The organism is Ruegeria sp. BHSA163 (assembly GCF_059613365.1).
Genome location: NZ_JBXWSJ010000029.1, coordinates 1 through 57,671, shown reverse-complemented (window position 1 = coordinate 57,671; position 57,671 = coordinate 1). Strand labels below are relative to the sequence as shown.

51 protein-coding genes and 1 riboswitch (1 of these 52 running past the window's edge) are annotated in these 57,671 nt (G+C 50.8%); of the genes, 36 read left to right on the top strand and 15 right to left on the bottom strand.

Going from position 1 to position 57,671, the window contains the following annotated elements:
- A protein-coding gene (locus tag AC2FNV_RS14430; RefSeq protein ID WP_496773693.1) for a carbohydrate porin crosses the window boundary here: on the top strand, positions 1 to 171 show its 3' end. The gene continues 1,011 nt to the left of window position 1, outside the view; 171 of the gene's 1,182 nt are visible here — the last part of the coding sequence; its start codon lies off the left edge, out of view; it ends in the stop codon at positions 169 to 171.
- A 21-nt stretch (positions 172 to 192) separates the two neighbouring features.
- Here the strand turns inward: AC2FNV_RS14430 and AC2FNV_RS14425 are convergent, their stop codons facing one another.
- The 5 genes from AC2FNV_RS14425 to thiB all read right to left on the bottom strand — a co-directional run bounded on the left by AC2FNV_RS14425 (position 193) and on the right by thiB (position 5,955).
- Positions 193 to 1,134, bottom strand: coding sequence for a glutaminase (locus AC2FNV_RS14425; RefSeq protein ID WP_170605758.1), 942 nt, complete (start codon positions 1,132 to 1,134; stop codon positions 193 to 195).
- A complete protein-coding gene (locus tag AC2FNV_RS14420; protein WP_170479957.1) occupies positions 1,118 to 2,551 on the bottom strand; it encodes an alanine/glycine:cation symporter family protein in 1,434 nt (477 codons plus the stop codon). The genes AC2FNV_RS14425 and AC2FNV_RS14420 overlap by 17 nt, the downstream gene beginning before the upstream one ends.
- A gap of 221 nt (positions 2,552 to 2,772) precedes the next feature.
- The gene (locus AC2FNV_RS14415) at positions 2,773 to 3,465 is read right to left on the bottom strand and encodes a thiamine ABC transporter ATP-binding protein (protein ID WP_170605580.1); all 693 of its coding nucleotides are present in this window, start codon (positions 3,463 to 3,465) and stop codon (positions 2,773 to 2,775) included.
- On the bottom strand, positions 3,452 to 4,999 hold the full coding sequence (locus AC2FNV_RS14410; RefSeq protein ID WP_170605582.1) for a thiamine/thiamine pyrophosphate ABC transporter permease ThiP: 1,548 nt from the start codon (positions 4,997 to 4,999) through the stop codon (positions 3,452 to 3,454). The genes AC2FNV_RS14415 and AC2FNV_RS14410 overlap by 14 nt, the downstream gene beginning before the upstream one ends.
- Entirely contained in the window at positions 4,975 to 5,955 is a 981-nt protein-coding gene (gene thiB, locus AC2FNV_RS14405; RefSeq protein WP_170605584.1) for a thiamine ABC transporter substrate binding subunit, read from the bottom strand. Before thiB ends, AC2FNV_RS14410 begins: the two co-directional genes overlap by 25 nt.
- Positions 5,956 to 5,987: 32 nt before the next feature.
- Positions 5,988 to 6,093, bottom strand: a riboswitch (TPP riboswitch).
- A gap of 332 nt (positions 6,094 to 6,425) precedes the next feature.
- Here thiB and xylB point away from each other — a divergent pair.
- The 3 genes from xylB to AC2FNV_RS14390 are packed head-to-tail and all read left to right on the top strand — an operon-like array spanning position 6,426 to position 10,131.
- Positions 6,426 to 7,883: a xylulokinase gene (gene xylB, locus AC2FNV_RS14400; RefSeq protein WP_170605586.1), complete on the top strand. Its 1,458-nt coding sequence runs from the start codon at positions 6,426 to 6,428 to the stop codon at positions 7,881 to 7,883.
- Positions 7,880 to 8,833, top strand: a complete 954-nt coding sequence (locus AC2FNV_RS14395; RefSeq protein WP_170605588.1) for an aldose epimerase family protein — start codon at positions 7,880 to 7,882, stop codon at positions 8,831 to 8,833. The genes xylB and AC2FNV_RS14395 overlap by 4 nt, the downstream gene beginning before the upstream one ends.
- A complete protein-coding gene (locus AC2FNV_RS14390; RefSeq protein ID WP_170605590.1) occupies positions 8,830 to 10,131 on the top strand; it encodes a cytochrome-c peroxidase in 1,302 nt (433 codons plus the stop codon). The genes AC2FNV_RS14395 and AC2FNV_RS14390 overlap by 4 nt, the downstream gene beginning before the upstream one ends.
- Here the strand turns inward: AC2FNV_RS14390 and AC2FNV_RS14385 are convergent, their stop codons facing one another.
- The gene (locus AC2FNV_RS14385; protein ID WP_170605592.1) at positions 10,132 to 11,643 is read right to left on the bottom strand and encodes a CRTAC1 family protein; all 1,512 of its coding nucleotides are present in this window, start codon (positions 11,641 to 11,643) and stop codon (positions 10,132 to 10,134) included.
- On the bottom strand, positions 11,633 to 12,850 hold the full coding sequence (locus AC2FNV_RS14380; RefSeq protein WP_496773688.1) for an ROK family protein: 1,218 nt from the start codon (positions 12,848 to 12,850) through the stop codon (positions 11,633 to 11,635). Before AC2FNV_RS14380 ends, AC2FNV_RS14385 begins: the two co-directional genes overlap by 11 nt.
- 150 nt (positions 12,851 to 13,000) lie before the next feature.
- On the opposite strand from AC2FNV_RS14380, the gene xylF reads away from it, so the two are divergent.
- Genes xylF through xylA form a run of 4 tightly spaced genes read left to right on the top strand, consistent with a single transcriptional unit; the run spans position 13,001 to position 17,496 of the window.
- Positions 13,001 to 14,020 carry a D-xylose ABC transporter substrate-binding protein gene (xylF, locus tag AC2FNV_RS14375; RefSeq protein WP_170605596.1) on the top strand — a complete coding sequence of 340 codons (1,020 nt, stop codon included), beginning with the start codon at positions 13,001 to 13,003 and terminating at the stop codon, positions 14,018 to 14,020.
- Between the two features lie 57 nt (positions 14,021 to 14,077).
- A complete protein-coding gene (locus AC2FNV_RS14370; RefSeq protein WP_170479976.1) occupies positions 14,078 to 15,376 on the top strand; it encodes a sugar ABC transporter permease in 1,299 nt (432 codons plus the stop codon).
- Positions 15,376 to 16,179 carry an ATP-binding cassette domain-containing protein gene (locus AC2FNV_RS14365; RefSeq protein ID WP_170605597.1) on the top strand — a complete coding sequence of 268 codons (804 nt, stop codon included), beginning with the start codon at positions 15,376 to 15,378 and terminating at the stop codon, positions 16,177 to 16,179. The genes AC2FNV_RS14370 and AC2FNV_RS14365 overlap by 1 nt, the downstream gene beginning before the upstream one ends.
- A gap of 12 nt (positions 16,180 to 16,191) precedes the next feature.
- Positions 16,192 to 17,496 carry a xylose isomerase gene (gene xylA, locus AC2FNV_RS14360; protein WP_170605760.1) on the top strand — a complete coding sequence of 435 codons (1,305 nt, stop codon included), beginning with the start codon at positions 16,192 to 16,194 and terminating at the stop codon, positions 17,494 to 17,496.
- Positions 17,497 to 17,900: 404 nt separating this feature from the next.
- Here the strand turns inward: xylA and AC2FNV_RS14355 are convergent, their stop codons facing one another.
- A complete protein-coding gene (locus AC2FNV_RS14355) occupies positions 17,901 to 18,098 on the bottom strand; it encodes a hypothetical protein (RefSeq protein ID WP_170605601.1) in 198 nt (65 codons plus the stop codon).
- A 10-nt stretch (positions 18,099 to 18,108) separates the two neighbouring features.
- Entirely contained in the window at positions 18,109 to 18,396 is a 288-nt protein-coding gene (locus AC2FNV_RS14350) for a VOC family protein (RefSeq protein WP_496773684.1), read from the bottom strand.
- A gap of 155 nt (positions 18,397 to 18,551) precedes the next feature.
- On the opposite strand from AC2FNV_RS14350, the gene AC2FNV_RS14345 reads away from it, so the two are divergent.
- From AC2FNV_RS14345 to AC2FNV_RS14325, 5 genes are all read left to right on the top strand, one after another.
- Complete coding sequence (locus tag AC2FNV_RS14345; protein ID WP_170605605.1) at positions 18,552 to 18,998, top strand: winged helix-turn-helix transcriptional regulator; 447 nt, start codon at positions 18,552 to 18,554, stop codon at positions 18,996 to 18,998.
- Positions 18,999 to 19,204: 206 nt separating this feature from the next.
- A complete protein-coding gene (locus AC2FNV_RS14340; protein ID WP_170605607.1) occupies positions 19,205 to 19,774 on the top strand; it encodes a DUF4304 domain-containing protein in 570 nt (189 codons plus the stop codon).
- Complete coding sequence (locus AC2FNV_RS14335) at positions 19,713 to 20,150, top strand: DsbA family oxidoreductase (RefSeq protein ID WP_170605609.1); 438 nt, start codon at positions 19,713 to 19,715, stop codon at positions 20,148 to 20,150. Before AC2FNV_RS14340 ends, AC2FNV_RS14335 begins: the two co-directional genes overlap by 62 nt.
- Before the next feature lie 116 nt (positions 20,151 to 20,266).
- Positions 20,267 to 21,721 (top strand): NAD-dependent succinate-semialdehyde dehydrogenase, encoded by a 1,455-nt coding sequence (locus AC2FNV_RS14330; protein ID WP_170605611.1) that lies wholly within the window; start codon positions 20,267 to 20,269, stop codon positions 21,719 to 21,721.
- A gap of 140 nt (positions 21,722 to 21,861) precedes the next feature.
- Complete coding sequence (locus AC2FNV_RS14325; RefSeq protein ID WP_170605613.1) at positions 21,862 to 22,107, top strand: hypothetical protein; 246 nt, start codon at positions 21,862 to 21,864, stop codon at positions 22,105 to 22,107.
- Positions 22,108 to 22,933: 826 nt separating this feature from the next.
- Here the strand turns inward: AC2FNV_RS14325 and AC2FNV_RS14320 are convergent.
- Complete coding sequence (locus AC2FNV_RS14320; protein WP_170605615.1) at positions 22,934 to 23,635, bottom strand: dimethylsulfonioproprionate lyase family protein; 702 nt, start codon at positions 23,633 to 23,635, stop codon at positions 22,934 to 22,936.
- 371 nt (positions 23,636 to 24,006) lie between these two features.
- Entirely contained in the window at positions 24,007 to 24,978 is a 972-nt protein-coding gene (locus AC2FNV_RS14315) for an NAD(P)H-dependent flavin oxidoreductase (protein ID WP_217362376.1), read from the bottom strand.
- A gap of 110 nt (positions 24,979 to 25,088) precedes the next feature.
- Between AC2FNV_RS14315 and AC2FNV_RS14310 the strand changes: the two genes are divergently transcribed.
- Together AC2FNV_RS14310 and AC2FNV_RS14305 are read left to right on the top strand one after the other, a co-directional pair.
- Positions 25,089 to 25,919, top strand: coding sequence for a LysR family transcriptional regulator (locus AC2FNV_RS14310; RefSeq protein ID WP_170610613.1), 831 nt, complete (start codon positions 25,089 to 25,091; stop codon positions 25,917 to 25,919).
- A gap of 532 nt (positions 25,920 to 26,451) precedes the next feature.
- Positions 26,452 to 27,507 (top strand): tyrosine-type recombinase/integrase, encoded by a 1,056-nt coding sequence (locus tag AC2FNV_RS14305; RefSeq protein WP_170605619.1) that lies wholly within the window; start codon positions 26,452 to 26,454, stop codon positions 27,505 to 27,507.
- Positions 27,508 to 27,558: 51 nt separating this feature from the next.
- On the opposite strand, the gene AC2FNV_RS14300 is transcribed toward AC2FNV_RS14305, so the two are convergent.
- Together AC2FNV_RS14300 and AC2FNV_RS14295 are read right to left on the bottom strand one after the other, a co-directional pair.
- Positions 27,559 to 28,665 (bottom strand): ParB/RepB/Spo0J family partition protein, encoded by a 1,107-nt coding sequence (locus tag AC2FNV_RS14300; RefSeq protein ID WP_170605620.1) that lies wholly within the window; start codon positions 28,663 to 28,665, stop codon positions 27,559 to 27,561.
- A complete protein-coding gene (locus AC2FNV_RS14295) occupies positions 28,662 to 29,969 on the bottom strand; it encodes an AAA family ATPase (RefSeq protein WP_170605622.1) in 1,308 nt (435 codons plus the stop codon). The genes AC2FNV_RS14300 and AC2FNV_RS14295 overlap by 4 nt, the downstream gene beginning before the upstream one ends.
- Positions 29,970 to 30,422: 453 nt before the next feature.
- On the opposite strand from AC2FNV_RS14295, the gene AC2FNV_RS14290 reads away from it, so the two are divergent.
- The 3 genes from AC2FNV_RS14290 to AC2FNV_RS14280 all read left to right on the top strand — a co-directional run bounded on the left by AC2FNV_RS14290 (position 30,423) and on the right by AC2FNV_RS14280 (position 34,040).
- Positions 30,423 to 31,106 carry a DnaA N-terminal domain-containing protein gene (locus AC2FNV_RS14290; protein ID WP_170605624.1) on the top strand — a complete coding sequence of 228 codons (684 nt, stop codon included), beginning with the start codon at positions 30,423 to 30,425 and terminating at the stop codon, positions 31,104 to 31,106.
- 239 nt (positions 31,107 to 31,345) lie between these two features.
- Positions 31,346 to 33,127, top strand: a complete 1,782-nt coding sequence (locus tag AC2FNV_RS14285) for an ABC transporter ATP-binding protein (RefSeq protein WP_217362377.1) — start codon at positions 31,346 to 31,348, stop codon at positions 33,125 to 33,127.
- Between the two features lie 40 nt (positions 33,128 to 33,167).
- Positions 33,168 to 34,040, top strand: a complete 873-nt coding sequence (locus AC2FNV_RS14280; protein ID WP_170605626.1) for a glycosyltransferase family 2 protein — start codon at positions 33,168 to 33,170, stop codon at positions 34,038 to 34,040.
- Positions 34,041 to 34,099: 59 nt separating this feature from the next.
- Here the strand turns inward: AC2FNV_RS14280 and AC2FNV_RS14275 are convergent, their stop codons facing one another.
- Positions 34,100 to 35,404, bottom strand: a complete 1,305-nt coding sequence (locus tag AC2FNV_RS14275; RefSeq protein ID WP_170605628.1) for a UDP-glucose dehydrogenase family protein — start codon at positions 35,402 to 35,404, stop codon at positions 34,100 to 34,102.
- A 515-nt stretch (positions 35,405 to 35,919) separates the two neighbouring features.
- Between AC2FNV_RS14275 and AC2FNV_RS14270 the strand changes: the two genes are divergently transcribed.
- The 7 genes from AC2FNV_RS14270 to AC2FNV_RS14240 all read left to right on the top strand — a co-directional run bounded on the left by AC2FNV_RS14270 (position 35,920) and on the right by AC2FNV_RS14240 (position 46,170).
- A complete protein-coding gene (locus tag AC2FNV_RS14270) occupies positions 35,920 to 38,058 on the top strand; it encodes an alginate lyase family protein (protein ID WP_254442530.1) in 2,139 nt (712 codons plus the stop codon).
- A gap of 169 nt (positions 38,059 to 38,227) precedes the next feature.
- Complete coding sequence (locus tag AC2FNV_RS14265) at positions 38,228 to 39,808, top strand: ABC transporter substrate-binding protein (RefSeq protein ID WP_170605630.1); 1,581 nt, start codon at positions 38,228 to 38,230, stop codon at positions 39,806 to 39,808.
- A 154-nt stretch (positions 39,809 to 39,962) separates the two neighbouring features.
- Positions 39,963 to 41,528: an ABC transporter substrate-binding protein gene (locus tag AC2FNV_RS14260; protein ID WP_170605632.1), complete on the top strand. Its 1,566-nt coding sequence runs from the start codon at positions 39,963 to 39,965 to the stop codon at positions 41,526 to 41,528.
- Between the two features lie 4 nt (positions 41,529 to 41,532).
- Entirely contained in the window at positions 41,533 to 42,480 is a 948-nt protein-coding gene (locus AC2FNV_RS14255) for a glutathione S-transferase family protein (RefSeq protein WP_170605634.1), read from the top strand.
- A gap of 49 nt (positions 42,481 to 42,529) precedes the next feature.
- Positions 42,530 to 43,507, top strand: coding sequence for an ABC transporter permease (locus AC2FNV_RS14250; RefSeq protein ID WP_170480031.1), 978 nt, complete (start codon positions 42,530 to 42,532; stop codon positions 43,505 to 43,507).
- Positions 43,504 to 44,454 carry an ABC transporter permease gene (locus AC2FNV_RS14245; RefSeq protein ID WP_170480033.1) on the top strand — a complete coding sequence of 317 codons (951 nt, stop codon included), beginning with the start codon at positions 43,504 to 43,506 and terminating at the stop codon, positions 44,452 to 44,454. Before AC2FNV_RS14250 ends, AC2FNV_RS14245 begins: the two co-directional genes overlap by 4 nt.
- A 6-nt stretch (positions 44,455 to 44,460) precedes the next feature.
- Positions 44,461 to 46,170, top strand: coding sequence for an ABC transporter ATP-binding protein (locus AC2FNV_RS14240; RefSeq protein WP_170605636.1), 1,710 nt, complete (start codon positions 44,461 to 44,463; stop codon positions 46,168 to 46,170).
- A gap of 39 nt (positions 46,171 to 46,209) precedes the next feature.
- On the opposite strand, the gene ggt is transcribed toward AC2FNV_RS14240, so the two are convergent.
- On the bottom strand, positions 46,210 to 47,961 hold the full coding sequence (gene ggt, locus AC2FNV_RS14235; RefSeq protein ID WP_170605638.1) for a gamma-glutamyltransferase: 1,752 nt from the start codon (positions 47,959 to 47,961) through the stop codon (positions 46,210 to 46,212).
- 213 nt (positions 47,962 to 48,174) lie between these two features.
- Here ggt and phnY point away from each other — a divergent pair, with 213 nt between their 5' ends.
- From phnY to doeA, 11 genes are all read left to right on the top strand, one after another.
- Positions 48,175 to 49,623 (top strand): phosphonoacetaldehyde dehydrogenase, encoded by a 1,449-nt coding sequence (phnY, locus tag AC2FNV_RS14230; RefSeq protein WP_170605640.1) that lies wholly within the window; start codon positions 48,175 to 48,177, stop codon positions 49,621 to 49,623.
- A 131-nt stretch (positions 49,624 to 49,754) separates the two neighbouring features.
- Complete coding sequence (locus tag AC2FNV_RS14225; protein WP_170605642.1) at positions 49,755 to 50,768, top strand: Ldh family oxidoreductase; 1,014 nt, start codon at positions 49,755 to 49,757, stop codon at positions 50,766 to 50,768.
- A 248-nt stretch (positions 50,769 to 51,016) separates the two neighbouring features.
- Positions 51,017 to 52,066 carry an urease accessory protein UreD gene (locus AC2FNV_RS14220; RefSeq protein WP_496773677.1) on the top strand — a complete coding sequence of 350 codons (1,050 nt, stop codon included), beginning with the start codon at positions 51,017 to 51,019 and terminating at the stop codon, positions 52,064 to 52,066.
- Between the two features lies 1 nt (position 52,067).
- A complete protein-coding gene (locus AC2FNV_RS14215; RefSeq protein WP_170605646.1) occupies positions 52,068 to 52,370 on the top strand; it encodes an urease subunit gamma in 303 nt (100 codons plus the stop codon).
- An 18-nt stretch (positions 52,371 to 52,388) separates the two neighbouring features.
- Positions 52,389 to 52,550, top strand: coding sequence for an ATP synthase subunit B family protein (locus AC2FNV_RS14210; protein ID WP_170605648.1), 162 nt, complete (start codon positions 52,389 to 52,391; stop codon positions 52,548 to 52,550).
- Positions 52,547 to 52,852, top strand: a complete 306-nt coding sequence (locus AC2FNV_RS14205; RefSeq protein WP_170605650.1) for an urease subunit beta — start codon at positions 52,547 to 52,549, stop codon at positions 52,850 to 52,852. The genes AC2FNV_RS14210 and AC2FNV_RS14205 overlap by 4 nt, the downstream gene beginning before the upstream one ends.
- Entirely contained in the window at positions 52,852 to 54,612 is a 1,761-nt protein-coding gene (gene ureC, locus AC2FNV_RS14200; RefSeq protein ID WP_170605652.1) for an urease subunit alpha, read from the top strand. The genes AC2FNV_RS14205 and ureC overlap by 1 nt, the downstream gene beginning before the upstream one ends.
- Positions 54,613 to 54,631: 19 nt before the next feature.
- The gene (locus AC2FNV_RS14195; protein ID WP_170605653.1) at positions 54,632 to 55,084 is read left to right on the top strand and encodes an urease accessory protein UreE; all 453 of its coding nucleotides are present in this window, start codon (positions 54,632 to 54,634) and stop codon (positions 55,082 to 55,084) included.
- Positions 55,056 to 55,721: an urease accessory protein UreF gene (locus AC2FNV_RS14190; RefSeq protein WP_254442531.1), complete on the top strand. Its 666-nt coding sequence runs from the start codon at positions 55,056 to 55,058 to the stop codon at positions 55,719 to 55,721. The genes AC2FNV_RS14195 and AC2FNV_RS14190 overlap by 29 nt, the downstream gene beginning before the upstream one ends.
- Positions 55,718 to 56,362: an urease accessory protein UreG gene (ureG, locus tag AC2FNV_RS14185; RefSeq protein WP_170480054.1), complete on the top strand. Its 645-nt coding sequence runs from the start codon at positions 55,718 to 55,720 to the stop codon at positions 56,360 to 56,362. The genes AC2FNV_RS14190 and ureG overlap by 4 nt, the downstream gene beginning before the upstream one ends.
- 250 nt (positions 56,363 to 56,612) lie before the next feature.
- A partial coding sequence (gene doeA, locus AC2FNV_RS14180) for an ectoine hydrolase DoeA (RefSeq protein WP_496773673.1) occupies positions 56,613 to 57,671 on the top strand: 1,059 nt, incomplete at its 3' end.

Sequence of the window (57,671 nt, the reverse complement as noted above, 5' to 3'; positions counted from 1 at the left end):
GAAGCGCGAGGGTTCGACGGAGATCAATTTACGTTTGAAGCCTGCTATCGATTTTCTATATCGCCCGGGCTTCAAATAACACCGTCGGTCCAATTTATCTCGGACCCGTTGCTAAATCCTGATCAGGACAACATCACACTTTTTGGATTACGAACAAGGATCGTTTTCTGACCACGCAACGCTGCCGGAATTTCAAAAGACGGACCACCCCAATCTACGTGTCAACTCTTCTATCGCCCTCAATGCCAGAACAGAGTTTCCCTTCTCGTCCAGCCCCGGACTCCAAGCAGCCAACGAGGCGATGCCGGGTACAATGGCCACAATGCCGCCTCCAACGCCGCTCTTGCACGGTAGTCCGACCCGAAATGCAACTTCCCCCGAAGCATCATAACATCCACATGTCATCATTAACGAATTGATGCGCCGCGCCCTTTCCGGAGTAACCCCAAAACGTGATGCCCCCTTATCATTGCCCCCAGCGGCCAAGAAACGTGTTGCAAGTGCAAGCTGCTGACAACTCATCTCAATGCTGCATTGACGAAAGTAACTTTCTGTTACCTGGCGCACGTCACACTCAATGTTGCCTTCAGCCAGCATGAAATAGGCCAACGCCCGATTTCTGTCGCCCGTTGCAACCTCCGACTGAAAGACGTTTTCGTTAACGTATATCGTGTGGTCGTCGGCCAGATCTTGGCACAACTGCAAAACCGGATGATTTTCAGCAGCTTCCCGCGACTTCAGGGTAATAATGTCGGAAACGACAATTGCGCCCGGATTAATGAATGGGTTTCGTGGTTTTCCACGTTCAAATTCAAGTTGAACGATAGAGTTGAATGGATCACCCGAAGGTTCACGCCCAACGCGTTGCCAGAGTGCCGCTCCAACGTGACCAAGTGCCAAGACCAAACTGAATATTTTGGAGATACTCTGGATCGAGAATGGTACCGCACTGTCACCTGACGACAGCACAGGTCCACCAAGCGGCGCCACAGCAATTCCGCACCGGTTCAGGGAAACATCAGCAAGTTCAGGAATATAGCTGGCGGCCGCTCCCCGTTCTGTTTCAAAGCGCATCCGATCAACGATGTCGTCAAGAATTTCTTGAAAACGCACTGGATCAGGTGGCTGAAACATCGTCGGTCTCATTCCATATATTCTTCGAGATGCCCTTTGGCTTTCCGTCAAAGTTCTCTAGAATAAATGTTGGTTCTTTCCCGGACTTACGCTGATCGAAATAGTCTTTGGTCAAGCGATAGACAGTTCCAGACAATAACAAAATCGCGGTTATATTGATTACAGCCATCAGGCCCATCGCAGCATCTGCAAAGTTGAAAACGGTTGCTACTGTTTGAACTGAACCCCATACGACCATCGCCAGACATCCTGACCGCAAAATCGTCATTGCCACCCTTCCCTCTAACCCAAGGAAAACCATCGCGTTTTCTGCGTAGGAATAGTTGCCGAGTATCGATGTGAACGCAAAAAAGATAATTGCAACAGCAATAAAATAGGTCCCGGTTGGTCCAAGATGGACGTCCAAAGCGTTTTGCGTCAACTGCATTCCGGTTGCTTCTCCACCGGCTAAAGCACCTGACAAAAGGATCATCAGTGCGGTGGCGGTACACACAAGGATCGTGTCGACGAAGCAGCCAAAAGCCTGAACCATTCCCTGGCTGGAGGGATGGTGCGGTGACGGCGTAGCGACAGCGGCAATGTTAGGTGCTGAACCCATTCCGGCCTCGTTAGAAAACAAACCGCGCTTGATTCCGTTCAACATTGCGGCCATCACTCCACCAGCTACACCGCCTGCTGCTTCTTGCAGTCCAAGAGCGCTAGACACTATGAGCCAGAGCAATCCCGGCACTTCTGAGAAGTTCAAGACCATAACAACAACGGCGATCAAAAGATAACCGCCTGCCATGAATGGCACCACGATTTCAGCGACCCTAGCTATCGCCTTGATACCCCCAAAAATCACGATCGCAGCAATTACGGCTACGCCAGCTCCAACCCATAACTTTTCAAGGCCAAAGGCACCGGACAAGGCTTCTGCGATTGAGTTCGACTGGACCGCGACAAAAATCAGCCCAAAACTCAGGATAAGGCAGATCGAAAACAACACTCCTGCCCAAGGCGCATTCAACCCCTTTGATATATAGAAAGCGGGCCCTCCACGAAAATCGCCTGATTTGGTCGTTATTTTGTAGAGCTGTGCCAAGGTACTCTCAGAATAAGCCGTAGCCATCCCGACCAATGCCACCATCCACATCCAAAATATTGCACCAGGTCCGCCCAGCGACAACGCCACTGCAACACCGGCGAGGTTTCCTGTCCCGACGCGGGAAGCAAGGCTGACGGTCAGTGCCTGAAAAGGCGTTATTCCGCGCCTGTCCGTTCTGGGGGCCGAGGTTATGACACGCAGCATTTCTCCGAAATGCAGAAACTGAAGAGCGCCAAGCCGGATCGTAAAAAATATCCCGGCGCCCAACAGCCCGTAGATAAGGACATAATTCCAAAGTATTCCGTTTAATCCGTCGACAATAAATTCCATTCCGGGCTCTCAAAAACAAACTGACATTTTTGATTCAGGTTATTCGCAATTCACGAATATTCAAAATCAGCCTTCGAAATGTCCCGGCTCTCTCGGCTTCTGGCAAAAGTCGTCTTTGGACAGGTCAGGCCGCTCCAATGATTTTGAAATCAGGTCGATAGAGGAAGGAACTCTTCTGATTGTGTGAAATTTTTTAGTAGCTGGCTACACAGTACCTGACTTCACCCAAGATAATCGCGTAAGCTCGGCGGTGGATTATTCAGCAAATGTTCCGTCGGTTCTGGCGGATGGGCTATTCCGTCCGCGACCAAGATAGACTTGTTCGTGATGCGCCGCGCATCCTGCGGGTCGTGGCTAATCATCAACAATGTTTTGTTGGTTCCCGAAATAAGTTGAGCCACAAGATCCAGCATTTCGGCCTTCAACGCAGGACCCAATGCGGCGAAAGGCTCATCTAGCAACAACAGGTCTCGTTGCTGAACCAACACTCGCGCCAAGGCCACACGGCTTTGTTGTCCCCCTGATAACTCAAATGGTTTGCGAGTGCCCATCCCCAATAAGCCGACGCGACCAAGCGCGGAGGCGACCAAAGCGCGTTCATCTTTAGAAACACGCCCGTTCGGACGAATACCCAACGACACATTCTGCTCAGCGCTTAAATGCGGAAAAAGATTGTTGTCTTGAAACAACGAGGCCACCGGACGTTTCCCCGGAGGCCGTTTTGTCAGGTCCTCTCCATCCCAGAATATTCTGCCACCCTTCACATCACGAAACCCGGCGATAGCTTCAAGTAAGGTGGATTTGCCCGCTCCGGAAGGACCGATAATCGCTACGCACGAGGCATCTGCGACTTCAAGGTTTGCCCTTAGAACGAAATCACCGTTTGCGATGACGCATTCATCAAGTCTCAACATGCCATCGACCTCCGCGATCTAGAATCCAAAACGATCCCATGGACAGCATCAGCAATAATAGCGCACTACCGGCCGCGGCCTGCATCTGATAGGCACCCATCAGACGATAGATTTGCAAAGGCAGAGTTGCCACCTGTGCATCTGCGAACAAAGCGATGACACCCAAATCTCCCATTGAAAGTGCCATTGCCAAACCAGCCGCAAATCCGATCTGTGCCCGCATGCGAGGCAGCAAGACACTCGCAAAAAAAATATGGCCTTTCATGTCGAGCGAGAGAGCGAGCCGACTGTACCGAGTAACAGTTTCCTGCGCTGCCGGAACAAGAATTCGCAACGCGAAAGGCAAGGCCATAACTGCGTTAACCAACGCGGTGACCGGTAACGCCACCGCAGTTGGATTCACAAAAGGTCTGATCAGAATAAACAAACCCGTGCCGATTACCAATGGCGACGCCGCCAAACCGAGAATCCCGATCAGCTCAACAAAGCTGTGCCGCCTGACTGCCACAGCTGCGGCCATTGGCAATGCCAGGAACAAAAGGATGGAAGTACTGGCAACAGCCACTGCAACCGAAATAACTGCCGCCTTGAAGACCTGAGTAGGCAATTCTAATAACCCCACAACGCCGGAAATCACCACTGACGACAGGGGCAACAGCAGAAAAGCCGCAGTGGCGGAGATCCAAAACGTATCGATTGCTGGGGAGCCCCCATCCCATCGACGAATTGCCCTGTCAAGCCCTGTTCGAAATCCTTCTTTCCGCGTAAATCGCAACGCGACCAATGCCGCGGCAGCCGTCAATGCCAATTGGACAGTGGACAAAAGCGCAGCGCGACCCAAATTAAAATCGTAAGTAAACGCCTGATAGATTGCGAGTTCAATCGTTGTTGCGCGCGGTCCACCGCCTAACGTCAACGCGACAGCGAAGCTGGTCAAGCAGATCGCGAAAACTACTGCCAGAACGCTGGGTAGAACGCGCTTCAGCATCGGCCACTCAAGCAATCGAAACATTGCCATACCCTTGCAGTTCAGCTGCGCAGCTAGCCGAAACTGTTCAGCCGGAATTTCCTGCCATCCCTGAAGAAGAAGACGAGTCGCCAAGGGCAAGTTGAAGAATACGTGTGCCAACACCACACCGTGTAATCCGTATACACGGATGGCCGGAAGACCAAAGAAGCCCAAAGCCTCAGAAATCCAACCTGCCCTTCCAAATACTTGTAGAATGCCAAGTATTGCAACAATCACCGGCAAAATAAACGGAGCCCCTAACAAGGCTATCAATACCTGCCTGCCAAAAAACCTCCTGCGCGCCAGCGCACGTGCAGTCGGGATGGCAAGGCCAGCGCTGATCACCGAAGACAAAACTGCCTGTGTCAGCGTAAAACGCAAGGCAGCCCAGTCGGAAAACGCAAACATCCCACCAGAGTCAGCACGCAGGGCAACTGCTGCCAAAGTACCCAGTATCAGTGCAGCAACAAGCGTGGCTGCACCGACACCGGGTAGAGGGCTTATTGGCTGAGCGCGCTCAGCCATTCCGAAATTGCCTGTTCACGTTCGGTTGCGGCCTGATCCGGCTCAAACAAAAGCGCCTTTTGGGGGACAATCAAAGTCTCGAATCCCTTAGGCAGCCCATTGGCCGGAGTTACCGCCGGATACATCCAGTTGGTCGTAGGAATAATCTGTTGGAATTTGTCTGACACCATAAACTGCAAAAATTGATCAGCAAGTTCGGACTGATCGGTATTCGCCAGTTTTGCGGCAACTTCGACCTGCATGTAGTGACCTTCGTCAAAGGACGCGGCCGCCTTACTGTCGTCTTCTTCAGCGATCAAATGATAAGCGGGAGATGTGGTGTAGCTGAGGACCATGTCAGCTTCACCTTCAAGGAAAAGTCCATAAGCTTCTGACCACCCCTTGGTAACCGTCACGATATTGTCGGCCAAGCCCGCCCAAATTTCCGATGCCTCCTCGCCATATGCTGCCTTGACCCACAAGAGCAGGCCCAGACCCGGCGTCGAAGAGCGAGGATCTTGGATGATGATCTTAGTATCACTATCTGCCAATTCACGGAAGTTAGCAGGGGCTACCGCATCGGCATTAAGAATAAACGCGAAATAACCCCAGTCGAATGGCACAAATACTTCGTCCGACCACTCGATCGGGAGGTTGTACTCTGCAATCACCGAATGAGGGGCAAAAAGACCGGTTTCCTTTGCAGATGTGATCAGGTTGTTATCAAGCCCAAGCACGACATCGGCGTCTGTGTTTTCGCCCTCAAGACGAATGCGAGACAAAAGCGCCGCACCGTCTTCGATGCCAACAAGGTTCAACTTGCAGTCGCAAACCTCTTCAAACGCAGCTTCCACTTGCGGACCTGGTCCCCAATCGGAAACAAAACTGTCATACGTGTAAACGGTCAGCTGAGGTTTGTCGGCGGCAAAAGCCGCTGTTGCACTCAGAAGTCCCGCAGCAATTAGCAGATGCTTCATGTCATCCTCCATTGCGGCGAGAGGGCAAGGATGGATGAAACCGTCACCTTTCCCTCCGCCGGTTCTAGCCGGTTCAGGTTCAACGGGTTCGTCAAACGACGTCTCAGCGCGGCTTACCGCGCACCCCGAGGTAAAACTGTGATTAGGAGGAACTGGAAGAAAATACAACCAAAACCAACTTCATCTAATCCTATCTGACAAAACCTACTGACGAGTCCCCGCATATCTTGACCGAGGAATGTTGTTGAAAATGCGACCTTGTATTTTCCGAAGTCAGTTTGGGTAAAACAGGGGCTTGAATTTACTACATTACATACGAATCCGAATACGTAGGAGCGGAAGAACCTGCCACGTTTTTGAAGTCAGGGATAGGTATGGTAAAGGTTCCAAACTCGTGAAACTTTTGTTGACAAGACGTCTTTACGTAATAATTTTACCCACTGAAATAATAATCGAAAGAGGGGCGCAAAGTGTATCTTGGGTTGGACTTGGGAACGTCGGGGCTCAGGGGAATTCTTATGGACGAAGCGGGTGTCGTAATTAGCGAAGCCGAAGCTGCCATTACAACTTCGAACCCCAAACCCGGCTGGTCCGAACAATCTCCGCTGGACTGGGTGGCCGCTTGCGAGAAAGTAATCGGAAATCTTCGCTCGTCCAATAACAAGGAATTTTGCGCGCTAAAAGGAATAGGCCTTAGCGGACATATGCACGGGGCGACATTGCTTGATGGTGAAGGCAATGCCTTGCGACCCTGCATCCTTTGGAATGACACTAGGTCTGCAGACGAGGCGAAGAAGCTCGACCAATATCCGGAAATGCGAAAGATTTCAGGAAATATCGTCTTTCCTGGCTTCACCGCTCCAAAACTGGAATGGGTTAGGTCACACGAGCCTGATATCTTTTCCAAAACCGCCAAAGTTCTATTACCGAAAGATTACTTAAGACTTTGGCTAACCGGGGAATATGTCAGTGAAATGTCCGATAGCGCGGGAACATCGTGGCTGGATGTTAACGCGCGGACTTGGTCGAATACAGCACTCGAACTAAGCAATATGCGTCTCGATCAAATGCCTCGCTTACTTGAAGGGAGCGAGTCTTCTGGCGAGCTTCGGCCCGAACTGCGACAAGAATGGGGTTTGTCCGAACCTGTCATTGTTGCTGGTGGCGCGGGCGACAATGCTGCTGCGGCGTGCGGGATCGGATGCATAAACGAAGGCGATGGATTTTTGTCCTTGGGTACGTCAGGTGTTTTGCTTGTAGCCCGGGGATCCTGCAGCCCTGCACCAGAGACCGCAGTTCACAGTTTTTGCCATGCAGTGCCTAACCGCTGGATCCAGATGGGAGTTATCCTTTCTGCCACTAACAGCTTGAACTGGCTTTCACGCAATGTGGGCCAACCAGTTCGCACGCTGGCTTCCGATTTGCCCCAAAACATAACTGGCCCGTCTTCGATAACATTTCTGCCGTATTTGTCAGGCGAACGGACTCCTCATAACGACAGCGCAATTCGTGGCGCGTTTTTGGGAATAGATGTTGCTACCGAGCAGGCAGACCTCACCCAGTCCGTGATGGAAGGTGTTGCTTATGCAATGAGGGACTGCCTTGAGGCTTTAAAGAACACTGGCACACAGCCGTCCAACTTACTCGCTGTCGGCGGAGGGGCCCGGTCCCGGTATTGGCTGGAAACCCTTGCCACGGTGCTGAACACACCGTTGACATTGCCTAAAGGAAGCGAAATCGGGGCAGCAAAAGGCGCGGCACGATTAGCTGTTTGTGCCGCTAACCGCTCCTCTGCTGCGGACGTCATGACACCTCCGGAACAACAGGAAACCATCGAACCAATACGCGGCTTAGCCGATGCTTATGAGACCGAGTACCATCGCTACACTCAGTATTATTCAGCGCTTTCACCGTTGGCCGCTCGATGAGACTGCAAAGCGAAGATCGCGACCCCGATGAATGTACTCTGCTAACTGACGGTCCGATGACCGTTTCCTTGTTAAGCTATGGCGCAATTACGCAAGGTTGGTGGTACGACGAAATTCCTTTGATCCTTGGATACGATGATCCAAAGGCGTATTTGACCGACAAGAATTACATGGGCGCAATTGTTGGACGCGTCGCCAACCGGATCGGAGGAGCCAAGTTTTCTTTGGGGACATCCCATTTTGAACTAAACGCAAACGAGGGCCGAAATACCCTGCACGGTGGGCCGGCTGGTTTATCGCATCGGCATTGGGACATCTCTCGAATTTCGCCGTCCGAAGCTCGGCTTCGTTTGACCTCACCGGATGGGGACAACGGTTTTCCTGGCAAAGTAAAATTTGAGGTTCAGGTAACTCTTGAGTTTCCAAAACTAGTGTACTCGTTTCACGCGCAACCTGATCGTCCAACACCTATTAGCATTACTCAACACAACTACTACTCTTTAGGCAGTACAACGGGAATTTCCGAACATAAACTTATGCTCGACTCAAATCAGTTGCTTGAATTCGACGAGGAAGGCGTCCCGTCTGGTAAAATCTGGAATGCGGCAGGCACGGGTTTGGATTTTTCATCACCAACGGTAATTGGAACGTCCTCACCTGACTTAGACCATTACTACCTGTTTGATACCAAAGGAAAACCGGATAACTTGGTTGCAGAATTGGCCGCCCCTTCAGGAGTGACCTTAAGTGTTTTTTCAGATCAACCCGGAGCCCAAGTCTATTCTGGAGCCAAGCTGAAAACTCCGTTTTATCCAAGAGATGGGCTGTGCATTGAACCGTCGGGTTATCCCAATGCAATTAATATCCCATCTTTTCCCTCTGTAATATCTACACCAGAAAATCCTTACCGTCAGACACTTACGCTGGAAATTTCCGGGTGCCAGACATGATCTACAAATTGCTTATTTCGATTTTAGGTGTTTTGCTGGTGATGTCATCTGGCGCTCGGGCGCAGTCGTTAGGACCGACCCCGGAATTCGTCACTCCGGACCTATCAAGTGTTAAGCTGGGGCAACTACTCTTTTTCGACCCTATACTTTCAGGCAACAAAAATATTAGCTGCGCAACCTGTCATCACCCAAAACTAGGTACATCAGACGGCTTATCCCTTGGCATCGGAGAGGGTGGTATTGGTTTGGGAACCGAGCGACTGATCGACCTAACGAATATTCCAGAACAGCGAATTCCTCGCAATTCGCCTGGTCTTTGGAATCTGGGCGCAACGGAATTTACGACATTCTTTCATGACGGACGACTTGAGACAGATCCAGCGCAGCCGAATGGTATAAGAACGCCTTTGGGCATGCACATGAGACCGGGTTTTAAATCTGCTTTGGCGGCACAAGCCATGTTCCCTGTATTGTCGCCAGATGAAATGGCAGGGCATTATTCGGAAAATGACGTTAGCAAAGCTGTCCGAATGGGGTTCCTAACACAAGTAGGCGGTGCATGGGATCTGATCGCAGCACGTGTTGATGCAATACCGGAATACGAGCGTCGGTTTGAAGAAATTTCGCCGGGTGAAGACATCACCTTCACCGCGATAGCGAATGCGATGGCTGATTTTATCGTCTTTGAATGGCGCGCTGACAACAGCGCCTTCGACAGATCAATGCGAGGTGAGGAAGCATTGTCCGAGGAAGCGAGCCTTGGCTTAAAGCTGTTCTACGGAAAGGCAGGGTGCAGCGAATGCCACTCTGGGTGGTTCCAGACAGATCACAAATTTCATTCTATAGCGATGCCGCAGATTGGGCCGGGAAAAGCGGCGCGATTTGAGAACCATGCCAGAGATGATGGGCGACTGCGTGTAACCGGCAATCCGGAAGATGCATTTGCGTTTCGCACACCGTCTTTGCGGAATGTCACGTTAACGGCGCCGTACGGGCATAATGGTGCTTTTTCACAACTCGAAGACATCATACGTCATCATCTGGACCCTTCTACATCCTTACGCACGTACTCCGTCGAATTGGCTCTGTTACCTGAGATCCCGAAATCTGACGACACGCGGTCGCTATTGGACTCGGCTCATCTAAATGCGATCTTGGACAGCAATGACCTGCCGGAGATTAGCCTGACAAATAAAGAAATCAGCGCGATCTTGGCCTTTCTCGGCGCTCTGGAAGACCCCGCAAAACGGTTGGGTGTTCCGAAAGAGGTTCCAAGCGGTCTGCCAGTTGAAAATTAGTTACCTAGTTACTCTGACTATCTGGTTTGGGGTATAGGCCTGCCAGTCACCTTCGACGCCATCGGGCCAAATGACCCTAACTGTAACAAGCTCGTCATAACCAAGCCCAAAATGATGAAGACCTGCAATCCCGCTTGCGTGGCCTCCTCCAATAGTTATTTCTCTGACTTGCTGTCCAATCGAAGTTTCGATCTCGATAAATCCACCCACCGCCATTCGATTGGGTCGCTTCTGCACGACATCCAACATCAACCAGTTCCCAGTTTGGAGCTGGTTTTGATAGACTTCGAGTTCACTTCCCCGATTGACTACCACCAAGTCCAGTTTGCCGTCGTTGTTCAAATCCACGATTGCCGCGCCACGGGACTTGGACATGGATGCGATGCCCGCTTCAACCGAAGCTTCAAAGAATTGACCGTCCCCTTGTTGCAATAGCATGTTGTTAGGATCGTAAAGGGCAGCATCGGGCATCTGCTCGACATTTCCTTTGGCTACGAAAATATCGTCTAAACCATCATTGTTAAAATCGCCGAACTGGGCGTGCCATCCAGTCGAAGGGCGACCGTCGCCCCCTAAGTGTGGCCTGTGAGCCGTTGTACCTTTTTCATAAGTTGCGTCGCGCCATGTTGGCCCATCGACATCGGAGTCGAAAACCTGAAGTTTCTGATCGCCCATTGATGTAAGGTAAACTTCGGGAAACCCATCGCCGTTTAGATCACGTGACGCGATACCCATCCCCCAGATTGAGTATGGCATCCATCCCTCTTCAAGCGAATAAAGCCGTGGCGCAGGTTCCATGGCCCATAACTGTTCTTGCCCATCGTTGACATAATAATGTCGGTCATTACTGACCCGAAGGTCTGCACGGCCGTTTCGTGCCCAGTCTGAAAAAAGGATGGACAGTGAGCAGTGACCTGGCTCCAAATGTTCCGGCTTGCGGTATTTCCCTTCCTCTGGGCGATAAAGAACAGTTGGTCCGCAGGTTCCGAAAGGACCATTTGGATCGAACCGATCAACATAGGTTCCAAACGCCAAAGTAGGCAGTGTTTGTCTGCCTTCCCATGTCGCCGAGAAACCTGTTGTCCAATGATCCTCGGCCTGAAAATCAAATTCACTGAATGGGCTAAATTCACAATCAGGATTGCCTTTAAACAAAAGGTCATCGCCCACGCGCAAGACAACAAGATCAAGGATGCCATCGCTATCGACATCAATCGGATAACCCCCGGTCACCCCAGTCAGTGACAATTCATCAGGTGTATCGATTGTAAACGAAATTTTGTCAGAGGATGTGTTTTTGAAAAGTTGAGATCGATTGGAACCGCCCGCCACAAATAGCTCGGGCAATTCGTCACCATTGCAATCGAAAACGGCTACACCTCCACCGACGAAATGTTCCCAACCACCGTCGTATACATGTGCAGGAATTTCTACTGTCGCAAAACTTGGGATTTTTGTCTCGGCATCGGCAGCCGTCGCGACCACGATCGAAACGATAAGCTCAGGCCGCATTCGTCGGCAACTCTTTGACTTTAAGAATCGACACCTGTTCGATGCCGTATGCAGCCGCGCCCTTGGCCCACATCAGATCACCCCAGTGATGTACTTTTATGTCGGGCAAAGGAGCATCTACGTTGGCTACTCCGCTCTGAATCCGATCCATGACTTCGTCCGAACACAAATGTTCAAAACTCATCTGGGCGCCAGACAAAATGATGCACTCTGGGTCAAACAAGTTGATCAAATTGGAGATCCCAAGACCAAACATCTGACCGGCTCGATTCAGTACTGATATCGCCATTTGCTCACCCGAGTTGGCCCGTTCGTGTATATCGGATACCGTTTCTGGCTTTCTATCTTGCGTCGCAACGGTCATCTCTCTGATCAGAGCATAATCACCGACGTAAGCTTCAAGGCACCCTCGCTGACCGCATTGGCACAAAGCACCATCCAGTTGAACTTTTGCGTGGCCAAATTCAGCTCCACACCCGCGCTCTCCTCGGTATAGTTTTCCATCCAGCACAATTCCAAGGCCGACACCGTGTTCGATTGTAACGACAAGAAAGTTCCTGAGCCCGATTCCCAATCCAAAAAGCTGTTCCGCCTTTGCAACCAGATTTGCATCATTTTCGATAAACGCAGGGCAGGGAATATATTCCTTGAACAATCGACTAAAATCCACGTTTCGCTCGGTCAAGGATGACGACCAATGAACAAAATTCCTCTTTGCATCCACCAGTCCCGCTATCCCAATTGATACACCAGACAAGTCACCAATCGTTATTTCTGTCCGTGAACAAGCCTGTTCCAGTGCAGTGTATATTGTTTTCACCAAATCGCGTGGCGACATACTGGTTTTGTTCAAGGAATGCGTGTGCAAGGAGACTTCTTTGCCTTCAAAGTCGACCAACAAAACTGAAATTACTTGTCGTGCGATTTTCAAACCTGCAACGAAATAAGAGCTTCCGTCCAGTTGCAGTAAAACTCTTGGCCTGCCTCGATTTGCAGATTTCGACTTTGATTCCCCTACAACCTCTTTGATCAACCCGGCTGAAATAAGATCGGCGGTAGCAGCGGTAACCGTTGCAGGGCTGGTATTCAAAGCAGTGGCAATATCAATACGCGATGTCGCCCCTCTTGTTCTAATGTGTTCGAGAACCCGCAAGCGGGTGGCATTCCTTTGGTCCAAGGAAACCGGCGAGTCCTTGTTGCTTAGCATTCTTTCCTCGCGAATCTCGTCATTTGGTCAATCTATTAGGAAATTCACGCGCCCGATAGGTTAAATATTTTACCCGCTGAAATAAATATGGTACTCAAAATTCGAGAGTCACGAATCACGACAGGATGACTCGGCCTTTGGGAGGAAATCATGAAAAGAATTCTCAGCTTTTCGGCTGCGGTTGCATTGATGGGCTCGGCTGTTTTTGCAGACCCCGTTGTTGGCGTAAGCTGGTCAAACTTTCAGGAAGAACGCTGGAAGACAGACGAAGCGGCGATCAAATCAGCATTAGAAGCAGGCGGCGCTGAATACATCTCAGCGGATGCTCAATCGTCTTCTGCAAAACAGCTGTCGGACATTGAAAGCCTTATCGCTCAGGGTGTGGACGCACTGATCATTCTTGCACAAGACGCACAAGCAATCGGCCCGGCAGTACAGGCCGCTGCTGATGAGGGTATTCCTGTCATAGCGTATGATCGATTGATCGAAGACGATCGTGCGTTCTATCTGACTTTTGACAATGTCGAAGTTGGCCGGATGCAGGCGCGTGCAGTCTTTGACGCGATGCCAAAGGGTAATTACGTCATGATCAAAGGGTCGCCGACCGACCCGAATGCCGATTTCCTACGGGGCGGACAGCAAGAAATCATTCAGTCTGCAGTTGACAGCGGAGACATTGTAATTGTCGGTGAGGCATATACTGACGGCTGGCTTCCGGCAAACGCGCAGCGTAATATGGAACAAATTCTGACAGCGAACGAAAACAATGTCGATGCCGTTGTTGCCTCTAATGACGGAACGGCCGGCGGTGTTGTAGCTGCACTGACCGCACAGGGCATGGAAGGTATTCCCGTCTCGGGACAGGATGGCGACCATGCGGCGTTGAACCGGGTCGCTTTGGGAACCCAAACAGTATCGGTTTGGAAAGACGCGCGCGAACTTGGGAAAGCGGCAGGCGAAATCGCAGTGGCTCTTAGTGGCGGTACCAGCCCAGGTGACATCGAAGGCGCGGTCAGCTGGACATCGCCCGGTGGCACCGAGATGAATTCGGTATTCCTTGCCCCGGTACCAATCACAAAAGACAACCTTTCGGTCGTTGTAGATGCCGGTTGGATTCCACTAGCAGACCTTTGCCAGGGTGTTGAAAACGGACCTGCACCCTGTAACTAAAACACGCTGTCCCCGGCCCTCAGGTCGGGGACACTAGCTGAATATGAAAGATCGGAAATGACCGAAACTTCGTCTCAGCCGGTTCCTCAAAAAGCAAAGGCCAGCCTATTCCAGCAATTGGAATTGGACATGCGGCTTTTGGGAATGATCGGCGCGTTCGTCATCCTTTGCATTGGCTTCAACATCGTCACAGACGGGCGGTTCCTTACACCGCGAAACCTGTTCAACTTATCGATTCAGACTGTGTCAGTGGCAATTATGGCGTGCGGAATGGTTTTCATAATCGTCACACGCCACATCGACCTGTCAGTGGGTGCACTGTTGGCAACGACCTCTGCAGTAATGGCAATGACTCAGACCGAGTTATTGCCCCACATGTTGGGCATGGGTTTGAACAATCCGGCAACCTGGGCAATCACAATTGTAATCGGACTTTTGGTCGGAACCCTGATCGGAGCATTTCATGGGTGGATGGTCGGCTATCTTACGATCCCGGCATTCATTGTGACTCTTGGCGGATTTCTGGTTTGGCGAAACGTTGCTTGGTATCTGACCAGCGGACAGACTATCGGCCCCTTGGACAGCAACTTTCTAAAGTTCGGCGGAACCAACGGAACATTGGGCACCACGGCAAGTTGGATGTTTGGTTTTCTGGCCGCGGCAGTCGCAATATGGGCATTGTGGAGCAGCAGGCGAGCAAAAGCTGCACACGGTTTTCCCGTCAAACCAGTTTGGGCGGAGTCAACCCTTGCAGCTATTATGACAGTCTCCATCCTGGGTTACGTTTACATTGTAAACAGCTACCAAATACCTACCCGCAGATTGGAACGCATGTTTGAGGCACGCGGCGAAACAATGCCCGAAGGGTTAGTCGTTGGCTACGGCATTCCAATTTCGGTTCTAATTCTGATCATTGTGGCAGTCATTTTGACAGTTGTGGCGCGTAAAACGAGATTTGGTCGCTATATATTTGCGACTGGTGGCAATCCCGACGCCGCTGAGCTTTCCGGTATCAACACCCGGTGGTTAACGGTAAAGGTTTTCGCTCTTATGGGATTCCTTTGTGCCGTTTCAGCAGTGGTCGCCTCTGCGCGATTGGCCAATCATTCCAATGACATCGGCACGCTTGACGAACTAAGGGTGATTGCCGCCGCAGTCATCGGAGGTACAGCCCTGTCCGGCGGAATCGGGACGATATACGGCGCGATATTGGGCGCACTAATCATGCAGGCCCTTCAATCTGGCATGGCCATGGTAGGTGTCGACGCACCGTTTCAGAACATTGTCGTCGGCACTGTTTTGGTCTTGGCCGTCTATATCGACATTGTCTACCGCAAGCGTTTGGGGGCAAAGTGATGCAAGATCAGGACACAAAAAAAACGACCGCAAATATGGGCCGGGGGTCAGGTGCGCCTCCATTAGTGGAAATGCGCGACATTTCCATATCATTCGGCGGTATCAAAGCGGTTGATCACGTCTCGGTCGATCTTTACCCCGGTGAAGTTGTTGGACTTTTAGGCCACAACGGAGCAGGCAAATCGACGCTGATTAAGGTTTTGTCTGGTGCCTATCAAATGGACCAAGGCGAAATTCTGATTGACGGCAAGCCAGTCGACATTGACAACCCGCGCGACGCCAGGGCCAACAACATCGAAACTATCTATCAAACTCTGGCTTTGGCTGACAACTTGGATGCAACGTCCAATCTCTTTCTCGGGCGAGAAATGGTCACTCCGATGGGGTTAGTAAATGACGCCGCGATGGAGGCTGAATGCCGAAAAATTATGGCTCAGTTGAACCCCAACTTTCAAAAGTTCAACGATCCGGTCTCAGCCCTATCCGGTGGACAAAGACAGTCGGTTGCGATTGCCCGCGCGGTTTATTTCAATGCCCGTATACTGATTATGGACGAACCAACCGCTGCGTTGGGGCCACACGAAACACAGATGGTTGCCGACTTGATCCACCAGTTAAAGGCACAGGGAATAGGAATTTTTCTGATCGATCACGATGTGCACGCCGTTATGGAGTTGTGTGACCGGGCATCCGTTATGAAGAACGGAAAACTGGTAGGAACAGTGAACATCGCCGATGTGACAGACGATGACCTTTTATCCATGATCATCCTCGGCAAGCAGCCCGGGCAAACGGCAGATTAGGGGGCAACTATGATTAGTGATTTCTTTGAGGGGATTGAAAAAGCCCGATTTGAAGGCGCGGAAAGTACAAACCCGCTGGCCTTCCGCCATTACAACCCGGACGAGATAGTCTTGGGCAAGCGCATGGAAGATCACTTGCGATTTGCCGTAGCGTGGTGGCATTCGTTTGCTTGGGAGGGAGGAGACCCTTTCGGCGGCGCCACATTTGAACGCCCATGGCATCCCCAGGATGACATGGGACGGGCCAAGATGAAGGCCGATGTGGCGTTCGAGATGTTTGAAATTCTTGGACAACCCTATTTTTGCTGGCACGATGCCGATATCCGACCCGAGCAGGGGGATTTTGCTGCCAACCTGAAGACTCTTGAAGAAATCACCGACTATATCGGTGAAAAGATGCAATCGGTTGGCACAAAGCTTTTGTGGGGAACGGCGAATATGTTCAGTCATCGCCGCTGGATGGCTGGCGCAAGCACCAACCCTGATCCTGATGTGTTTGCTTTTGCTGCTGCCACCGTGAAGTCGTGCATTGACGCCACGCATAAGCTCGGCGGAGAAAATTATGTGCTGTGGGGCGGGCGTGAAGGATACGAGACCCTTTTGAACACAGACATGCAAGCAGAGCTCGATCACATGGGCCGTTTTCTGAGCATGGTTGTCGACTACAAGCACAAGATCGGATTCAAGGGAACCATTCTGGTAGAACCCAAGCCGCAAGAACCATCAAAGCACCAGTATGACTTCGACGCGGCAACCTGCATCGGGTTTCTAAGAAAATACGGACTGGAAAACGACGTAAAGCTAAACCTGGAACAGGGCCATGCTATCTTAGCCGGCCACAGTTTTGAGCATGAAATAGCGGTGGCCACCGCAGAAGGAATGCTCGGTTCCATCGACATGAACCGGAACGATTATCAGTCTGGCTGGGACACAGACCAATTTCCCAACAATACGCCCGAAGTTGCCTTAGCCTACTATCACATATTGAAGTCAGGAGGTTTTTCGACAGGGGGCACAAACTTTGACGCAAAACTGCGCCGTCAGTCGATTGACCCACAAGACCTAATTGCAGCACATATTGGAGCCATGGATATCTGCGCGCGAGGGCTTAAGGCGGCAGCGGCAATGGTCGAGGACGGCGGCCTGGCAATGGAGTTGGCGAAGAGATATTCAGGTTGGCAAACAGACGAGGCTCAGTCCATGTTGGAGTCTGGCCTGGAAGAAATTACTGCTCGTGTTTTGGATCAAGGGATAAATCCCAAGCCGCGTTCGGGACGGCAAGAGTATTTGGAAAACTACGTAAACCGATTTGTCTGATCGAAGCAGACAGCGGGACGTTTGAGGAAAAAAAGACATCCCGGAAACGTTCACGAAAAACAGCAAATTCTGATAATGGCTTCTTCACCAAGACGCAAACAAGCTCAAACCAAAGCAAGGACTCGGTCAACGCTCTGGCCGAGTCAACTTTTACAGGCAATCCGAAGAGGAGACGGAACCAATTGCATGGTTGCGGCATCCCAATGCATCAGATCTCAGCTCGATAGATAAGGCTCAATAGAAAGGCATAAATTCCAAATTGAAGCGCGAGATACCCTGTCTCCAACAAAACAAACCCACCAGCATTTGGCACATTTTGTTTCGCAACAAAGGCAAGCACATGTGATGTCCAAAAGAAGATCCCCATCAACGAGGAAAACTGAAACGCGCGAACCATTCCAACGCTACCGGTGTGAAACAACGGAAAAATCGACGGGAGCGATCCCCTGAGTCAAAATTGTCAGCAAGCCGATGAACACGTTAGGTTCGCCAGCAAAATAACCAAAACTCTCGTATTGTTCTTTAAACAAACCAACATGCCACCCAAGGGCGAGCGGGAATACCACCAGAATATAGGCGATCGAGGAAAGAAAAATTTTCATCGTCCAGTCCCTATGCACTGGACGCGCGTTTCCACAACGCGATCGTTGCGCCACCGGGGTCAAGGATGAATGTGGCTACACCTGCTGGGCCTTGAAGATCCTCTGCGATAATGGACGCACCGCGCTTTTTGGCGTCAGAAACTGCCGCAGGCAGATCATCGACTTCCAAATATGGCACCCAGCCCGATACCGATTCCATTTCATCCGTGATGGCGGCAAACGGTTTGTCTTGTCCATTAAGCGTCAAGAACGTCATTTCCCCAATGTCGTCCGGTACCCAGCCAAAAGTCTGCTGCATAAAATCATTTGTCTTGGCGCGGTTAGCACTGACATTATCGAACCATACGAAAGGAGAAGGTATTAGCTAATTCCTTTTGTTTTTTGCAAGTAATATTGAGCTAGACTCTTTTCTTGCATATTGCAAGAAAAAACCTGCGCCTCTATTTATTGAATATGACGAGATTGCGACCAGCCAAATGGAACGGATGCCCGACGCGCTATGCGGCAGGGCTCATTGGTGACAAGTGGTGTTTTCTAATCCTAAGGGACGTGCTGCTTTTGGGGAAAAGAACGTACAGCGAACTGCTCAATTCACCTGAAGGAATCTCAACGAACATTCTTGCAAATCGCCTGTCCAAACTAGAAACTGAAGGAATATTGGACCGAGAGGTTGATCCCCGCAAAGCCAGCAGGATTTGCTACTTTCCGACGGGAAAAGCTCGGGACCTTCTCCCTGCCCTACTCAACTTGATGTTATGGTCGACGAAGTATGATGAAAATACCGAAGCGCCAAACTCATTTGCTGAGGAATTGAAGAAAGATTTTTCCGGAGCGGTTGCCTGGTACGAAACAGAGATTGAGCGAGTAAACTCCGAGATTTTCTCAACCCCTAAATCGTGACTTGATCGAATGAGTCCATAATGGAAATTCGTCACTGTACCGTTTTGATTGCCCAACCAAACGCCTCAGGATTAAAAACTTGATATGTCCTAAGCGGCCATCAAAGAAAAATGTTTTTTGCACCCGAAGTGCCGTGGCCATGCCAGCACATCACTAGTTTAAATGACATCCTAGATTTTCCGTTTTGATTAAAACAGGTTTCCGAAATGTCCCTCCGCTCATTAGTTCAAAAAGAGTTCGACAAGATCGTCTTTCAGGATCTCGCGGGACTGGGCTTTAATAAGGTTTCGACCCGTTTAACCTCAAGGCCAATAGGTGAGTTCTTGGCGCTGGTGGGCCTTCAATTCAGCCATCATTCATCAGCAGGTGAGTGCGATTTCACGGTCGATTGCGGTCTAATGCTTCCCGGTGTTTGGGAACTATACTCCGGCCAAACGGGAGACGTCCATCAATTGAGTGAGTGTGTTTGTTTCGGCAGACTCGGATTTTTCTTTGATCAGCGAATGGATATCTGGTGGAGTTTTAGATCCAATGATGACTTGAAGTCACTGCACCAAAAACTTGCAGATATGCGCCTTGTGCGCCAAGTGCGTTTTTCAAGCGCGAGGTCAGTGCGGCGGACACAATCGAGGCCAGCACAAACAAAGTCGTACTCCAGGAATAGTAGTTCAGCCCACCTATTTCAGCGACAACCGAAGGCAGTATGGGACAACTTTGGAGGGAAGCATTCGATCGCGCGAAAGGATATCTGCAATCGGAGCCGAACTTGGATTTAAATTCGACTATTTTGATGAAATGCGAATGTACAACACATTCAAAGCTCATCAGTTAGTTAACTATGCCGGAGACTACGACAAATCCCAGGACGTTTCGATCAAGCTGTTTGAAGCCTTCTTCGGTCAAAGACAAAATATCAGTGACATTGAAATACTGGTCAAAATTGCAGACTCTGTAGGGCTGCCCGACGACAACGTGCGTAAAGTCCTTGAAGAAGAAAGCAGAGCCATGGCCGTTCGCACACGCCAACGCTACTGGACAGATTTAAGGGTCAGCAGTGTACCAACTGTGGTCATTCGACCGTCTTTTGCCGTTTCCGGGGCTCAAGGTGTGGACACCTATTCCAAAATACTCTTGGGTGCCCAAAGAAATTGAGCCGCTGCCCCGGAATCAAACACTGCGATCTAACAGTGAAGTAAAAACTCTTTAACGCCTCAGGTGACCTCAAAGGTTCACCGAAAGCGTTCAACAAGAAGACTAAGGAGATATATGTGAGCTACCAAAAGTACTTGAGAGAAGCATGCTATGTAGGCGGGGACTGGATTGCCGCTGACTCGGATGCTCTGATCGACGTCCAGAATCCTGCGACCGGCGAAGTGATCGGAACTGTTCCGAACTGCGGCACAGAAGAGACCCTGCGCGCAATTGAAGCTGCTAAACTAGCGTTCCCTGAGTTTTCATCGATGCCACTGCTCGAACGGGTCAATCTTCTTTGGGACCTGCAAGACGCCCTGCTGGACAACAAACAGAGCCTTGCGGAACTTCTCACAATTGAACAAGGCAAACCACTCGCTGAATCTCTGGGCGAGATTACCATTGGGGCTGCTTATGTCCGTTGGTTCGCCGAAGAAATCCGCAGAACCAAAGGTGAGATTGTTCCCTCGCCAACGAACGGCAGAAAGTTCCTTGTTACAACTCACCCCGTGGGCGTCGTTGGCATGATCACCCCGTGGAACTTCCCGTCATCGATGTTGGCCCGCAAACTCGGCCCGGCTCTAGCAGCTGGCTGCACCGTGGTCGCAAAACCAGCCACTGCCACGCCGTACTCAGGATTGGCCTGGGGTGCACTTTGCGAAGAGGTCGGATTTCCCAAAGGAAGCGTGAATATTCTGACAGGTTCTGCCCGTCAAATTGGTGGCGCGATAATGAGCTCTCCGGATGTACGCAAAGTTACTTTCACAGGTTCGACCGAAGTCGGAAAAGAACTAATCCGGCAGTCTGCGGACACAGTCAAGAAAGTCAGCATGGAATTGGGCGGCAATGCGCCGTTTCTGGTCTTTGAAGATGCCGACCTGGATGCCGCTGCTGAAGGTGCTATCATTTCGAAATTCAGAAATTCAGGACAAACTTGTGTTTGCGCCAACCGTTTCTACGTACACTCGGACGTATATGATGCATTCGTTGAAAAGCTTGTTGAAAAAACCAACGCCTTAAAAATTGGTAACGGCCTTGACGAAGGTGTTCAACAAGGGCCACTGATCGATGATGACAGCCTGGCAAAGGTAGAAGAACTGTTGGCTGATGCAGTTGACCGCGGTGCAAAAGTCGCGACAGGCGGAACCCGGCATGAGCTTGGCCATACCTTCTTCCATCCCACCGTGGTTACTGAAGCCAATCAAAGCATGCGCGTTGCGAAAGAAGAAATATTCGGACCACTCGCTCCTATTTTCCGCTTTGACAGCGAAAACCAAGCAATCGCTATGGCGAATGATACTGAGTTTGGCCTCTGTGCATACGCATATACCAAAGATTTTGGCAGAATCATGCGTCTCAACGAAGGGTTGGAGTACGGAATGATTGGCGTAAACTCTGGCCTGATCACAACGGTTGAAGCGCCGTTTGGTGGTGTCAAGGAAAGTGGTCTGGGCAAGGAAGGCGGTAGCCAAGGTCTGGAAGACTATCTGGACAAAAAATACACTGCCGTCGATTTTGACGTGGCAACCTAACCAAGTTAGGAAGCTGGTTTAGATTTCTTCCCGGGGTCTTATCCTCGGGAAGAGCTTGGGAGCAATTTTTACATTAAAGAATTTACAAATTTGTCCAATCCAAAGCGCCGGCATTTCGATTAAAAAGTTGAGCTTCCAAAATGAAGATAGGCTTGGCTGTTGCTTTACTTTTCGTAGTACTAGGCGGTGTCTTTTTGCTAGCGGCACTTTTGACGACACCAATGCACTCGGACATGGATCAGGCTGAAGAATCTTTTTCGCAGATTAATACGAGTAGAAAACCGTCAGCCAAGGCGAATTTCCTATGTAATGTCGGTTTAACTTTCGTTATTTTCGGGATCACCGGAATTACGATCCTAAAGTTCCTGGAAACCTATTACGGCTGAGGCCGAAATTGAATTGCACCTAATAAGTGAAACAGCATGTAGGAAATGATCAGCGTGGCTTCGTTCATAGCTTACTTCGATTTCACTCGATTTTTGCAAGGGACCTAGCAGCTGCTCAAAGGTAGTTGGGCTTTTACTATACATTAGATACACAGGACTCCCCGACCCAATCCTCTTTTCGCTTTTGGTACTTACTACGAGAGTGACTTAAGGATGCTTTGGATCTTCAATAAATTCCACCAAGTCCAACGTGCTAGAGTCTGACAAGCCGAAATTCCTGTCCGATCTAACGTAATCAATTACGTCAGACTTAAGCTGCTGATCTTTCTTTGCAGGATCTGGTGATTCAGCTAGCAACCAACCGATGACCATTCGCAAAAACCACTGATCAATTGTACCGTGAGTAGACAGCGTGAATTTTTTTGATAGTCACCTTGGAAGACATAACACTGTGCTACAAACCAAAAAGAGAATACGCGTCTATGTCAATAAACTAAAAGCTGACCGAAGTATAATTCTCCGGAGAGAACGCTACCTTAAATTCACGTACGTTGAGTGTTTTTGTGGCAGGTTTCTTCCTCTAAGACTGATGGCTTTGTGACTTCGGCAAGCATGGTTTCAATGGTGCGAGCAAAATCCACCCACACATGCGGCATAGCCCACAACGAGTGAAAGTTTTGTTAACTATTGAAGCGAGTTTAACTCCAAGTGGTTCTCAGGCGACCCGAACACGAAACCTGCGCTACAAATTGATAGCAGGGATAATTCTATAAATAGGACACTTTTTCAGTCTCAGAGTCCCGAAATGTACGGAGGTTTGCCTGCGTCACTGTTTGCGTATTTCCGGATATTTTTTCGGCTCTGAAAAATCGTTCATATCGTCGCGATACCAGCTTGGCTCAAATATTTCCCCAATCCAACCGTATACAGCGAACAATGGCTCGTTACCCGTTTGGATTGCGTGCGCCTCATTTTTTCGGTGCACAACAACATCGCCCTGATGTTTTCGATTTGGTTGCCCGCCAGTACCCACCTGAAACGACGCATCGCCGGATAGCACAACATAAAATTCCTCTGCGGGATGAGCATGTGGCGGGTAATATGTATTTGGCCCCATCAAGAACAGTCCCAAAATGACTTCGTGATTTATCAGTACCCCATCCGGCCCAACGCCTTCTCCGTTAGCGAACTCCGAGAGGAATGGTCTGCTCCAGTTGTTTTCGGCATAGAACTCAGCCCAATTGACATACCCAAAGGCTGAAAATGCAGCCTGACGCAGCCCATCCAAAGATGGCGGCACGCTTGCCCCAAAAACTTTTGGAGCATGGCGCAACGCTCGGACATTCGTTTGAGAGGGTGTCTTAGTATCAACAGAAGTCGTTTCGATACCGTCGATTGCGGACGACATTATGGCAATCAGTTCTTTTCGATCTTCTGAAGTTTGGCTGTCGATGTTTAGGAGAAGGTGCTCGGAAGTTCGTCGGGCCAGTTTTAGTAAAGCTCCAATCGCGTTTCGGTTCGCTTTCATTAACGTCAGGGCTCCGGCACTATTTTCTAGGCGCCTAAGTCGCCAAGAAGGTTTTATAAAGTGTTAACGACAAACCCAAAAACGACCTTTGTGGCCGATACGGCCTACAAACTTAGATTGTGAATTGTCTTCGAAACAGCAGTTGTCGATCGAATGAAAAAATAAGTTGGGCGGTCTAACGATCAGATTTAGAGTGTCGGTTTGTTGAAGCGCACCTAAGCTATTCTTTTTATGATATTTCGTTGAGTGCTTTTGCGGTTTCTTTTGCGCAGTTATTCAAAAAGGTGTCCCCCCTCTCCTACGAAAAGGGGAAGAGGGGACAGGGGGGGAGAGGAGGAGGGGGTACAAAATCAATTTTGGCAGAGTTTAATTCACGCTACCAACGCACCTGCGCTGCTTTTTAGCAACTCGGCAGCTTGAGAGACCGTTTTCTCAACAATTTGTTCAGCACTTTCGATTGTGTCGATCAAATCTAACGCCTCGCCAGCTATTAGAACCCGCGTCGCGTAATCATTGGGATCCGAGGCTTCATAGACCGCTCGCTGATTTTCGGCGTCTTGCTTCAGCGCTTCTATTTCTGAATGCCACTTTTTGGCAAAGTCATTCGAAACTACGCGACCGGTGAAGTGCCAGGGCCAATCCAGCCCTCTGGTGACATCGAAAACCTTCGACCGAACAGTGTCATCTCCTTTGGTTTCAACCAACAGCTGCTTGGCTTTCTCTGATCCAATTGCTTCTTTACTGGCCCAGAAACGCGTCCCCATCATAACGCCATCTGCACCCAACATCAGCGCAGCGGCCAGACCGCGGCCATCAGCTATTCCGCCTGCAGCAACGATGACTTGTTCCGGACCCGCTAAATCTCTTACAGCCGGCAGCAAGGCCGTCAACCCGCGGTCCATCCCGTGACCGCCTCCTTCTTGGCCTTGAACGACAATGATATCTACACCAGCGGCGATTGCTGCTTTGGCTTGCTCTAGCCGCTGAACCTGCCAAAGCGTCGGTACCCCAGCTTCTTTCGCCTTTTCGACGGCTTCGGTTCCGTCGCCAAAAGATAACATAAGTACTTTGGGGTTAAGCTTTAGCGTTTGTTCCAAAAGGCCCGGTTGTTGCAAAAGGCTCCAAGTGATGAACCCTACTCCAACCGCTTGATTGCCGGCTTCTTCGAATTCCGTGTTCATCCAATCGAGGTTTCCGTAGCCACCCCCGATCAGACCCAAGCCACCTGCTGACGTTACTGCGGCGGCAAGCTTGCCCCCGGAAACAAGATCCATTGGCGCCAGTAAAATTGGATGTTCGATGCCAAGCATCTCAGTCAGGCGGGTTTGAAGTTTTTGTTCCACGTCTTCATTCCTTAGAATCTCGTTAACCCCGATATAGCAAACCATTGATGCTATAAAAAATGATTGATTGTGGAATTTAATATCTGTAAATTCGATCTATGGATTTTTCATTGCTTCGAACATTTCTCGCTGTAGCCGAACAAGGTGGCTTTGCTGCCGCTGCTCAAAAACTCGGAACAGTGCAGTCTAACGTGACGCACCGTATTGCTCGTATGGAAGAGCAATACGGGCAAAAACTATTCACCCGCGGTCGCGGTGGCGCGCAACTGACACCGTTTGGAGAAATAGCGCACCTGCATCTGGACAGGTTGTCTGAAGAAATCAGGTCTGTTGAAAGCAACCTGAATGACATAGCAAATGGGTCGGGCAACCTTAGGCTGGGAGCGATGGAAACTACTGCGTCATCCCGATTGCCGACATTGCTGAAAGATTTGCGAGAGGCTTGTCCCGATGCTCGGCTTTCCCTGACGACCGGCCCAACTGCCCAGCTGATGCAGGCGGTTTGGAAACGTGAACTTGACGCTGCGTTCGTAGCAGGCCCTGTTGATGAAAACAGATTTCGGGCAACACCGGCGTTCGAGGAAGAACTGGTAATTGCATCTTCCAAGAACCTGCCGTCAGATCCTCCCTATTTGGTTTTTCCTGTTGGGTGCCACTACCGCGCAACCACTGAGACTTGGCTCAGGTCTATCGGAAAACCTGATACGGAGCTTCTGGAAATGGGAACTTTCGACGGGATATTGGGGTGCGTTGCAGCGGAAATAGGTTGTGCGGTAGCACCTCGAAACGCATTCAAAAACTCGTTAGCAAGTCAGAGCTTGGAGCTCTCGCCTCTTCCGCAGCCGTATTGCAACGTCTCGACATCCCTCATCATGAGAAATGACTACATACCTGTTCGGGCAGCAACTGAGCTTCTGCACCTTTTGACTTCTGAGCAATGACTGAAATAAAGTTGTTGACCCGTTAGGTGTTTCGCCGCACGAGGTCTATCTCGGTTTAAAAAGAACTCCCGTTTCTTCAGCCTGAAGTCGTTTATAAATTCCTGCAAAATTGTGTGCTGTGTGAGAAACGTGGGCACAAACTACAGTAATAACTACTATAGCAGCAGAAGTGTTTGAGATTTCATACTTCGCCGAAATCTCCGACTTAAAGCTATTTCCTGATAGACCGGTGTTCGCCGCCAACCATCCGCCTCAGCGCCAAGGCGATGTTAACGAGATCAATCGAACTCTCCTGAAGTTGGTGTCCAACATGGGAACGCGTCTGTTTCGCGTTCCCAGACAGCTGAATATTAGGCTAGCACCACGTCCTTTTGGTTTTCCCATCCTGATATGTTGCTATCTCCATTAACGCTCGTTTTTTTACATTTTTGAGAGTTACTGAGATCAAAATGAGATTTCACAATTACTCCTGATAAGTTTCTGTTATCGGGCTTAATTGAATTCTTGACGATTTCGGTTCATATTGCACTCAATGTCAGTTCCAGCGCCCTATATCCCCAATCTTACCCCTGCCCTTTCAGAAGCAGATCACGAAGCTCTGACCGACCTGTACATAGAGGGAACCCCGGCAAACACTTTGCGCGCTTATGAACGCGACCTCGTTTACCTGACCGCATGGAAATTGGCACGATTTCAAGAAGACCTTCTTTGGCCTGAGACTGAGCCAACCGCCCTGGCCTTTATACTCGACCACGCCCGAGACCTAAATGAGGCGCCCGAAGCAGAAGCGGCACGTGTTGCAGCGCAAGTGCTTATTGCGCAAGGGTTACGGCGAACTCTGGACTGCCCTGCCCCATCTACGTTGGATCGGCGTATAGCTTCGTGGCAGGCATTTCATCGCATGAAAAACCTGCGCTCTCCCTTTGATGCTCCACGTGTCAAACAAGCCCGGGCAAAAGCTCGCCGCGCTGCGGGTCGCCCCCCTAGTCCAAAATCAGCGAACCCTATTACTCGCGATATTCTGGAACAAATGTTAGCAACATGCTCTGGTACACGACGCGATTGTCGTGATCGCGCCCTACTAATGTTGGGATGGGCCTCAGGCGGAAGACGGCGGTCCGAAATAGTAGAACTCCAGCGCAGTGATGTTTCTTTGAAAGATTTCCACCAGAACGGTTTAATCTGGATTTCGCTGATAGAGACAAAAACGACCGCTAAAGGAAAGACACCGCGGTTGGTTCTAAAAGGTCGCTCAGCCCAAGCATTGATACATTGGATCGAGCTGGGCGCAATCGACAATGGGCCACTGTTTCGCCCGATATCAAAAGCTGACCGTGTTCTTAAGCGTCCACTTAGCCCCGATGCTGTTTATCAAATCGTTAAACATCGCTTGTCTTTAGCTGGTCTGCCAGATGGGTTTGCTTCACCGCACGGGCTTCGTTCAGGGTTTTTGACGCAAGCTGCGTTGGATGGTGCCCCGATACAAGCGGCCATGCGGTTGTCCCTGCACCGATCAATGGCACAAGCTCAAAAATATTACGATGACGTCGAAATCGCTGAAAACCCAGCGACGGACTTGCTTAAATAAGTAAGGCGCCGAGGTTCACCCAGCACCTTTTAAAGACATTCCGACAAAATCTTACCCGTGGGTAATATCTTCCTCTTCACGTAATTCATCGATCATAGTTGCTATTGCTCGCTCCAGTTTGGCGCGGTCCACCCTTGTAAAATCCAGATTGTACCTCAACTCGATCCGTCCGCTTGAGGCCGAGCACTTTGCAATTCCGTCCCTGCCCGAAACCTGAAAGGTAGTTTTGGCGCGGCGCGGTTTTTCTTGACCTTGAGCGTTTTGTTTCCTTTCCGGGGCGGCGGCCGAATTCAGAAATTCTCGCAAAATAGATATCTCGCGTGCACCGTCCCTATCAGGTTCGCCGTTTAATGCGGCACGAAGCCGATGGACCAATCCAGGATCAGAATCGAGCCTACGCTTGAGTTCAACCCCAACATTCCGCGGTATTTCATTGGGATGGTTCAAATCTTCACCCAGCATCATAATCAGACTGGCGAACGCTCGTATGTAGCTGCGTTTGGTGTAACTGGCTGATTTAAATAGGATTGTCACCGCTTTGTCGACATCTGCACAGTCATTGTCCGGCTCGGCAGCATAGGCTAGGGCGAGGGTACCCATTTCTGCAAACGAGATATCCTTTCGGATCAAATTTTCATCGACCATACGACGGTAACTGTCGCCCAGATCTGCTCCGTCTGAAATTCCGGCTGGAATGGCCGCATATTCCTGCTCACCTGTTTCCTCAAACAAATCTCGGTAAGCGGATAGTCGACGCATTCCCTGAATCAAGTCGAATCGACCATCAGCTCGGCGTTCGACGCGGATCGGATTGGATAACCCAATGTCTTGAATCGAAGCCTTCAGTTCCTCCAACTCTGCATCCGGTCCGGGTTTCCGATCCCTTGTCAGTTTTTCAGTAACGACGTCATGCAGGGCAATTCGCTCGGTAACTAATCCTTCTGACCGAAGCCGTACCAGCTCGTGGGCGAGGCGATCATTCTCTTCTCTTATGGCATCTTGAGTTGACTGCTGGTCCCGCAAAGCCTCTGCATTTTCCGTAATAGCTGCCGCCATTGGGCCGCGTCTTTTTTCCGACGCTTTTTCCGGAACCTTGCTGGCAGGAATATCTTCCATCGCCGGCACATCGATATCAAACATTCTGCGCTTGCGGCTCATGCGTCATCCTCCAATTTGTCCCAGGCCGACAACATCACGCCCCGAAACTCTTCATATGCATTATCAAAAGTCGAACGGGCACGACGCCACGTCTCACGTGTCATTTCTCGGTAGTCCATCTCATAGACTGAACTTAGGAACCGCCCGGATTGCTCAACTGCTCGGGTCATTTCGACCGGATGCTCAGCCAAATGATCGCCAAAAACCTTACGGAAGGCGTCATACATCGCCAAGTGCAATGCATTTCCCGGCTCATATCGCGTCAAAAGGAAACGCACCTCAGCGAAGGCTTTGGGTAGACTAATCTTACCCGTGGGTAACGTTTTATCGAACCCATAGGCTAAATCTTCCAACGCTTCAGCCAGCTGTCCGATGAATGAAGTAGTCGAATCATATTCCCAATATCCAGGACCAGACGGTATGTAGAGCATATCCGCCGCGAAGACAGCATTCATCGATTGATAGCCAATGGCCGGCGGGCAATCGAATAAGATCAGATCGTAGGCATCATCTGGTATCTGATCCAAGTAACGTGATACAGCAGCAAAGAACGACCACTCTGGATTCAGATGCCTATACTGAGCCGACGCAAACTCCACAAAGGCAGCATTCGCACAAGAAGGTATGGCGTCGATGGTGGACCATGACGTTTGTTTGATAAAATCTGAGATCCTGAGATCCCCCAAACCCATGTCAGTTATTGATGGGGGAAGCTGACGGTGGGGCAGGGCAGTACCAGATTCAGCAGCCACTGACCGGCTGTTCATCCGCTCAGTCTCACGGATCAAATCTCGGGCCATGATACCCCAAACGGTAAAGTCCTCCGATACGTCAGTCAGGCCCATGGAGTGGCTGAGCGTGGCCTGAGGATCAAAGTCTACGACAAGCACTCTGTAACCATCAAGCGCAGCCGCATGGGCCAGGTGCAGCGCCACGGTTGATTTTCCTGCACCTCCCTTGAAATTCGCGACCGCAGCCCGAATCGCTCGTTTACCGACCGGACGCTGAGGCATTAGTACCTTGCGGTTCAACTTGAGCCGACGGCGTAACTCATTGACCTCCTCCAGACTGAACCATCGCTGCCTCCCCTCTGGCTCTACCTCGCCACCTGGCAGCGATGGGTCTGCCGCCAACTTTCCCCGAAATGTCGACTGGTTGATACGAAATATCAATTCAGCCACCTCCCAACTGGAGAACCTGCGCAACGTCTTTTCCATCTCGGGACTGAATGTCTGTCGTCGTATCCAGCCCTGCAGTTTAAGGGACTGCGTGCGCAATGCGTTTAGGTCTTCGTGCGTGTACATGCCTCAGGTCTCTTTTTTGGACGTAAATTTTTCTACCGTTATTATTTACGCTCAGTTTGCGAATATAGCAAAATAAATTATTCTTACTTTGAGACCTTACCCATGGGTAACAAACTAAGGCAGATTGCAACCACAAACGAATTGCCGGGGACTGCAACCACTGATTCTTCCTGCAGAGGAAAGAAAACAAGATTTAGGGGGACATTGGAGGCCCTGTATCAGAATATAGGGGGACAATAAAGTGCTTTAAGGGGACACTCAGGCTGTCCCCCATCACCAAAGTTCACCATTTTTATTTGAGTTTATTGAATGAATTTAGTGTGTATTCTACTCCGCACTTGACAGAATCGGCGCAATGGACGCTAATCAGAGAACAAATCGGAAAAGCGTTGACAAACGGCGCTAATATGGCGGCAAATGTCGCTAGAGGCAGTTTGAGCGGTGAGGAGGACAATGCAGGTTGCAATACCGGTGGGACGTAGCGCGCCTGCCATAAAATACGACATTTTATCCGCACTGACAGTTTTCGCTTTGTCTGGTGACAAACATCTTCAGAGACGCATACTCCGGCTCGTTTGTCTGATTACGACAAGATACAACTGGCGCAAAAATGAACTTTCGATAGGTCGAGAAGAAATAGCCCGTTTATGGTCAGTGGAAGAAAGAACTGTAAAGCGCGAAATGGCCAAATTCCGATCGAACGGATGGGTAACGGTAAAAAGACCTGCCGCCCGAGGGCGCGTGGCAGTGTATGCGTTGGACCTGCGACAAATTCTACTGGATTGTTCCAGCGCGTGGCCTTTAATCGGACCAGACTTTCTGGACAGAATGTCGACCGCCCCAGAACCAACGACCAATGTGATTCCCTTTCAGGCGAAAACCGCTTCAGCCAACGCAAACGGGGATGATCTTTGGACACAAGTGCAAGCTTTTCTGCATGAAAGAGACCCAGAACTCTGGTCGAGCTGGTTCCAGCATCTGACCGAAGCAAAAAGGGCAGGGGGCTGTGTCACATTGGTCGCGCCATCAAGGTTTATGGCAGATTACATTTCGCAAAAGTGGACAACACGGTTGCTGGCAGCTTATGGCCGAATAGACCCAACCATTAGATCCGTTAGGATCGAGATGACTGAATGATGTATTGGCCAATGATACCTTGAGGTGAAATGCAACCAGCGAACGGATTGACGTTGCGACAAATACTCTTGAATTTCAGCTCGCGAGTTATTTAATCGGCGCGTCTGGGTTAAAATTTGGTGGAACCGATACCGGGCTTGCCCCAAATTGTCTTGCCGACTATCTAGCTAAAAATGGATCAATCGCCGGTGGCGCGCCGCCTTCGCCTGTTCCAATTGAAATGAATGTGGAAAATCGCATTGAACAAGTTGAAACAGAAACTCGCCAACGAATTGGATGAATCCGTTCTGTGGCGGCTGTTGTCGGAAAACATGCGGGCGCAGGTTGTGCCGTACACCGTTGCCGTGATCGCGATGGCTTTTGTCGCGGCGACCACTGCTGCGGTAGCTTTCATGATGCGGGACGTCGTTGATTCTCTTTTCGACAGCGGCAATTCCGCTAGGATCGCTGGAGTGTCGTTAGCGGTTTTTGTAATTTTCGTGATCAAGGGAATTGCAACTTACGTTCAGGTCGTTGCAATGACGCGGGCCGGAAACAGGATCGTTTCAATCCAGCAGATCAAACTTTACGACAAGCTTCTGAGGCAAGGTGTCTCTTTTTTTAATCTGACTGAAAGCTCCAATCTGCTGATGAAAGTTACGCAGACAGCTCGGGCGGCCCGAAAAGTTATAGAATTAATGGTCACGAGCGCTGTACGTGACACGCTCACACTTATTGGTCTGGTTGCGGTAATGTTTTATCAACAGCCGGTACTTTCTTTGTTTACTCTGATTATTGGCCCACTTGCGATTTGGGGCGTAAAATCGCTTTTAGAAAAAGTTAGGGAGATCGCTGACATGGAACTGCAATCCATGGCAGCGATTATGAAAGTTATTCAGGAAACGTCGCGTGGCATCCGCGTCGTTAAAACTTTTGGCCTGGAAGAGCGCATGGCCAATCAGATGTATTCCGCGGTAAAAAGCGTTGAAAAGCGTCGCAACAAGCTAGCCCGTCTACAGGCAGCTACCAGTCCGTTGATGGATATTTTGGCAGGATTTGCGATCGCGTCTGTAATTGGCCTAAGTGCCGGAAATTTGTTTGGTTCTAACGGGTCGACTCCGGGGGAGTTGATGTCATTTGTCACAGCTGTGATGATGGCTTATGAGCCTGCCAAAAGACTTTCCAGGGTGCGCGTAGGATTGGAAGTCGGACTGCGTCAAGTTCGTATGCTTTTCAAATTGTTAGATGAACCAGAAACGCTACCTGAAAACGAAAATCCCGAAACGCTCCCGGAAGGCCCTCGTCAGTTAGTGTTCGACAGTGTCACTTTTGGATACAAAAGTTCCGATCCCATTCTCAAAGATCTGTCGTTGACTTTTGAAGCGGGTCAAACAACTGCTTTGGTAGGATTATCTGGTGGCGGGAAGTCTACCATTCTTAATCTAGCGCTTCGGCTATACGACCCTCAATCCGGCAGCGTTCTGATCGATGGTCAGGACATCAAGAAAACGTCTTTTCAATCATTGCGCAGCAACTTGTCCTTTGTCGGGCAAGAGACCTTTTTGTTCTCAGCCTCTATTTTGGACAACATTCGGTTTGGACGCGAAGGCGCGTCGAAAGACGAGGTAATTCAGGCGGCCAAAGCGGCAAATGCTTATGATTTTATCATGAAGCTGAACGAAGGCTTTGATACAATGGTGGGCGAAAACGGAGCGTTCCTATCCGGCGGTCAGAAACAGCGTCTCGCGATCGCCCGAGCCTTATTGCGTGACAGCCCGATTTTACTGCTTGATGAACCTACCAGCGCTTTGGATTCGGAATCCGAGCATTTGGTACAAGAAGCACTTCGTCGTTTGACGAGTGGTCGAACGACCATCATTGTCGCGCACAGATTGTCAACGATCCTGCATGCTGACAAAATAATGGTGATAGAAAACGGTCAGGTCGCCGAAGAAGGCAACGCAAAAAAGCTGCTGGAGCACTCGGGCCCATTCCGCACACTTTATGACCACCAATTCGCAGATGCTATGAAAGCAGGATGAGCCAAGTGGCATTGTGGTTCATGACCGAGGGTGAAGTTGTATGGATGCCTCGGTAATCATTCCGTCTTATCGAAGTTGGGACCAACTTCAAGCCTGTTTGGATTGTTTGGCAAAGCAAACTTTGAGTTCGGATAGGTTCGAGATTCTAGTGGTTAACAATGACCCGTCTGATCCTGTTCCTCAGGAATTCAGGTTGCCGTCGAATGCTCGGCTTATGAAGGAAGCGAAGCCGGGGTCTTACGCAGCGCGAAACTGCGGTATTCGCGACGCTACTGCAGACCTCCTGTTCTTTACGGATTCTGATTGCCTTCCAGTACCGGGCTATTTGGAAGCAGGTTTGCGCATAGCTGATGAGAATCCAGAGGTCGGGCGGTTTGGCGGCGAGGTTGTGCTGGTACCGAATGGTGAGGATTGGACATCTGCCGAACTCTATGACCGGTTTTTGGGGTTGGAACAAAAAAAATGGGTCGAGAGGGGCCGCGCGGTCACAGCAAACCTAATCGTTCGTCGACGTTTGTTGGAAAAGATAGGCCCGTTTAACGATACCGTGTTGTCTGGCGGTGACATGGAGTGGAATGATCGGGCCAAAGCTGCGGGTGCACCGATCATGTTTGCCGCTGAAGCTATCGTCCGCCATCCAGCGCGAGGAAATCTGCGGGACCATGTTACCAAGGCTCGGAGGATCGAGGGCGCGCGGCTGCGTCGCAACGCGAGCCGCGGATGGGTGAATTACATTCCACCAATCCACAAGCTTATCCCGTCCTTCAAGACATTGATAAAGTTATTGAGAAACCCTGAACTAGAAACACGTCAGGCATTTGCTGTCTGGGGTGTGCAATACGTTATTCGTGTGGTCAAAATCACCGAAACAATACGGCTTTTGTGGCTGCGCCGACCGGATCAAAGAACATAGTTTCCGTTTCGGTGTAGCGAGCCCAATGCGCCATTGAAGACGAGTGCCCTCTGTAAGGTTCAACTGCCTACGCCGATATACGTCTCGAAACCGGCACCCAAAGCCAAGTCAGAAGAATATACATTTCGCAAATCGACCATGCGCGCCGTTTTCATTGTGCTGGCCAAGTCGGTCAGATTTAGAGCGCGGAACTCGTTCCACTCCGTCATAATGACCACTGCATCGGCACCTTTGGCTGCTATATAAGGATCGTCCAACCATTCCACACCGGGCAACAACGCTTCGCCTTCGGCGCGGCCTTGTGGGTCCACAACGCGCACTTTAGCGCCGCCGCCAATCAGCGCCGGAACAATTGTCAGAGATGGAGCATCTCGCATATCGTCAGTGTCTGGTTTGAAAGTCACACCCAGTACAGCGATGGTCTTTCCATTAAACCTGTCGTCGCAGACCTCGCGGATTTTTTCGATCATTCGTGCCTTGACGGCATCATTGACGCGAATGACCGTTTCTGTGATCTGCATTGGATATGCGTGTTCTTGCCCGATCCTGGCTAGGGCCGCCGTGTCCTTGGGAAAACAGGAGCCTCCATAACCGGGACCGGCACGCAGGAATTTGTTTCCGATGCGTCCATCCAATCCGATCCCGCGTGCAACTTCCTTGACATCCCCGCCAACCCTTTCGCACAACCCGGCAATTTCGTTAATGAAAGTGATCTTGGTCGCAAGAAACGCATTGGCTGCGTACTTTATCAACTCGGCACTTTCTAAATCTGTATTCAGTATTGGAAAGTCGCGTAAATATAGAGGGCGGTAGATTTTGGCCATAACTTCGACCGCACGTTCGCTTTCCACGCCAACAACAACGCGGTCCGGGCGCATAAAGTCGTCAATCGCGGCTCCTTCACGCAAAAACTCAGGGTTCGAAGCCACGTCAAACTCCGCCTCGGGGTTAGCCGCTGCTATTACTTCGTGCACTTTGCGATTTGTACCAACGGGCACTGTGGATTTGGTCACGACTACCACATAGTCGGTGATAGCTTGCGCAATTTCCCGCGCTGCGGACATCACGTAAGTCAGGTCCGCGTGACCGTCGCCACGCCGGGTTGGCGTTCCAACCGCGATAAAGACCGCATCTGCCCCGTCGACAGCGTCGGCAAGGTCTGTGGTGAAGGTCAATCGGCCCGCTGACACATTCTTGGCCATTAGAACATCCAGGCCTGGTTCGTAGATAGGAACCTGGCCCGATTGCAGCATCTCAATTTTGTCGGTAGCTTTGTCGACGCAGATAACGTCATGGCCGAAATCCGAGAAACACACGCCTGACACCAGGCCAACATATCCAGTGCCGATCATTGCAATGCGCATATTCAAATTCCTTTTATGGGCTCTTGCGCCGGAATACGCTTAGAAACAAACGGTATTCAAGCGCTTTTCTGCGTGAATGTCAGCGTTTCGGTTCAAAGCTGATGGCGTTCTATCAATTTTCACATTCTTCGTTGTGCGCTGGAAATCGCCGCTTCCCGATTCTCGCAATTTAGGTGTTGTGCATACATAGCAAGTCCGTTTGGATTCGGTAGATGTTTGCTTCATATTGTGTGAGATAGAATTAATTGATTTTTTTGGCGGGCCACGCAGTCGAGCCGGGTCGGTGACGGGTAAAAATGATGACCAGAAAACTAACACTCGCGCCGAGGGCATTTATGTCCTCGCGAGATAAAAAAGTGTGGCGCAACCGTATTCTATTAATACTTTCGCCGGTGCTTTTGCTGCTGTCGCCTATTTTGCTGCCGATATACTATATCCACCGGAAACGAAAGGGAAAACCCCTGTTTTCTGGCAAAAGCCTGACTGGACCATTGGTAAAGAAAGAGGTTGGCCGAATGGGCTACCTTGCGGGATCGCTCAGTTCGGTGCCGCCATCGCCGTTAAATATGGCGGAAGAAGCGCGAATAGACGCTTTGCCCGACACATTCGCCTTATGTCGAGTAATTGGAAATGACCTGGCACCGCGACACAAAGCCGGACAATCGCTTGAGAATGTCAGATTCATTCTTGAAAATGAACCTGACCTGGAAGACTGCACCAAGATTTGGGTTTTGAACCGAATTTTTGATCCGGAGAACGAAGCCGACCTAATCGCGTTGTTGGATCAACACGACCAAATTTATGAACGCATTCCATTTGAACCTGAAGCGCTGCAGAATATTGGTTATGATTTTTCAACGATTTCAGACCCGATTGTCTTCGCTGACGGATCCATAGATCAACTGGAGGAAAATTTCCGTTCATTGGTCACTTCGCAGGTGTATCGTGCGCGAAACAATTACGTCATGAACAACAATGGCGCACGAAATTTTGCGTTGGAGTTTTCATTGAAGCAAGCAAAATGGGCGTTGCCGTTTGATGGAAATTGTTTTTTTACGCGAAAAGCTTGGGAAGCTTGTCGCAGCGATATTCTTGCTCACAGAGACAAGAGATATTTTACGGTGCCGATGGCCCGAATGCTGGATAACAGCGATTTGTTACTTGATGACTTGACACCGAACGCAACCGAGGAACCCCAGATTGCGTTTCGATGCGATGCGCCTTTGCGGTTTGCTGTGTCGCATCCATATGGGCGTCGACCCAAGGTTGAACTGTTCTTGCATTTGGGCATTCCTGGTCCTTGGGAAAACTGGTCAAATTTCACGTTTGACATTCCACCGCGCAAAGTGTCCCCCGAAGGACATCGTGTGGGGCAAGCCGGATGGGTTGCCCGATTATTTTCTGGACAGACGAGCTTGGAAAAGGACGCTGACAACACCATTCGAGATCGAGGCGTTGCAAGAAACCTGGCCATACGCGCGACGTTGGATATGCTCGAAGCCCGTCCTATGCAGGAGCGTTTGGAATCCGGAAAGCCGGTTTTCTATGATCTGAACCGTATAGAAGCGCTGGCTGCTTGCCCTTCATCTTTGGAACGGCCAGATATTCTTGCCGCAGCAGACGAGGCGATGCACCGTGGACCCTATTCGGTAGTGGACAAACCAGATCCGGGTCCAAGTGGTGACTTGCATGACTACTTTCACCCAGCCCCTTATTGGTGGCCGGATCCCCAAAAACCTGCTGGCTCACCCTATGTAAGGCGAGACGGGCTTCGTGTCCCGGGCACGCAGCTCTATGAACCGGAAAGTGATAAATTTGACCGCACGCGGTTGCAGAGACTCTTTGACGACTCTATTGCTCTCGCATTGGCGGCTCGATTAACTGAAAACGATGCGTATCGAGAGCACGCCAATACTCTGATCCAAACCTGGTTCATTGACCCCGCGACGCGAATGAACCCGAATCTAGTTTACGCGCAGGTCAGACGGGGTCACAACGGCGACCGTGGATCTGAAAACGGTCTAATTGAAACTAAGGATTTTTATTTTTTCCTTGATGCTGTGCGTTTGCTGGAAGACGATGAGCTTTCCGAAGGCGTGAGGAAATGGTGTTTAGCGTTTCTTGAGTGGTTTAAGACCAGCAAACAGGGAATGTTGGAATCCAAGCACAAAAACAACCACGGGACTTGCTTCGATCTACAAGCTGCGGCCCTAGCTGCATTTGTCGGGGACACCGCTACATTGCAAGAAGTGAATTTGCGTGCACAGGCACGCATTCTTGGGACAATTACTTCGAACGGTGAACAACCGCATGAAATGACCCGAACGTTGACGCAGCACTATTGTGCGTTCAACCTTCAAAGCTGGATTAATTTATTCGATTTGCTAGAAGGAGTCGGATTGCGCCCGTGGAGCAGCGACGCGGCGGACAGGTTGATCCAAGCCATGCGGCTGCTTTTGAACCAGTCGAAGAACGGCTGGCGGTACCAGCAGAAAGAGCCGTTTGATATGGCGCGACTTGCCCCCATTGATGACGCACTGTGCCGAAGAACCGGGCAAAGTCTCTTGGAAACTGATGACGCATCCGCGTGTTTCAATCCTCATGATGGCATTGCTCCTTTTTGGAGGCTGACTCGCAGTGGATCACCGCACTAGTTTATGTCGGCTATCGTTGTAACGGTTTGGTTTTCCTTGAGTCGAGCGCAGACGTTCTTACTCAATCTGTTGTTGCAAGTTTCAAAATGATCTGGATGATCGTCGCCACCAGGGCCGGAAGTTCCGGTCAACCGTGCAAAAGCACGGACTAACAAAAGTGGGAGATAATATGTCTTTTAAATCTTTGATGGTCGCCGTAAGCGCGACTGCGATGATTGCTGCCGGTGCCTCGGCCGAAACGCTGCGTTGGGCACGGGCAGGGGATTCGCTGACCTTGGACCCGCATGCGCAGAACGAAGGGCCTACTTCGGCAATGGCGCATCAGATCATGGAAACGCTGGTAATGCGCGACCACTCTGGTGCAATTGTCCCGTCGCTTGCAACTGAGTGGGCCCCGTCCGAAGAAAACCCGAACGTCTGGGTTTTCAAACTGCGCGAGGGAGTAACTTTTCACGATGGTGCGGAATTTGACAGCGAAGACGTCGTATTTTCGCTGAACCGGGCGATGACGCCGGATTCTGATTACAAGGAATTGTTAGCCTCTGTCAAAGAGGTCCGGGCGCCGGACAAATATACGGTCGAGATCGAAACCAATGGTCCGAACCCTATCATGCCTAACAACCTGACGAACATGTTCATGATGGATAAGGCTTGGGCCGAGGCCAATAACGCGGTCAAGGTTCAGGATTACGAAGGTGGCGAAGACACATTTGCGGCCAAGAATGCAAACGGAACGGGCCCTTACAAGTTGGTTAGCCGCGAGCCGGATGTGAAAACGGTTTTGACGGCCAACGAAAATTATTGGGGAAAAGACGAGTTCCCATTGCAAGTGAGCGAGATCATCTACACCCCAATTCAGAACGCGGCAACGCGCGTTGCCGCGCTGCTGTCAGGTGAAGTGGACTTTATTCAGGATGTTCCCGTTCAGGACCTTGAGCGTGTCGCCGGAACGGATGGTCTGGATGTGCGCACTGCGCCTCAGAACCGTGTAATTTTCTTTGGAATGAACATGGGGGATGCAGATCTGGGTTCGGACAATATTGATGGAAAGAACCCGCTGTCAGATGTCCGAGTTCGCCAGGCGATGTCCAAAGCGATCAATCGCGATGCGATTAAGCAAGTCGTTATGCGCGGCCAATCTGCACCCGCGGGAATGATCTCGCCACCGTTTGTGAACGGTTGGGACGCTGATATGGACGCCTCTTCCTCGACCGATCTTGAGGGAGCCAAAGCGCTGATGGCGGAAGCCGGCTATCCGGACGGCTTCACCTTGACTTTGAACTGCCCAAACGACCGTTACATCAATGATGAGGCGATCTGTCAGGCTGCAGTTGGCATGCTAGCACAGATCGGCATCACCGTGAATCTGGATGCCAAGCCAAAGGCGCAACACTTCCCGTTGATCAACAATCTGGAAACAGATTTCTACATGCTGGGTTGGGGCGTTCCGACTTATGACTCTGAATACATTTTCAACTTCCTGGTTCATACCAAGGGTGAAAAATACGGTTCGTGGAATGGCACGCGCTATAGCAACCCAGAGTTGGACGCCAAGATCGTGTCGCTTGCCTCGGAGACTGATCTGCCTGCACGGGATCAACAGATTGCGGACATCTGGAAGGTTGTCCAGGACGAGCAATTGTACATCCCGATACACCATCAGGTTCTCAATTGGGGCATGAAATCCAACGTAGGGACCGTTGTCGAGCCTGAAGATTCTCCGAAAATCAAATACTTCACGATGAAATAATATCGCTTGAAAAGCAGACGGGCAGGGCGCGGTTTCGCGCCCTGTTTTATTTTGTTGGTTTTTTGATGGTTCACAGCCGCGTGAGGCGATAAAGAGATTTGCTTTACGAGTTCAAAAAAATCAAGAAACTTTAAAAAAACAGGGAGTATTCGTCATGATCCTCAGAAACAGTGCCATTTGTCTGGCTATGCTTGTCGCAGGGGCCGTACAAGCCGCGGAATTTAAGTGGGCGTCGACTACCGATCCACAGACGATGGACCCGCATGCGGTTAACTCAGCCCCAGTCTTAGGTTTTCTGAATAATGTTTATGAAGGTCTGGTCCGCCGTGGCAAAGACATGCGCGTGGAACCGGCACTGGCGGTCAGCTGGGAACCTATTGGGGATGGCGAAGGCTGGCGTTTCAATTTGCGCGAAGGTGTCACTTTTCATGACGGCAGTGAGTTCAACGCGCAAGACGTCTTGTTCAGTTATCAGCGTGCGTCTGGTGAAGCTGCCGATACGCGCAGTTGGTTCGCACCGGTCAGCGAAGTGAACGGTGTTGATGATTATACGATCGATTTTATGATGACCGCGCCCAATCCGCTGTTTCCTTCTTCGATTGCGAATTGGATGATCATGGACCAGGGTTGGGCCGAAGCAAATGATGCATCAGTGCCTGACAAGGAAACGGGGAATTACGCAACCCTGAACGCAAACGGCACCGGAGCTTTCAAATTGACTGCTCGGGAACCGGGCTTGCGCACCGTTTTGGAGCCTTTCGAAGGTTGGTGGGATAATGCTGAGCATAATATTACCGTCGCCGAGTTTAATCCTATACAAAACCCGGCTACCGCAGTGGCGGCGTTGCTGTCCGGCGATGTGGACATGATCAACCCGGTCCCTATTCAGGACGTGGCCCGATTACAGGGCAACGGTGATGTCGAAGTTATCCAAGGGATCGAAGCAAGGGTTATCATGTTGGGCTTTGATCATGAAGCTGAGGCACTGAAGTACACGGATGATGCAGGACAGCCGAACCCTTTCCGTGACGTTCGTGTTCGTCAAGCAGTGGCTAAAGCGGTCAATGTCGACGCAATTCTGGCTACAATCATGCGTGGGAGTGCCGAGGCGGCATCGCAATTGGTGAGCCCTGCGATGAGTGGGTATTCTCGGACAAACACTGACCGCCCCACATTTGACATTGAAGCGGCAAAGGCGCTGCTGGCAGAGGCGGGCTATGCGGATGGTTTCTCATTTGGCCTGAAATGCCCAAATGACCGCTACCTCAATGACGAAGCAGTTTGTCAGGCCGTCGTGAGTATGCTGGCTCAAATCGGGGTGACTGCCGAACTGGATGCGATGCCTGTACGCAACTATTGGCCCGAGTTGCGCGAGGATAACTACGATATGTACCTTCTGGGCTGGAGTCCCGGAACGTTTGACGCCGAACACCCTGTTCGTTTTCTTGTCGCAACCCCGAACGAGGAAAAAAAGTTGGGCAGCTGGAATTTCGGTGGGTTCTCGAATGCGCGCGTAGATGAGTTGCTGCCCTTGATCCAGTCAGAGTTGGATCAGAACAAACGCCAGGCGATGCTGGATGAGGTAGCCAAGATCATTCAGGACGAGCATGTTTATGTGCCAATGTATGTCCAACCATTGGTTTGGGGTACTCGCAGCAATGTTGATCTAACGCAGCGCCCGGACAATTTCTTCCTCTTGCGTTGGGTTACGGTGAACTGACCTGATGGGTATGATGATTGACGGGGTCTATCATGTTGACGACCCCGCACCGGATTCGCGGCTTGATGGAGAGTTCCGCCGTCATGCCTCAACCATTCGTAACCTTCTTCCAGAGGGTGATTTGGAGCCGGGGCGTTTTCATCTTTACGCGGCTTGGAACTGTCCGTGGGCGCACCGCGTTTTGCTGGTGCGGGCCATCAAAGGATTAGAGAGTCTGGTATCTGTATCCTACGCCAAACCGCGACGAACACCCGAAGGCTGGGTATTCGATCCGGACGGGCCTTATTCAGATGGGCTGTTTAGGGTCACGGCATTGCACGAGGTCTATTCTCGGGTAAATCCCCGCTATACCGGGAGGATAACCGTCCCGTTGCTCTGGGACCAGGTCAAGAACCGCCCGGTTTCAAACGAATCTGCCGATCTGGTCCGAATGCTAGGGACTTTACCTGACCATGGACCAAACCTTGCTCCGCAAGAAAAACTGCCCGAGATCGATGCCTGGAACTCAAAAATATATCCTCGTCTGAACAATGGCGTTTACCGCGCAGGCTTTGCACGTACGCAAGAGGCTTATGAAACGGCATGCCGTGACGTATTCGAAATGCTTGACGAGATCGAGGATCACTTATCCAGCAACCGGTATCTTTGCGGAGGTGCTATTACCGAGGCGGACCTGCGACTTTTCCCAACTCTGGCACGCTTTGACGTGGCCTATCATTATGCATTTCGGTGCAATATTCGGCGTTTGATTGATTTCCCAAACCTTTGGGGTTACGCCCGCGACCTCTATGCCCTGCCCGAAATTAAAGGCACAGTGGCTTTCGAAGTATACAAAACCGGTTATTTTTCACCGTCTGAGTTGCGCAATCCGCTTGGTCTTGTTCCCTTGGGTCCTGACGTGGATTGGGAAACACCGCACAATCGCGAAAATAGTCCTGCCGTGACATCTTGACCGTCCAGACAGGGAAGGCATAGACAGGCGGACCAACAGGGAAAAAAGAATGTTCGCATATATCGTCCGTAGGATGTTTCAGTCCGTGATCGTGCTTTTGGTCGTGGGGCTTGTCGCATTCTCGATGTTCCGATTTGTCGGAGATCCGATCGACAACATGCTGGGGCAGGAGCGCACGCAAGCTGATATTGACAGGTTGCGGACCGAATTGGGTTTGGATCAACCCTTTCCGGTGCAGTATTTCAAGTTTCTGCAAGGCGCAGTTCAGGGTAATTTCGGGGTGTCTTACCGGCAAGGGCGTCCAGTTTCTACAATTATAGCCGAGCGTGCTCCTGCAACCTTGGAACTGGCTTTTGTTTCCGGTTTTCTAGCCATCACATTAGGAATTGCGCTGGGTGTTTTCACTGCTATCCGGCGACAAGGAATAGCTGCGAATGTGATCATGACCGTCAGTTTGATAGGAGTGTCGTTGCCGACTTTCCTGATCGGGATATTGTTAATTTATATCTTCTCGGTCGAGTTGGACCTGCTGCCCAGTTTTGGGAGGGGCGAGACGGTTATGATTGGTAACTGGTCAACAGGGTTCTTAACGGCTTCGGGACTTAAGGCACTGATTTTACCTGCGATTACACTCGGCCTTTATCAAATGACCCTGATAATGCGGCTGGTTCGATCCGAGATGCTTGAGGTTTTGCGCGCTGACTATGTGCGCTTCGCGCGGGCGCGTGGACTGTCGGACCGAGTGATCAATTTCCGCCATGCGTTGAAGAATACATTGGTGCCTGTAATCACAATTACGGGGCTTCAGTTAGGCTCGATTATCGCGTTCGCCATCATCACTGAAACTGTGTTTCAATGGCCCGGAGTTGGCCTGTTATTCATCAACGCGATCCAGTTTGTCGACATACCTGTTATGGCGGCATACCTGATGTTGATCTCGGTGATGTTCGTTACGATCAACCTGATCGTGGATCTTCTGTACTATGCAATTGACCCGCGCCTGCGTGTCGACGCGAGGGCAACATGACCGAAACCGTTGAAACACCACAAACTGCTCCGAATTCGCGTTTCGCCAAGTTCTGGGACGGTGATTTTGCATGGTCCTTCCGCCACTCTCCCGTCGCTTTGGTAGCGTCTCTGGTGGTAGTGGTTTTAGTTCTGGCGGCAATTTTCGCACCTTTGATAGCACCTTATAATCCGTTTGATCCGGCCACTTTGAACCTGATGAATGGCTTTACGCCGCCGGGTACGCCCAATGCGTTCACGCAGGAGACTTTTCTGCTGGGTACTGACGATCAGGGCCGAGACGTGTTTTCGACCATTCTGTATGGTTTGCGAATATCGCTGTTTGTTGGAACGGCGGCTGTGGTGCTGGCAATGATTATCGGAGTTATCCTTGGGCTTGTCGCGGCATACTACGGTGGTTGGATCGAGACCTTTATCATGCGGGTGGCCGATGTGCAGTTAACGTTCCCCGCCATTTTGGTTGCCATGCTCATCTTTGGTATCGCAAAGGGTGTTACGCCGCCTGAATATCGCAATGAAATGGCGATTTATGTTCTGATTATTGCAATAGCGCTGTCTGACTGGGTGCAGTTTGCGCGCGTCGTGAGGGGCGCGGCGCTTGTCGAAAAGAACAAAGAATATGTACAGGCCGCGCGTCTGATCGGCCGCGGGTCGCTGCCGATCATGTTCCGCCACATCCTTCCCAACGTTTTAAGTCCAGTTCTGGTGATCGCCACAATATCCTTGGCTCTGGCAATTATCGCAGAAGCTACTTTGAGCTTTCTGGGGGTTGGAGCGCCGCCGACCCAACCCTCGTTGGGAACGTTGATCCGAATAGGGCAGGGTTTTCTGTTCTCAGGTGAATGGTGGATCCTGTTTTTCCCGGCCTGTACACTGCTGGCCCTTGCTCTGTCGGTTAATCTTCTGGGTGACTGGCTTCGCGATGCACTGAACCCGAAATTGCGGTGACTTTAAATGAGCTTACTCAAAATCGAAGACCTCACCGTGGAATTTCCCACTCGGAGAAAGCTGTTCACTGCAGTAAACCATGCAAACCTGTCGGTTAAGCCGGGCGAGATTCACGGGCTGGTTGGTGAATCCGGTGCGGGTAAATCGACAATCGGGGCGGCAGTCATGGGTTTGCTTGAGCGTCCCGGGCGGATTGCCAGTGGAGAGATCAAACTGGGCGGCGAGCAGATCAGCGGTCTGGACGCTGAAGCTATGCGAGGGTTAAGAGGCAAAAAGATTTCGATGATCTTTCAGGATCCGCTAACCTCCCTGAATCCACTTTTTACAGTCCGCGAACAACTTACTGAGACTATTTTGACCCATATCGGCGGGTCCGACGCTGACGCTAATAATCGGGCACGCGATCTTATCGATCGTGTCGGTATACCTGACCCCGACACCAGACTGGATCAATATCCCCATCAGTTTTCTGGAGGAATGCGTCAGAGAGTTGTGATCGCTTTGGCTCTTTGCACCGAGCCAGATGTGATTATTGCAGATGAGCCGACCACAGCGTTGGATGTATCGGTTCAGGCGCAGATTTTGGATTTGATCAAGGAATTGGCACGCGAAAGGCAGGTTGGGGTCATTTTGATTACCCATGACATGGGCGTTATTGCCGACACGACGGACCGGGTAACGGTAATGTATGACGGCAAAGTCGTGGAAAGCGGATTGACTGCACAGGTCATGGGGCAACCAAAGCATGAATATACTAAGTCCTTGATTGCGGCAGTACCACGGCCGACACTGAAATTGCATCGTTTTCCTCAGATTAGCTACGGTGGGCGGGAAACGCGATTTGCCATCGACGACATGGCGCGTCATTGGCCCACTGTTGACAATGACTCATCCAAACCGGTGTTCGAAATTCACAACCTGTCAAAACAGTTTCTTTTGAAACGTGGCTTGTTGCCTTGGGACAGGACTTACTTCACCGCTGTTGACGACGTAAGTTTCGATATTCAGGCAGGTGAGGTTTTTGGACTTGTAGGCGAATCCGGTTCGGGCAAATCCACCGTTGCTCGAATGATTGCCGGTCTTTACCCGGTTGACGGCGGCACGATCAAGTTCAATGGCCAATTGGTCAGTGATCTAAGCAACAAAGCGGTACAAGAAGAGTACCGCAGGCAAATACAGATGATTTTCCAAGACCCTTACTCGTCGTTGAATCCGCGCATGCGCGTTGACGAGATTGTTGCAGAACCGATCCGCCACCATCGCTTGATGGAAGGAAAGGAAATCAACCGCCGCGTTGATGAACTGTTGGATCAGGTGGGGTTGGGCGCGGAAGCTGGATTAAAATACCCACATGAGTTTTCCGGTGGGCAGCGCCAGAGAATTTCGATTGCGCGTGCCCTTGCGACGCAGCCAAGGTTTTTGATCTGCGATGAGCCGACAAGCGCGCTGGACGTATCAATTCAAGCGCAAATTCTGAACATCTTGAAGGACCTGCAGGAATATCTTGGGCTTACCATTCTGTTTATCAGCCACGATTTACCTGTTGTAAGACAAATGTGCGACCGCGTTGCCGTAATGAAACAAGGCCGAATGGTCGAGATTCAGGATACGGATGATCTTTTTGCAAACCCGCACACTGAATATGCGCGGGAGTTGCTGCGCCTTATGCCCAAACTTGATGATTTGTCCACCGATGGCCTTGGACTGGAAAGCTGATCTGGGTCCAAGCTGACCTCACAACCCGGACCCATCGCTTTACCGACCCATTGCAACGCCTTCCCGCCGGGGATCAGCAGCGCCGATCATTTGACCGTCTTTGATTAGAATAGCGTGCAATCCGCTGTTTAGGTCACGCGCGCTGACCTCGTGACCCTTAGCCGTTAATGCGTCGGTGAACGACTCGGCGCTGGTTCCCTGTTCTACATCCAAAGTAGATCCATTCCGGTGGAGGAAATGCCCAGTTTCAATCGCGTCCTGAGGGTCCATATCCCAGTCGAGCACAGCGATTATCGTCTTTGCCACATAATTTATTATTCGGCTGCCGCCTGGAGACCCAACAAGAAAGTATGGTTTTCCATCTTTCATGACGATTGTGGGCGACATCGAGCTGCGCGGACGCTTGCCGCCCTCAACCCGGTTTGCGACCAATCGATCACCATCTTTGGGTGCCCGATCAAAGTCGGTTAACTCGTTATTCAACAAAAAACCTCGTACGAAAACTCGGCTGCCAAAGAATGTTTCAATGGTTGTGGTCATTGACAGGGCGTTTCCATAGCGGTCCAGAATTACAATGTGACTGGTGCCGGGCCGACCGGGGTTTTGTGAAGGTGCTAAGTTTAATGCGGATTCCTGATATGGTGGCTCTCCGGCTTTGCGCTTCTCACTGGCTTTTTCCTGGTCGATAAGCTTGGCACGGTCAGCAAGATAGCTTTTGTCCAACAGCCCTTTTATCGGCACTTCGACATAATCGCTGTCGGCCATGTAAAGGCTGCGGTCGGCATAAGCCAGTTTGGCGGCCTCTGAGTAAGTATGAGCAAACTCGGGTGACCAACCCATGCTCTTGACGTCAAAGTTGTCCAGCATTCCCAGTATCTGACCGACTGTTAGCCCTCCCGAGGTTGGTGGCCCCATTCCGCAAACGTCATAACCGCGATAATCAGCGCAAACCGCGGGGCGAATTTTGACGCGGTAGTCGGCCATGTCTTGCAGGGTGATGTTGTTCTCAACGCTCGAAGTGGCGGCTACGGCCGCCACGATATCTTCGGCGATCGGTCCTGTGTAAAAAGCGTCGGCACCTCGGTCGGCCAACACACGCAGCGTGTTGGCGAACTCAGGGTTTTTAAGCAAAAAGCCAGCTTTAAGTGGGCTACCATCTTGGTTGAAGAAATACTCTTTTGCCTCCGGAAAAACATCCAACGGGAAATTGCGACTCATCGTACTTTGCAACGAATTCGCCATGCGAGGGGACACTTCGAAGCCATTTTCAGCAGTGTCGATAGCCGAAGAAAACAGATCAGACCAAGGTAGTTTGCCATAGAGGTTGTGCGAAATCTCCATCAGGCGAAGAATGCCGGGAACGCCGACCGACTGTCCCCCAGTCGCGGACGGAACGAACGGGATTTTTTCACCATTTTCGTCCAGAAAACGTTCCGGCGTTGCAGAGGCAGGCGCGGTCTCACGTGCATCGAAGGTTACCAGATCACCAGTTGACGCATCCCAATACAGCATGAATGCACCACCCCCGATACCCGAGGATTGCGGTTCAACCAGATTGAGCACCAGCTGGACGGCAATCATCGCATCCGCGGCAGTTCCTCCCTTTTCCAGAATGTCATACCCGGCCTGCACAGCAACTGGGTTTGCCGCAGAAATCATAAACTCGGATCCAATGACAGAATTCTTTTCTGCCCATCCATATCCTTCTTCGGGGGCTGGGTCCTGTGCGAAAGCGAAAGAACCCAAGGTCAGAGTGGACACCAGACCTGAGATGAATAAGGGCCTGATCATGATCTTCTCCTTTTTTTGGAAGCTTGTTTTTAGAAAATTGGGGATTTGCAATCCCATCTTGTTGCTACGGTATCTGGCCTCGGGGCGGAACCTGAATTTACGTTGACCGACAGACTTTGCATTTTTGTCGTGAAACCTCAGTATGAGACAGCGAATGCTACTTAGGCACGGCCCAATACCTCGGTTTCACGACACGCTAAGAAGGTGCACAAGATGTCACACACTGAAGTCCGGGAAGAGGGAATGCGGATTGGCGGAAAGGTCGTTTTCGCCAAAGACAAGGTTCCTGTACATTACCCTTATACCAATGAAGTGATTGGATATGTGCCTGCTGGATCGGTTGAGCACGTGCGTGCGGCATTTGAAGTTGCCGCCCGGTACAAGCCAACATTGACGCGATACGAGCGGAGTCAAATTTTGCAGCGCGCAGGAGAGCTGATTGGTGAGCGGTACGTATACCTTGCCAAATGGCTGACTCTTGAACTGGGCATCTGTCATCAGCACGCGATTTGCGAAACTAAGCGTGCACAGGATGTTTTCCAGTTTGCCGCAGCAGAGGCATTGAAAGATGATGGTGAGGTGTTTTCGTGTGATCTAACTCGGAACGGCCAGACGCGCAAAATCTATACGCAGCGCGAGCCGGTTCGGGCAATTTCCGCAATCACGCCATTTAATCACCCACTGAACATGGTAAGCCACAAAGTCGCGCCTTCTATCGCCACTAACAACTGTATGGTTTGTAAGCCAACGGAGCTGACGCCGTTAACCTGCCTGTCGCTGGCGGATATTCTTTACGAAGCGGGGTTGCCGCCTGAAATGTTTCAGGTGGTTACTGGTTGGCCGCAGGATATTGGCGATGAAATGGTCACTAACAGCAATGTTGACATCGTCACCTTTACTGGTGGCGTGACAGTTGGCAAGCAGATTGCGGCCAAAGGGGTATACAAACGTCTGGCCCTCGAACTGGGCGGAAACGACCCATTGATTGTGCTCAATGACCTTGGTGAAACTGATTTGGACCGTGCGGCGACCATCGCCGTCGCTGGGGCCATTGGAAATTCGGGTCAACGCTGCACAGCTGTTAAGCGTATTTTGGTTCAGCAAAGCGTAGCCGATCGGTTTGTTCCGCTAGTTCTTAAAAAGGCCAAGGCGATCAGATTTGGCGACCCGCAGGACCCAGAAACCCAACTGGGTTGTGTAATCCATGACAAAGCAGCCGAATTGTTTGAGAATCGTGTCTTTCAAGCCGAAAAAGAGGGCGCCGAAATCCTTTATCATCCCGGGCGCCAAGGTGCGCTTTTGCCTCCAATCGTAGTCGACAATGTGCCTCTGAACTGCGAACTGATCGTGGAGGAAACCTTTGGTCCGATTGTGCCTATCCTCCGGGTGTCGGACGACGATGACGAGGTGATGCGTATTTCGAACGCAACAGCCTATGGGCTGTCCTCTGGTGTTTGCACCAACGACCTAAACCGGGCAATCGCTTTCATTAACGGTTTGAATGTAGGTTCATGCAACATTTGGGAACAGCCCGGGTACCGGATAGAAATTTCCCCGTTTGGCGGTATCAAGAACAGCGGTAACGGGGTCAAAGAAGGCGTTATCGAAGCTATGAAGTTTTTCACTAATCTTAAAACGTACTCGCTGCCCTGGGTGACTTAGCGAAGGGCCCAAAACGTGGCCAAGTCGTTCGGATAATCGGTAGGCACAATCAAAATATTGTTGAATAGTTTTCTCAAGGCGAAGACAAAGAGTGGCGTATATTGTTCCAAACAATATGAAAGGTCGGAGCCATGGCAAACATCACGGCAGAAATCCTGTCCTTGGATCAAATTAGAGAGATTGCCATAACCGTGCTTACTGCCGCTGGAATGGATGCGAACGGCGGATCCTTGATTGCCAACATTGTCACCCAGTCGGAACGCGATGGTTTGCGCAGCCACGGTTTGCGGATGTTGCCGTTCTATGTTCAGAGTTTTCAATCCGGCTATGCCAACCCGGTCGCCAGACCATTAATCGAACGGATCGCTCCGGGTGTTCTTCGAGGCGATGGCGACAACGGGTACTACCAAATTGCTGCTGCATTAGCGCAAGACGATCTGGCCGGAATTGCTCAAGAAAATGGGATAGCTGCGTTTACTTGCGCGAACTGTCACCATCTTGCTGCGCTTCGTTTCGATACCGAGTCATTTGCTGAAGCGGGTTTGATCGCCTTGATGATGGTGAATTCGCTTTCCATGGTAGTGCCTCAGGGGGGTGTGCGTCCGGTTTTTGGAACCAACCCGATGTCCTTTGCATGTCCGAGGAAAGGCATGGCTCCAGTGGTTTGGGATCAGGCCTCATCAATGATGGCATTGATGGATATCAAATTGGCTGCGGCTGAAGGGCGTGACCTGCCAAGGGCGGCTGGGTTGGATAGCACTGGACAACCTAGCACCGATCCGAAGGCAATTTTAGAAACTTGCAGCCTTTTGCCGTTTGGAGAACACAAGGGGGCTGCAATCGCCTTTCTGGTTGAGGTTCTGGGTGCAGCCTTGGCGGGAGGAGCCTTGTCAGTGGACAATGCAGACCGGGATGCGCATGGAGCCTTGAACATCAAGGGTGGCTCGACACTGATTGTCATTGATCCGGCACGGTTTGGGAATGCTTCTTTTGACGACTACCTTACGCGCATTTGCGCCGAGATTGAGGGAAATGGCGATGCACGCGTCCCAGGTGACGGTCGGTTGAAGCATCGTGCAGCTGCAGACTCTGACGGGGTTGCAGTTAGTGCCGAGTTGATTTCCCAGTTACGCAACATTCACTAGTCACAGGCGAAACTGGGAATTTCTGAAGTCTTTGTTTTGTGCGGTCCCGACAAATTTCAAAGGTCAAATGATTTTGAAAATTTTCAGTGCCGAAAAAACCGAGCGTTGAAATCGCTGAAAATAAGGTGAGATCGGACGAGGAGCTTTGTTGCGAGTTTTAATCACTGTCTTGCGGTTATTGCGCGAAACCGGTGTTTACAACCGTCCCTGCAAAATTTGGATCTTGTCTGTTCTGGCGCAAAATACTGATGCGCATTTGGTTTACGTCCGATCTGGAAGGTCGCTGTAAGTCGTTAGCTTTGCCCCGCCTTGTTTGCACGAGTCTTAATCTAATCAGCGCTAAAATGATTAAAAAATGTGCAAGCATTGGGCTGATCGGTGAAAAGAGCGCGTGGACAATAGAGTTTCAACGGGTAAGCCGTGAAAAAAGTTTCACAGGAATATCTCTGGAAGACTCTGTCATTAATCAGTTTTCGCACATACCGTCCGAAGATTTATCCGTGCAACCGCGCGCTGAAGGTGTTGTCGAGCTCAGAATAAAACCTTTGGGAGGGCGTAGTGTGATCGACAAATTTCGGCAGGTAGGTTCTTTCAAATGTTTGTTTCCGAGAGGGGACAGACAGGATTTAGATGCTGTCCTTCTGAATACAGCGGGTGGAGTCACCGGGGGCGACAGGTTTAGGCTTAACGTTGAAGCAAAGTCAGGAACGAGTCTGACATTGACGACGCAAGCCTGTGAACGCGCCTACAAGGCGAAACCTAGCCAGACCGGGAAAGTCAGAAGTCAGATAAAAGTTCGAACTGGAGCGAGGGTAAACTGGTTGCCGCAAGAAACGCTTCTGTTCAACGGGAGCGCTTTGGATCGGCGGTTGGTCATTGACCTTGAAGCAAAGAGCCACGTTTTGATGGTGGAGCCTCTTGTTTTTGGCCGACCTGCAATGGGGGAAATACTGAATGACATTCGGCTGCGAGACCGGATAGAAATCTGGCAGGAAAAAAAGGTCGCGTTTCTGGACGCGATATCTTTTTCAGGCAATTTGCACGAACATCTTGACCGGCCCAATATCGCGCAGGGGGCCGGCGCAATGGCGCTGGTAGTTTTCGCCTCGGACATGGCCGAAGGGCAACTAAGCCCGATCTGCGATATGTTGCCTGATACAGGTGGAGCCAGTTTGCTTCAAAAAAACCTGCTGACTGTGCGTCTATTCGCGAAGAACGGCTATTATCTTCGACAGTCTTTACTGCCAGTTTTACGGCAATTGAACAACAATACTCTCCCAAGATGTTGGATGCTTTGACATGAACCTAACTCCCCGCGAGAAGGAAAAATTATTAGTTGCCATGGCGGCAGAGGTTGCACGCAAGCGGCTGGCTCGGGGTGTAAAGCTGAACCACCCTGAAGCAATTGCTCTTATTACAGACGCAGTGGTGGAAGGTGCCCGCGATGGGTGTTCTGTGGCTGACATGATGGAGGCTGGGGCAGATGTTATTTCCAGAGAACAATGTATGGCAGGTGTTCCTGAAATGATCCACGAAGTTCAGGTCGAAGCGACCTTTCCTGATGGCACTAAACTCGTGACTGTTCACAATCCAATCCGATAACCAACTAGGGATGCGCCCATGACACGTTTGCTGTTTCCAACTCTTTTTTTGTCCGGTCCGGCAATGGCCCATTCTGGCCCAAGTTTCCACGCCCATAGCACTGACTATGTGGTGTTGAGCACGGGCTTGGTTCTTGCGGCATTGGTCGCAATTTCTCTTCTGTCGAAGCTGCCGAAATGATCCCCGGTGAGTTGTTTCCTGTCAAAGGTGAAATCACACTGAATGCCGATGCGAAAGCGGTCAATTTGTTGGTCGCAAATACTGGCGATCGACCTGTGCAAGTGGGCTCGCATTACCATTTTGCGGAAACCAACCCGGCGCTGGAATTCGACCGCGACGCCGCGTACGGCATGCGATTGGATATCGCCCCAGGAACGGCCGTTCGGTTTGAGCCGGGGCAAAGTCGCGAAGTCTTCTTGATCCCAATCGGTGGCGCGCGCAAGGTATACGGATTTAACCAAAAGGTTATGGGGTCACTCTGATGCCGGCAAAAATCAAACGCTCAGATTTTGCAGCCATGTTTGGCCCAACGGTTGGAGACAAACTTCGTCTGGCGGACACCGATTTGATAATCGAGGTCGAGCGAGATCTGGCCGCTGAAAGTTCCGGGTCCGCAAGCTCGGGCGGCACTGGTGAAAACGCGTTGCTTTATGGCGAGGAAGTCAAATTCGGCGGTGGCAAGGTTATTCGGGATGGCATGGGACAATCTCAGGTGACACGTGCGGGCGGCGCCGTGGACACTGTGATTACCAATGCACTAATTGTTGATTACTCGGGCATATACAAGGCGGATGTAGGTTTAAAAGACGGTCGAATCTCCAAAATCGGAAAAGCCGGCAATCCGGACATGCAACCCGGGGTCGATATAATCATCGGACCCGGCACCGAAGCTATCGCCGGCGAAGGGCGCATCCTAACCGCAGGTGGGTTCGACAGTCATATCCATTTTATTTGCCCGCAACAGATCGAGGACGCGTTGCACTCCGGTCTGACAACAATGTTGGGGGGCGGTACCGGCCCGGCACACGGTACATTGGCGACCACTTGCACTCCTGGTCCGTGGCACATTGGACGGATGCTGCAGGCGGCTGACGCTTTTCCAATGAATCTGGCCTTTGCTGGCAAGGGGAACGCCTCGTTGCCCACAGCATTGGAAGAACAAGTCAACGCCGGAGCTTGTGCACTAAAGCTGCACGAAGACTGGGGCACGACACCGGCTGCGATCGACTGTTGCCTCACCGTGGCTGACGCGATGGACGTTCAGGTTATGATCCATACTGACACGTTGAACGAGTCCGGTTTCGTGGAAAACACGGTGGGCGCAATGAAGGGCCGTACAATCCATGCATTCCACACGGAAGGTGCCGGAGGCGGCCACGCGCCTGACATCATAAAGATTTGCGGAGAGCAGCACGTTCTGCCCTCTTCGACAAACCCAACGCGGCCATTTACGGTGAATACGGTCGAAGAACACTTGGACATGCTTATGGTTTGTCACCACCTCGACAAATCCATCCCTGAAGATGTGGCATTTGCCGAAAGCCGAATACGGCGTGAAACCATTGCGGCCGAAGACATCCTTCACGACATGGGTGCTTTCAGTATTATAGCCTCAGACAGTCAAGCCATGGGCCGTGTAGGCGAGGTATTGATCCGCACCTGGCAAACCGCTGACAAGATGAAAAAACAGCGAGGGCGTCTTCCTGAAGAGACCGGTGAAAATGATAATATGCGTGTCTGTCGCTATATAGCCAAATACACCATCAACCCGGCGATTGCGCACGGTCTGAGCCATGAAATTGGCAGCATTGAAGAGGGAAAACGCGCTGACTTGGTCCTGTGGAACCCCGCTTTCTTTGGGGTGAAACCCGAGATGGTTCTTCTAGGGGGAACCATTGTATGTGCTCAGATGGGCGATCCCAACGCCTCGATCCCAACGCCGCAGCCAGTTTACAGTCGCCCGATGTTCGGAGCCTTTGGGCGTTCGGTTGAGAACTCGGCGATCACATTTGTGTCGGAAGCCGCGCAAGCCAAAGGGATTGGTGATACATTGGGTCTGGCAAAACAGACTGTCGCCGTGCGCGATACAAGGGACATTGGCAAAAGCGACCTGCTGCTAAACGATGCGACCCCTAGGATTGAAGTGGATCCTGAAACCTACGACGTTCGCGCCGATGGCGAGCTGCTGACCTGCCAGCCTGCCGAGTTTCTACCGATGGCACAGCGCTATTTCATGTTTTGAGATTATAAGGAGGCCCCAGATGTCGATCGCTATCAAAACGGCCCGAATTTACCATGACCACCCGCAAGCTCCTGTGTATTCTCAAGTTTCGCTTGATTATGATGGGCGTTTTTTGCGCCGCAAAATGCTGGCTACCGATGACGGCGAGGCATTTCTAGTCGATCTAGCCCAAACCAAGTCATTGGATCACGGAGGTGTTTTGGTTCTGGAAGATGGGCGTGAGATCGAAATTGTCGCAGCGCCGGAAGAGTTGCTGGAAGTAACTGGTGAAAACTTACTGCGTCTGGCTTGGCATATCGGAAATCGTCACACTCCTTGCCAGATCGAATTGCGTAGACTGTTGATTCAGCGTGATCATGTGATCCGCGATATGCTTGTGAAATTAGGGGCCAGCACGCGTGAAGTTATCGAGCCGTTCACGCCTGAAGGCGGAGCTTATGGGCATGGCAGGACACATGGCCACGCCCACTGACTCAGATATCTTAACGCTGACGCAGTGGTTTTCACCTGCCTATCCGGTGGGAGGATTCGCCTATTCTCACGGTTTGGAATGGGCCATCGAAAGTTCCGATGTAACGGATGCGCAGCAAACGCGCGCGTGGATTGCAGACGTATTGCAATTTGGCTCCGGCCGAAATGACGGCATTTTCTTGATGGCGGCATACAAAGCTAAGGACAAAAAAGAACTGTTGGAAGTTGACGCAAAGGCACGCGCCTTTTGCGCATCGTCTGAAAGGCTGTCCGAGACTCTTTTGCTGGGCACTGCTTTTTGCTCAGTGACTGCTAATGTTTGGGAAATAAACATGCCTAAACTCACTTATCCGGTTGCTGTGGGATACGCAGCCCATTGTCAAAACCTGCCTTCGGGGCTGACTTGTCAAATGTTTCTGCAAAGTTTTATGGCTAATCTTGTGGCTTGCGCGACGCGGCTGATACCGCTTGGACAGACAGAAGGGCAGCATCTGATCCGAGAACTGACGCCTCTTTGTGCCGAGGTTGCTCAACAGGTGCAGGACAGCGACCTTGATGCTTTGGGTTCGACCGCATTTTTGTGCGATGTGGCGTCGATGAAACATGAGCGCCAGTATTCGAGGATATTCCGAACATGAGTAAAATGAACGGACCATTGCGGGTTGGAATAGGAGGCCCAGTAGGGGCGGGAAAGACAACTCTTACGGCCGCACTGTCCACAGCATTGCGAGACAGAGTTTCAATTGGTGTGATTACCAATGATATCTATACCCGTGAAGATGCCGAGGCCCTGATGCGCATGCAGATTTTGCCACAGGATCGGATCATAGGCGTGGAGACGGGTGGGTGCCCTCACACCGCGATCAGAGAGGACGCTTCGATTAATCTAGCTGCTGTCGCAGAAATGCAGGACCGTCACCCGGACATTGATGTGGTTCTGATCGAGAGCGGTGGAGACAACCTGTCTGCGACGTTCAGTCCGGAACTTGCCGATGTTACTTTGTATGTAATCGACGTCGCGGCGGGCGAGGAAATACCGCGCAAAGGTGGCCCGGCGATAACCAAATCAGACATTTTGATTATTAATAAAACCGACCTCGCCCCCCATGTCGGGGCATCCTTAGACGTTATGGACAGCGATGCAGGTAAAATGCGTCAGGGAAGGCCTTTTGTATTCTCGTCCTTGCGACATGGTGAGGGTGTTGACCACATTGTGGATCTGCTGGCCCAGATTGGCGGGCTCGAGCTATCGGACACAGTCGCGCAAAATCAGGATTAAGGCGCTCAGCGGGTACTTACTAACTTGCAATGTGATATGGCGGTCGATTCAAGATCGAAAATTCAGACGTAGAGATTTTCGAGTTCGGCATTGGTGCCAGATCGGGTGTATTCGGTTGCGCGCTTTCTGCTGATGCTAAAAGCTCTGTACTGGTAGAATTGAGGATCACAGGATACCGTAATAGCCAAATCTGATAGGCAGGGAATTAAGAACCGTCCTTGGGGAAGCAACTTCGTCAGTAGAGAACAAAATGCCCGCACCAACATTGCATTTCTCGATGCAGGAGTTTCAGAACAGGATCGCAAAGACCCGGTCAGAGATGACCCGTAAAGGCATCGATATTTTGATTGTGACCGACCCGTCGAACATGAACTGGCTCACCGGTTACGATGGCTGGTCTTTTTATGTGCATCAATGCGTTGTTTTGAGGTTGAACGATGACCCGATCTGGTTTGGACGCAGTCAGGACGCCAACGGCGCGTTGCGCACATGCTTTATGGACCCGGTTAATATCATTGGTTATCCCGATCACTACGTGCAATCCCCAGAGCGGCATCCAATGGACTATTTATCGGCACGGCTAAAAGATATTGGTGCCGGTAGCGGTTCAATTGGCGTGGAAATGGATAACTATTGGTTCACGGCGGCGGCATTTGCGTCGCTGCAAAAGAATTTGCCGGACGCCAAATTCAACGACGCCAACACGTTGGTCAATTGGCAGCGCGCGGTGAAATCTGAGGCCGAGCTGACCTATATGCGGCAGGCGGGAAAGATTGTTGAGCGTATGCACCGCCGGATATTCGAAAAGGTCGAGCCAGGAATTCGCAAATGCGATCTTGTTGCAGAAATCTATGATGCTGGATTGCGATACGATGAAGGTTTGGGTTTCGGTGGTGACTATCCCGCGATTGTACCGCTTCTTCCGTCCGGTTCCGATGCGGCAGCGCCACATCTGACTTGGGATGATAAGGAAATGAAATCAGGTGAGGGCACATTCTTTGAAATTGCTGGGGCTGTTCATCGCTATCATTGTCCACTGTCGCGCACTGTTTTTCTAGGAAGACCAACACAAACATTTCTGGACGCTGAAGAAGCGGTGTTGGAAGGCATGGAGGCGGGGCTCGAGAAAGCAATTGTTGGAAATACATGCGAAGACATAGCTTACGCGTTTTTTAAAGTGCTTAAGAAACATGGCATCGAGAAATACAATCGTACCGGCTATCCGATCGGAATAAGTTACCCACCAGATTGGGGTGAACGGACGATGTCGTTGCGCCCCGGCGATACAACAGTTTTGCAAGAGAATATG

Coding starts and splice junctions, on each gene's coding strand:
- AC2FNV_RS14425 (WP_170605758.1), bottom strand. CDS start 1,134: ATGTTTCAGCCACCTGATCCAGTGCGTTTTCAAGAAATTCTTGACGAC.
- AC2FNV_RS14420 (WP_170479957.1), bottom strand. CDS start 2,551: ATGGAATTTATTGTCGACGGATTAAACGGAATACTTTGGAATTATGTC.
- AC2FNV_RS14415 (WP_170605580.1), bottom strand. CDS start 3,465: ATGTTGAGACTTGATGAATGCGTCATCGCAAACGGTGATTTCGTTCTA.
- AC2FNV_RS14410 (WP_170605582.1), bottom strand. CDS start 4,999: ATGGCTGAGCGCGCTCAGCCAATAAGCCCTCTACCCGGTGTCGGTGCA.
- thiB (WP_170605584.1), bottom strand. CDS start 5,955: ATGAAGCATCTGCTAATTGCTGCGGGACTTCTGAGTGCAACAGCGGCT.
- AC2FNV_RS14395 (WP_170605588.1), top strand. CDS start 7,880: ATGAGACTGCAAAGCGAAGATCGCGACCCCGATGAATGTACTCTGCTA.
- AC2FNV_RS14390 (WP_170605590.1), top strand. CDS start 8,830: ATGATCTACAAATTGCTTATTTCGATTTTAGGTGTTTTGCTGGTGATG.
- AC2FNV_RS14385 (WP_170605592.1), bottom strand. CDS start 11,643: ATGCGGCCTGAGCTTATCGTTTCGATCGTGGTCGCGACGGCTGCCGAT.
- AC2FNV_RS14380 (WP_496773688.1), bottom strand. CDS start 12,850: ATGCTAAGCAACAAGGACTCGCCGGTTTCCTTGGACCAAAGGAATGCC.
- xylF (WP_170605596.1), top strand. CDS start 13,001: ATGAAAAGAATTCTCAGCTTTTCGGCTGCGGTTGCATTGATGGGCTCG.
- AC2FNV_RS14370 (WP_170479976.1), top strand. CDS start 14,078: ATGACCGAAACTTCGTCTCAGCCGGTTCCTCAAAAAGCAAAGGCCAGC.
- AC2FNV_RS14365 (WP_170605597.1), top strand. CDS start 15,376: ATGCAAGATCAGGACACAAAAAAAACGACCGCAAATATGGGCCGGGGG.
- AC2FNV_RS14355 (WP_170605601.1), bottom strand. CDS start 18,098: ATGAAAATTTTTCTTTCCTCGATCGCCTATATTCTGGTGGTATTCCCG.
- AC2FNV_RS14350 (WP_496773684.1), bottom strand. CDS start 18,396: ATGCAGCAGACTTTTGGCTGGGTACCGGACGACATTGGGGAAATGACG.
- AC2FNV_RS14345 (WP_170605605.1), top strand. CDS start 18,552: ATGACGAGATTGCGACCAGCCAAATGGAACGGATGCCCGACGCGCTAT.
- AC2FNV_RS14340 (WP_170605607.1), top strand. CDS start 19,205: ATGTCCCTCCGCTCATTAGTTCAAAAAGAGTTCGACAAGATCGTCTTT.
- AC2FNV_RS14325 (WP_170605613.1), top strand. CDS start 21,862: ATGAAGATAGGCTTGGCTGTTGCTTTACTTTTCGTAGTACTAGGCGGT.
- AC2FNV_RS14320 (WP_170605615.1), bottom strand. CDS start 23,635: ATGAAAGCGAACCGAAACGCGATTGGAGCTTTACTAAAACTGGCCCGA.
- AC2FNV_RS14305 (WP_170605619.1), top strand. CDS start 26,452: ATGTCAGTTCCAGCGCCCTATATCCCCAATCTTACCCCTGCCCTTTCA.
- AC2FNV_RS14300 (WP_170605620.1), bottom strand. CDS start 28,665: ATGAGCCGCAAGCGCAGAATGTTTGATATCGATGTGCCGGCGATGGAA.
- AC2FNV_RS14295 (WP_170605622.1), bottom strand. CDS start 29,969: ATGTACACGCACGAAGACCTAAACGCATTGCGCACGCAGTCCCTTAAA.
- AC2FNV_RS14290 (WP_170605624.1), top strand. CDS start 30,423: ATGCAGGTTGCAATACCGGTGGGACGTAGCGCGCCTGCCATAAAATAC.
- AC2FNV_RS14280 (WP_170605626.1), top strand. CDS start 33,168: ATGGATGCCTCGGTAATCATTCCGTCTTATCGAAGTTGGGACCAACTT.
- AC2FNV_RS14275 (WP_170605628.1), bottom strand. CDS start 35,404: ATGCGCATTGCAATGATCGGCACTGGATATGTTGGCCTGGTGTCAGGC.
- AC2FNV_RS14270 (WP_254442530.1), top strand. CDS start 35,920: ATGGGCTACCTTGCGGGATCGCTCAGTTCGGTGCCGCCATCGCCGTTA.
- AC2FNV_RS14265 (WP_170605630.1), top strand. CDS start 38,228: ATGTCTTTTAAATCTTTGATGGTCGCCGTAAGCGCGACTGCGATGATT.
- AC2FNV_RS14260 (WP_170605632.1), top strand. CDS start 39,963: ATGATCCTCAGAAACAGTGCCATTTGTCTGGCTATGCTTGTCGCAGGG.
- AC2FNV_RS14255 (WP_170605634.1), top strand. CDS start 41,533: ATGGGTATGATGATTGACGGGGTCTATCATGTTGACGACCCCGCACCG.
- AC2FNV_RS14250 (WP_170480031.1), top strand. CDS start 42,530: ATGTTCGCATATATCGTCCGTAGGATGTTTCAGTCCGTGATCGTGCTT.
- AC2FNV_RS14245 (WP_170480033.1), top strand. CDS start 43,504: ATGACCGAAACCGTTGAAACACCACAAACTGCTCCGAATTCGCGTTTC.
- AC2FNV_RS14240 (WP_170605636.1), top strand. CDS start 44,461: ATGAGCTTACTCAAAATCGAAGACCTCACCGTGGAATTTCCCACTCGG.
- ggt (WP_170605638.1), bottom strand. CDS start 47,961: ATGATCAGGCCCTTATTCATCTCAGGTCTGGTGTCCACTCTGACCTTG.
- phnY (WP_170605640.1), top strand. CDS start 48,175: ATGTCACACACTGAAGTCCGGGAAGAGGGAATGCGGATTGGCGGAAAG.
- AC2FNV_RS14225 (WP_170605642.1), top strand. CDS start 49,755: ATGGCAAACATCACGGCAGAAATCCTGTCCTTGGATCAAATTAGAGAG.
- AC2FNV_RS14220 (WP_496773677.1), top strand. CDS start 51,017: ATGCGCATTTGGTTTACGTCCGATCTGGAAGGTCGCTGTAAGTCGTTA.
- AC2FNV_RS14215 (WP_170605646.1), top strand. CDS start 52,068: ATGAACCTAACTCCCCGCGAGAAGGAAAAATTATTAGTTGCCATGGCG.
- AC2FNV_RS14210 (WP_170605648.1), top strand. CDS start 52,389: ATGACACGTTTGCTGTTTCCAACTCTTTTTTTGTCCGGTCCGGCAATG.
- AC2FNV_RS14205 (WP_170605650.1), top strand. CDS start 52,547: ATGATCCCCGGTGAGTTGTTTCCTGTCAAAGGTGAAATCACACTGAAT.
- ureC (WP_170605652.1), top strand. CDS start 52,852: ATGCCGGCAAAAATCAAACGCTCAGATTTTGCAGCCATGTTTGGCCCA.
- AC2FNV_RS14195 (WP_170605653.1), top strand. CDS start 54,632: ATGTCGATCGCTATCAAAACGGCCCGAATTTACCATGACCACCCGCAA.
- AC2FNV_RS14190 (WP_254442531.1), top strand. CDS start 55,056: ATGGCAGGACACATGGCCACGCCCACTGACTCAGATATCTTAACGCTG.
- ureG (WP_170480054.1), top strand. CDS start 55,718: ATGAGTAAAATGAACGGACCATTGCGGGTTGGAATAGGAGGCCCAGTA.